The sequence below is a fragment of the Chitinophagaceae bacterium genome (assembly GCA_007695095.1).
Taxonomy (GTDB): Bacteria; Bacteroidota; Bacteroidia; order Chitinophagales; family REEL01; genus REEL01.
Genome location: REEL01000113.1, coordinates 1 through 53794, shown reverse-complemented (window position 1 = coordinate 53794; position 53794 = coordinate 1). Strand labels below are relative to the sequence as shown.

Genomic DNA, 53794 nt, shown 5'->3' with positions numbered 1-53794 from the left:
TCCCTTTTATGAGCGGGCTAATAAAATTGCCGTTCTTAAATTTTTGTATTCTTGGAATTTGGGCTCTTGGATTTTGGTCTCTTGGGTCTTTCAAAGCATATTTTCCATCATAATTTTTCCATTTTTCTTTCTTGGGTTCTACATTCCATTTCACTCAACTCTTTGACAGACGATATAAAGAAATAAATCGTTTTAACGGAGAAATAATGGTAAATTTGATAAAGCACTTTGATGAATGAACTTTGTATGTAAAAACTTTAAATAGATGAGAACAGATTTAGAACTTCAAAATAAAAAGTTAGAATTAATACAATGGCTATCAACTTTTGATGATATTGAGATTCTTGAAAAGATTTCAGAACTGATTTATAAGGAAAGTCAAAAAGATTGGTGGAAAGAAATCCCGGAAGAAGAAAAAAAAGCTATTGAAAAAGGAATTGCAGAAGCAGACTCCGGAAAATTAAACCCTCACTCAAAAGCACATAAGCTTTATGGGAAGTGGGTATAAAATTTTTTGGACTGATTACTTTCTCTGTTTGGTTTTTTGAAATTTATAATTCTATCAGATTAATTTCATCTTTATCTATTTCAAGTAAAAAATTAGATTTACTATCTAGCTTTTGTATAGTCTCAATATGATCATTGAAAATTTTTATTAATGCCTGATTTGAGATATTTCCTAAATTAATTTTAATTAGCTTTTTAGGTGTTTGGTTAACAAAATATGAATCTCTAAAGTCCGAATCTTTAGAGATAATAACATAATTATTTTGATTTGCAAAATTGCATAATTCTGAATCTTTAGTCTCTGATTTTCCTAAAATTTCGTTTACATGTAGAGATTCAAAGCCCTTAGAAATTAAAAATTTCGTCAGTTTATAAGATATATGGACATCGCAAAGAAATCTCATCAGGCAACGTCCTTAATTGAGTGACCGGATAAATATAACTTAGCGAAATTTAAACAAGCTAAAATATCTTCTTTTTCTAATTCCTTATGGTCTTCAATTATTTGTTCAATAGTCATACCGGAACCTAACATATCGATAATTACCTCTACCGGCCATCTCATTCCTCTGATACAAGGTTTTCCATGACAAATTTTAGGATTAATTGTAATTCTTTTTATCAAATTGTCCATAGCACATTATTTTACTCAAAGTTAATTATAAATACGCAATTTTTAATGTGTTTGCACAACAAGCAAGTGATTATGTTTAACAACTTTTGGCTAAAATTTAGTATCATTTTAGAGGCATGGTATTCAAGATTTTTTTCTAATCCCTTTTAACAATTTTAAGAAAAAGTACAGCCATCAAACAAGCTGTCATGCTGACGTTAGGAAGCATCTCCGTATTTCCATTGAAACAGCTAATTGATAGGTAGATAGGTGGCTGAGCGGAGTCGAAGTCAGTGGACTTGACATTATGTAAAATCTAATTTAAGAAATAACCTTAGAACATTGAATGCCAGCCGGAGGCTGTTCAAGACTTACACTCGCGAGACGCAGAGCGAAAGCTGTCTACTGATTAATACGGAGACTCTTCGCTGCCACTCAGAGTGACAACTGATTTCAGGGAGCTCCCAATACATTTGCCATTTGCTATTTTCCATCATAATTTTTCCATTTCCAGCTCTTTCTATTCAGGAGATTATTACACGCGACTTAGGAGCAAGTACAAAATCCAATATTTATGGTAGTCGCGCTCATAATGACGGAAGTTTTTTAGGTTTTCCCTTTTATGAGCGTGCTAATAATATTGCTACCTTTGAATTTTTGAATTCTTGGAATTTGGTCTCTTGGGGCGAAAGCTGTCTACAGATTAATACGGAGACTCTTCGCTGCCACTCAGAGTGACAACTGATTTCAGGGTGCTCCCGATGGATTTTCCATTTTCCATCATAATTTTGACATTTTTCTTTCTTGGAATTTGGGCTCTTGGGACTTGGTTTTCTTGGGACTTCCTATCCTGCCTACTGCCACTGCCACTGCCTCCTGCCTACTTTCTCCCTCACCCGCCTCTTCTTATTTGTTGAAGAAAATCTCTGGCCTGAAGATTGTCAGGGTGCTGCCTGGTAAAATTTTCTAATAGTCTAATAGCTTTTGGAACATTGGCAGTTTCTAAATAAAGTGCACTTAAATTAAATACGGCATTTTCATAATCAGGGTCTAAGCGGACGGCCTTGGTTAATAAATCTTCAGATTCTTCAAAACGGAACTCTTGAAAATAGATAAATCCTAAATTTGAAAGAGCTGCTTTGTTGTATGGATTTTTATCAATAATGAATTTAAATACTGTTTTGGCTTCATCAAAATTGCCCGTTTGTAAATAGTTTACAGCCAGTTTGTTTTGAAATTCAAGATGCAGTGGCTTTATCTGCACACATGCTTTAAAATACTTTTCTGATTGATTGAATTGTCCCCTTGAGTAATAAGCTTCACCAATTCTATACAGCGTCCAGCTATCTTTAATTGTATTTATATTTCTTTTCCTGCTGAGGTCTATGATGGATGAAAAGTCTTCTTTTAAAAAATAATAATGAATCGCAGCTGCAAAGCCTTCTTTTTCAAGGTTTACATTTTGACTAAACAGATAGTTTGCCGCGCTGTCAAGCATATAACTTCTGGGACTGAATCGTTCATAAAAAGTTAAATAGCCTCTGGCTGTCATTACCGCAGTTGGGTTCTGCTGAATCATACTTTCCAGACCAATGAATTTTTTAATCGTCTCAATTTCTTCATAAGTGATATTTCCCTCAGTATATCCTTTTGCATGTTTACGAATATAATGGTCTGTTATGGAAACATGCGGAATATCTATACTACCTGATTTTGGCATATGACAGGAAGAGCAATCATTATCAGCGGCTATAAGCCTTTCTTCAGTTTCTGAACAAAGCGCCAGATTTTGTTGAGTATGACAGTCAATACAGGCAGCGTTGAAGGTTTGAATAGCTGTGTTTTTTACACTTATGTGGGGATTATGGCAAGTTATGCAACTCATATCAACAAGCTCAGTAGTAGAATTAGATACAGTAAAGCAATCACTCATTCTCAAACGCTCAGCCTGAGAAGCCATAATGAATTTATCATCAGCCCCTTCAAACCTTGGAAGAAATATATTTAGAACATCGCTTAAATACATGCCCGGTTTGAAATCTGTAAATTCTTTACCTTCTTCCAGCACAGCAACACCCTGTAAGTGACAGCTTTGGCATAAGCTAAGCTGTTGTTCAACATTTAGCCTTGCCGGATTTACAATTGAATTGTCGGCTTTAACAGATGTATCTACTACAATGCCGGCAAGTTTTTCGCGTACATGAAGTTCTCCCGGGCCATGACATCTTTCACAGTCAATTCCCTTTGCAATAGAATGATATTTGTTTTCAGAAAGGAAGTCAAAATCAGGTCTTGCATTATGGCAGTTCATGCATTCCAGTCCTATAAGTCTCTCAAAACGGGTATTAAACCCATCATCAAAACCGGGAGCTAAATCCCATTCTTCTTTTTGAGTATAAAAAGTTATAGGAGCCTGATAGATGTACCCATTGATTTCCAAGAGGTGTGAATTAGTGTGATTTCCAGATCCAATGATATAGGGTATGTATTCTTTCCGTGAATGTACAGTATCTCCATCTAAAATTCTGAACTCATGGATATAAAGGGAGTCTTCAACCCAAAAGGGGAAATAATTTAAGTTAGAATGTTCATCTCTAATAAGTACATGCTCTCCAAAATGCGCATCACTCCTATCCGGGGTAGCTAATCCTAATGATCGGCCCATGCCGGTTTGAATATAGTCATCATAAACATCTTCATGACAAGAACGGCAAGTAGCCATCCCGACATATTCTACTCCTTCATGGAGGTTGCGCCATTCAATATCTTCTACTAGATCTGTTTTTTTCTTTGTTTTTTTGCCGGTATCACAACGACTTAAAGAGAAAAGCAGGAAACCTGTTAGTAGAAAGATGATAATATATATGCGATGCATCTATTTCTTTCCTGATGTTAATTAAAAAAGAGGAAAATTTTCTTTTACTCTAAATGTAAATTTAACATCATTTTGCGACTTAAATAAATTTTAAAAAAGCGCATATTTTTAAAAAGTCACCAATTTAGCTAAGAAAAAACGTACAACCCATTTGTTATTAAGACCTTACTGTATATTCAGTTTCCCAAAATGCTGAGGGATATTTCCGTTTTTCTGTATAGAATAAATGTACATACCCTTTGAAATTCCATTAAGCTCAATTCTATTGTTTTGCTGATTAATGTTTTGAGTTTTTATCAATTGACCTTTCAAATCGTATAGATTTAACCGGTAGTTACTGTCTGTATTTTTCTCGAATTTTACAGAAATATATTCACTGGCCGGATTCGGATAAATTGAAATCAAGTTATCATTTTTTATACGGTTTGGTACAGAACTGATTTGATTAGGTATGTTTTCATACCATTCAGCAGTCCCGCTTACATCATTATAATTATCTAGATTGATAGTAACCAATGCCCAACCGGAAATTGTAAGATCACTATACCATTGATAACTAATAAAAGTATCCCTTAATACTTCTAAATTAGTCCATGAACCACCAAAAAGAACTTGTGTAGAATCTACATTATATTCAACTTCACGGACTCTCAATGCTTCTAAAGTGTCATTTGGCAGATAGACAGTCCCGTATCCATCAATATACACTACTCTTTCTGTTTTTTGATAAAATCTTACTGAATCTGCTCCTATAAGAGAGGTTGTGTCCTGAAATATTAGCTCAGAGTAAGATTGTGAAAAATTATCTTCATAGGTAAAAGGAAACTCATAGATTTGTCTTGGTGTTTCAAATTCTACTACAAAAGGTGGTGTTTCACTGTTATCAGCAAAACCCAGTAAATAAATACCATCCTCACTAATATCTATGAATACATAAAATTCTTCACTGTCTTCGCTTGAAATAACGGCTATATTGCTGTTTGGAAAAGAATTCGCAAATGGAGTGTTTGCAGGGTCGATAAAATAACTTGAATATTCACCGTGATTTTCCAGCATGGAAAAGTCCCAAATTTGATTCGCTCCGGCACTGCCAATACTAATTTGTGTAGTGTCATTAGCTAATGTTATGGTGTCTCCAATTTTAGGGAAATTTTCTTTTGAAATGCTAATTTGTGCAAAAGCATTATAGCTAAACAAAAGGCTTAGAAATAAGTAAATTGATTTTTTCATAATAATTGTTTTTAGTAGTTTTTGGTTTTTAATAAAAATTGAATCTTACAAAGTACTTTGAAATTGATTTTTTTAATTTTTTGCGATAAATACTTTTATCGGATTTTATACCGTAGATGCAATTGCATAGCACAAAGCAAAAAGCATTAATTAAAAAAACAAGCTCAGTGACCTTATAAAGTTAAGTTAAATATACTTAAAAATATTTTAATAATCATTGCTTATCAGTAAAATAAATATGGTGAACCAAGTAAGAATCCTGATTTTAGTAAAAAGTATTTACGAGGAGTTATTTATTAAAAGAATTATCGTTTAGATTTTCTTTTCAGATTTAAGCCATTCAAAAGTGCTTTGAAGCATAAAATCAAGATCGGATATTTTATAATTAAGGTCGGCAACTGCCTTTTGTGACTTACAAGTCATGCGGGCAGTTAAGAGTATAACTTCTTCCGGGGTAAGTGTGGGTTTTTTAGAAGTAATTGCTGAAATTGAATTGTTTATTCCGGCAAAAACTTTTAAGAGAAAGTCAGGGGTAACTTTTTGAGAAACTTTTTTATTTAATAAAGTCTCAATTTTATTAATAACCTCTATATATGAGTGTGCCGGTCCGCCTAAAAGATAGTTTTCACCAATTTTCCCGGATTTGAAAGCTGAAATATGAGCATTAGCCACATCTTTAACATAGCAAAAGGAAGCTTTTCCGGAGGGGACACCCGGTGTTCCTTTTTCATTGATGATTAAAAACATCCTGACCCAGTTTTGGTAGTCATAGGGACCAATCACATTAGCGGGATTCAAAATCACGGCATCCAGGCCTTTTTTCACGGCATTTTTTACAATCTGTTCGCTTTGAAACTTAGTAATAGAATAATTGAAATCTAATTTTTCTGCATTCGAAGGGGTGTTCTCGTTAATTTCAGCGTCATGTATTCCGTATGCTACTATGGAAGAGGTGTGTATAAATCGCTTTACTTTTTTTTGCAAAGCGGCGTTTACCATGTTTTGGGTACCTAAATTATTTATTTCAGTCTGTTGTTTATTATTTTTTGACCATGTATTCGTGCTGGCAGCTAAATTAAAAATCACATCCGTTCCTTCCGGTATAGCCTTAATTATACTCGCAAAATTTGTAACATCTCCCTCTTGAAATTGGATGCCCGGAAGTTTTACCGGATTCAGATTGCTGGTTTTTCTATGCAAGACGGTAATTTCCCATCCTTTTTCGGCAAGAAGGTGTATGAGGTTAATTCCAATAAATCCTGTTCCTCCCGTTACAAAAGCTTTCATAGTTTATTTTTAAAATTTAAAAAGCTGTTTGCCTTAGCTATTTTGCAGGGATGATTAGTTTTCTTCTGTCGTAAGTTAAAGCAACAAAAATCCCTAAGCCACCTTCGATATTTGTCTCAACTGCACCGGGCTGTCCGAAGGGATTCCCTTGAGCCGATTGAGCTGAAGAAGATGTTGCCAAAAATCGGAAATACTTTTCACTCAAATGAAAAAGGGTAACAAAAACCGTATCACCAATTTCATAATCATAGCCTGTGCCTAAAGTGATTTGCTCGCCATCAAGCGAACCATCACTAAGTTGAAAGGAAACATCCGGTGCAGCCGTTAAAGAGTCTTTATTTACAATTAATCGGTAGTAGTTTGCTACAACCGGTGGGTCTGTGAATGAAATTAGGAGCAATACCTCATTTTCGCTATTGTATTGTAGTCTGATAGTATCCAGATTTAATTCTTCAATAAAAGATGTTTCCGCTACGGCTTCTCTTCCGCTATTGTCTTTTACATATAAGGTATATGGACCGTCAAAGTCTTCAGGTACAGTATTTTCAGAAACAAAATTATAGACCTTTAAAGTGTTTAAATCTAAAAAAGAAGGGTTAAACTCTAAGGTGTCAGTATTTTCTCCATAAGTAATAATCACTAGTGCATCCTGAATTACAGGATTTCCGGGTTGATCAAAATAGGCCTGGCTTTCAGTTAAGGTAACCCGAAATGGTTTTCCTCGCTCCAGATATGACTCCACTACTAACTTATTTTCATATTCCGGCAGTTCTAATTCGATATCTTGCTGCATGTTTTCACAAGAAACTATTAAAAGTGTAAGTGCAGAAAGAACTATGGTATATAATCTCATTTAATTAAATTTTGAAGTTAAAGGTGATTGAAGGAATTATTGGAAAAAGGCTCACTAATTTTGCCTGATAGCCTGTGATATCGCCATCATTGTTCGTATTTTCATCATAAAAGATGAAGAAAGGATTTCGTCTGTTATACACATTGTAAATGCCAAAGTTTAAATCACCTTCTCCCCATCTCGGGAAAAAGTTATAGGTTACTCCTAAGTCCATTCTGTGATAGGCCGGCAATTGAAAACTATTTCTTTCAGTATATTCAGGTACAATTGAAGGAGTGGTTCCATCTACGTCAAAGACTAAATACCTACCCACCGGCAAAGTCGTCCGGCTGCCGCTACCATAAACCCATGTTCCGGATACAGACCAGCGACGATTAATTTTGTGTGAAAGAACAACTGAAATATCATGTCTTCTGTCGTATGTCGGGAAAAATGGATTCCCATTATTTACACCTTCAAACGTTCGTTCTGATATAGACCAGGTATAACCAATCCAGCCGGTTGTATTGCCTCTTTGTTTTTCAAGAAATAATTCAAAGCCATAGCTGTAACCATCTCCAAAGATAAATTCATCCTCCAGTCTTGGGTTTAAAAATAATTGAGCTCCATCTCTGAAATCTACTTGGTTCAGCAACCATTTATAATAAACTTCACCGCTTAAACTTAAAGATTGCCAACCTAAGTTTTTCGTAACTCCCACAGCAGCTTGTCTGGCTTTTTGAGGTGGAATCACTGAAGTTGAAGGATACCAAATATCTGTAGGTAAGCTGGCACCGGAACTGGCTACTAAGTGAATGTATTGTGCCATTTCGGTGTAACTTGCTTTTAGTGAAAGGGTTTCGGTTAATAAATATCTGGCAGAAACTCTGGGTTCTAAATTCCAGTAAAATTTTTCGTTATAAAAAGCTGATAATCTAAGACCTACATTGACTTTCAAATCTTCAAAAGGCTCAAACTCATCACTGACATAAAGACCGAACTGGTGAGCATCAATATTTTCTTCATTATCGAAATCAACTACATCATCTTCACTACTGCCGCTGAACCTTCCCGGTATGAATTGATGATAAGTGTAAAAAGCACCAAAGTTCAGTTTATGATTTGGAGAAATATAGTAATCAAAATCCGTTTTAAAATTAAAATCCTGTATTCGGCTGCCTAATGAAAATTCAAATTGATCTATAGAGTTTTCAATTTTGTAGTTATAGTTGCTGAAGGTAAAAGTTGTATTGGAAAATAGTCTGCTGTTGAATACACGATTCCAGCGGGCGGTAGTAGTAAAATTTCCCCAATCAAAGTCAATATTAAATATACCGGAACCAAATGAAAAAACATCTTTTCCGTAATAAGCACTGAGAAATACCCGGTTATTGTCATTAATCCTGTAATTAGCTTTAAAATTCAAATCATAAAAATAGTAGTCCGGAATTGGAGTGAAACTTTCGTTATCTGTATTCGCCTGATTAATTGCCCTGGTGAAAATGTCAAAATAAGTCCTTCTGCCGGCAATCAAAAATGAAGATTTATCTTTAACTATGGGTCCTTCCAGCATAAGCCTGGAGGATATAATTCCTAAGCCTCCTGAAGCCCCGTATTTTTGGTTGTTTCCTTCTTTCAGTTGAATATCCATTACAGAGGATAATCTGCCTCCGTATTTAGCCGGGTAACCTCCTTTGTATAATTCAAGACCTCTTACTGTTTCGGGATTGAAGACACTAAAAAAGCCAAAAAGGTGTGAAGCATTGTATACGGTAGCTTCATCAAGTAAGATTAAATTTTGATCTGAACCACCTCCCCGAACAAAAAATCCCGTGCTCCCTTCAGAGCCGGACTGTACACCGGGTGTAAGCTGAGCAACTTTTAAAATATCAACCTCTCCGAAAATAGCCGGGACCTCCCTAATCTGTTGGATGGGTAAACTGACAGAACTCATTTGAGTAGACTCAACCCGCTCTTGCGCCCTGTCGGTTCTTACAACCACTTCATCTAATTGCTCACCCTCTTCAATTAATCTAAAGTTAATGGTTGTGTCGTTTGTTGCACTAAAACTAACTTCCATAGTTTCAAATCCTATGAAACTGGCGGATATATTAACGTCCCCTGCGGGTACCCGAATTGAATAAAATCCATACATATTCGAAGAAGTGCCCTTATTTTCATCTATAATACGGATATTCGCACCCGGTAAGTCTTCGCCTGTTGCTTGTTCCGTTACATTACCACTTATGGTAATCATTTGAGCATAAATTTCTGAAGCGTAAAAAAAGATGATAAAGAATAAAAGGTATTTGTACATAACAGGTTTTTTTATGAAAATAAAGATTTGACTGCAATTTTAAATAAATTTGTAAGGAAATGGTTCAATTTAAATGCTTATTTATTTAGATATTTTTTTATTTGTTTGTGTTTCTGTTGATAACTAATAAGTTATTTTAATTATTGGACAATCTATTAAACAAAACAACGTAAATAATAAACTAATGAATACTTTTACAGTAATATAAATGCGTTATTTAAAGCACTTTTTTTTTATTCTGTTTTTATTTCAGCTAAATGAGGTTTTTGCAGTTAAGCAATTGGAAATTCTTCATGCGGATCGCTTGACGATGACTGAGCGTGGAGGGCAAAAAACCAGACTGCTTGAAGGTAATGTGGGTCTTAAACAGGATGATGCAATTTTGTATTGCGACAAAGCCTTTTTTTACATAGATGTTAATAGGGTAGATGCTATTGGAAATGTAAGAGTCGTGCATAATGATACTACCGAGTTGTTTGCAGATACTGTTTTCTATTTTGGAGACAGAAGAAAAGTAGAAGCCAGAAGAAATGTCAGAATTGTTGAAGGCAATAAAGTTTTAAAAACACATATCTTAGATTATTACTTAGACAGAGAGGTTGCTTATTATTTTTCGGGAGGAGAATTTACTGAAAATACCCTAAACCTGAAAAGCGAAAGCGGTTTTATAAACATGGCTAATGAACAGGCTACGTTTTATAAAAATGTAATCCTAATAGATGAAGGCTACACAATTTTTGCAGATACCTTAAAATATAATACACGTCAATCTCAATTGGTTTTTTATAGAAACACCCGTATAGTAACAGATCAGCAAGTGATTTACTGTGATAATGGATTTTTTAACACAAAAACTGATGAAGGGGTTTTTGGGCGAAATACCCGTGTAGTTTCCGGTCACCAGATTTTAGAGAGTGATAGTCTTCATTACAATGCTGATTCAGGAGAGGGAATTTCTGAGCGCTATTTTGTATGGACAGATACTATTGAAAAAATAATAATTAGTGGTCATTACGGTATCTACAATCGTGAAACCGAACAGCTAATGGCAACCCGTAAACCGATGATGAAGTCCGTAATGGATAATGACACATTATTCTTAACGGCGGACACTTTATTCTCAGGCATTGATACCTCGGAAAACAGATATTTGATTGCACATCGTCAATCTCGTTTTTTTAAAGAAGACTTGCAGGGTTTTGCTGATTCTCTGAGCTTTTCTTATGAAGATAGTATCATCAGAATGATGTATAATCCGGTAGTTTGGCAGGAAAATACTCAGCTAAGTGGGGATACGATTTTGATAATGATGAAGAATAATCAGTTAGATGAAGTTGAATTAATTCGGAATGCCTTCTTAATTGAGTATGAAGGAGATGAAGTTTATAATCAGATAAAGGGCAGGCATATACACGGTTATTTCGCGGAGGGAAGTCTGAAAAATATGGAAGTAACCGGAAATGCTGAGTCTGTTTATTTCGGAAAAGATGATAATGACAGATATATAGGTGTCAATCGTGTTGTAGCAGCCGGTATGTCATTGTTTTTTCTGGATAATAATATAGAAAGAATTCATTTCAGGCAATCCCCTGAAGCCGGATTTTACCCGATTGGAAATAGTCATCCATCAGAGTATCATTTAAGTGGTTTTAACTGGAGAACTGAGTACAGGCCATTATCTAAAGCTGATTTATTGAATCCAATTGTTTTGCTAAAAGAAGAGACAGAACAAAAAGAAAAGCAACCTGCCGGTGGTGGTCGTGAAAGAACAGGTGTTAGAGATTAAGCAGTTTTTCGAATTATCCATATATCCTGAGGCGTGTCCAGTCTGTTTATAGGTTTAGGTTCTATATGTTCCAGAATTTCTGCTTTTTTAAATAAATTTTTTACGTATTCTTTTGGGTGAAAAGCAGAAAAAATTCGATGCCCTTCTTTTACTCCACCTCTAATCACTAATTTATTATTCTCATATTGTTCTAATTCTGCCCCGCTAAGCTTTCCTTTAAAGTTATCTCCCTGCAGCGTAAATAACATAATACCTCCTTTTTTAGTCGTCCTGTATAACTCATCAAACCACTCATTATGCATTTTTTCAGAGAGATGAGTAAAAATCGAGATACCGTAAACTATATCAAACTGTTCATCTGAATAGGGTAGTTTAGCTTCTAAGCTGTTTAAGTTAAAATGAATACCTCCCAAATTTCTTTTACACCAATCAATAGTTTTTTGATTATAATCAGTACCGTAAAGTTTACAATTTTTGGTCAGTTGAGGCAGATGCCTGATAATTCTTCCGGGTCCGCAACCCCAATCTAATATAGTTTTTTCTTCCAGATCAGTATGTTTTCTAATTATCTCTGTCAACCAATTGGCGGTAGCTTTTCCACCGGTATAATATTTCCGGTAGTTCATTTGAAAGGATTCGTAAATTAAGTAATCGGGAGGTAGTTTTATATGCGGATGTTCTTCTTTAAATTGATTATTAATCTTTTTGTTTTTCACTTTTTCAAGGAAAAACTTCGTTTTATCGGCAAGATGGAGCAAGCCGGTTTTTCTAAGTAAATTTGATAGTATACTTTTATTCATTTGTAGCAGTAAAAATAAAAAGGTATTAATTTAAACGAACTTAAAGTTTTTTATTTAAAAAAAACAAATCTTTAAGTGTAAAGGTCAAAAAAAGGTGATTAATCCTTATTTAGAAATATCGAAGTTATTGCAATTATTATTAACCAGTATCCTAAAAACACTAAGAAGAACAAACCTGCTGTCATCAGAAAGTTTTGCATTTCAATATTTGCGGCAACTCCAAATGCAAGTATGAGGCTAAGTCCAATCAATATATTTCTTATACCCGGTTTCAGCTTATTTATATTCCCAATCATAGTTTACATATAAGGTTGTTAGTTAATTGCTTATAAATATACTGAATAAAATTTAAACTTTCCAAACATGCAAAAAAAAAGCTGCCTTCGTTTTATTGAAGACAGCTTTTTACTTAAAAAATTATTTTTATTATTTTCTTTCCTCGTACTCAATTTCTACTATAAAATCTCCTTCTTCTAATCTGATTAAACCATTTCCTTTTAGCTCGTATGGATTAAATACCCATTCGTTCATTAGTTCACTGCCAAGAGCTTCATTATCTCTCATTTGGACATTCCAGTTTCTGTTATCTAAAAGAATTGTAAGGTGGCTTAAATCCCAGCTGATTGGTAAATCAACACCCGGATTTACATCATCAAATGTTGACGTATTAAAAGTCCATCCTGTTTGAGATATAGTCATACGAACAAAAACATCCGGCCAAGGGCAACCATCAGGACAAGGTACGCCCGGAGCAGGAGGAGTATCCCAATCAGAACCATCCGGTTTAGTTTCCGGGAAATCTAAAACTCTGATATTAGTAATGTAAAGAGGCCCTTCAGTTGTATCGTTTACAGTAATCAGTTTAGATGTTCTGTCAAGCATTCTTTCATTTTTATGTATAGCAGCCAGTTCAACCAGGTAAGTGCCGGGAGCACTGTAAGAATGTTCTACGGTAGAGCCGGTAGCTTCTGTTCCGTCTCCCATATCCCAACGATAGCTTTCGGCATCATCAGAACAACTTGTAAAAGTGATACTTTCTCCGGGATTTACGGTAGTTTCAGTTGCTGTAAAGCATGCGTTTGGAGATGTACGACATCCCCAGAAAGCGATGGTTACAAAAACCAATAATAATACGTTTAATTTTTTCATGTTTATTGTTTTAATTAGCAAAAATAGAAGAGATTTTGTAAAAGTTGAATTTATTGTTAAATCTTTTTTCAAATTTGATAAATCTTTTTTATTTCCGTATTATGAAGTAAGATATTTAAGCTTGAGTGAAAGTTTTTTTTTAGTTTTGAAAAAAAACAAAATGAAAGGGCACAAAACATCCAAATATATTATTGTGACCGGCGGAGTAACTTCATCTCTCGGAAAGGGTATATATGCAGCATCATTGGCTAAGCTACTACAAGCCAGAGGTTTTCGTGTCACTATTCAAAAGTTCGATCCTTATATTAACATCGACCCCGGAACCTTAAACCCCTATGAACACGGGGAATGCTATGTCACAGATGATGGCGCTGAAACAGATTTAGACCTGGGACATTATGAAAGATTTCTTGATGTCCCAACTTCTCAGGCCAATAATGTAACTACCGGAAGAGTATATCAGACAGTAATCGAAAAAGAAAGAAGAGGGGAATATTTAGGTAAGACCGTTCAGGTTGTACCACACATTACGGATGAGATTAAAGAAAGAATGCTGCTCCTGGGTAAATCAGGTGATTATGATATTGTAATTACCGAACTTGGAGGGACAGTTGGAGATATTGAGTCATTACCCTATATCGAGGCCGTGCGTCAGCTAAAGTATGAATTGGGTCCTTATAATTGTATTGTGATACATTTGACTCTTATACCGTATCTTAAGGCTGCTAAAGAATTAAAAACTAAGCCGACACAGCACTCAGTAAAAGAAATGCTTAAGAATGGTGTACAACCGGATATTTTAGTATGCAGAACAGAACATAAACTTAGTGAAGACTTAAAGCGAAAATTAGCCCTTTTTTGTAATGTACAGCTCAATTCAGTAGCTCAGGCCTTAGATGTAGATTCTATATATAAAGTGCCGCTTGAGATTATGAAAGAAAATCTGGATAAAACTGTATTATCCAAACTGAAGCTATCTACCAAGCAAAAACCGGAAATATCAAAGTGGATAGAATTTATTGAGGGCTTAGAAAATCCGGAAAATGAAGTAAATATAGGACTTATCGGCAAATATGCAGAATTGCAGGATGCATACAAGTCCATACATGAATCATTTTATCATGCATCATCATATACTCGTACGAAAGTAAACATAATCACTATTCATTCCGAATATTTAACAAAAGACAATGTTGAAAAGAAGTTAGCAACTCTTGACGGACTTTTGGTAGCACCGGGTTTTGGAAACAGGGGAATAGAAGGTAAAATTGTGGCTATACAATATGCACGTGAAAGTAACTTGCCTTTCTTAGGTATCTGTCTTGGTATGCAATGTGCGGTTATTGAATATGCCAGAAATATCTTAAAATGGGGAGATGCCAATTCAGCAGAAATGGATGAGAAATCAACTAAGCTTGTAATAGATTTGATGGAAGAACAAAAAAAGATAACTCAAAAAGGGGGAACAATGAGGTTGGGGGCTTATGATTGCGATATAAAAAAAGGCTCCTTAGCTAACAAAATATACGGCAAAACCAAAATTACAGAACGTCATCGCCATCGTTATGAATTTAATAATAAATTTCTGAAAGATTTTGAAAAAGCCGGATTGATATTTTCCGGGATGAATCCTACAACTAATCTGATAGAAATTGTTGAGCTTAAAAATCATCCTTTTTTTATAGGAGTGCAATTTCATCCTGAATTAAAAAGTACCGTTTACCAACCACACCCTTTATTTATTGAATTAGTTAAAGCATCTTTAATAAAAAAGCAATCAAAAAATCAATATACTGCCTCTAAAAGCAAAAATTCTATTTCTTATTAGTAGATTTGCAGTCCAAAAAATTGATGCTTTAAACAGATGGATAAAAATACACTGATTGCGGTCTTACTAATTGGCTTATTGCTTATTTTTTACTTTAATTATAATCAAAAGCAAGCTGAAAGAGCGCGTGACACCCAAGCTGAGCGAATTCAGGAAAGTATGCCTACTGATACTTTGTTATCAGACGATGAACAACCATTAACGGGAAATGGTGGTAGAATTACAGAGGGTTCTCAAAGATTAATTGAAGATACTTCAGAGATATCAGTTGATGATGTCATTCTTGAAGATTTAATAAGAAGTTACGGTCCTTTTTACAGAGCAGTAGAGGGTGAAGAAGAAATTATTACGCTGGAAAGTGATTTATTAAAAATTGAATTATCAACCAAAGGGGCTCAAATTCACAAAGTTGAACTCAAAAAATATAAGGATTACTTAGGAAATCCATTAGTATTATTTGAAGGTACAGATGAAAACAAAATTGACTTTCAGTTCTTTCTCCCGAATAATCGTGATATAAATACCTCAAATCTTTATTTTGAGCCAAGTAGTAGTGGGTTTAAAGTTACCGGAAATGACACAAAAGTTTTTTCCATGATACTTTCAGCCGGCGAAGGCAGGTATCTTGAAAAGAAATTCACTATCAGTGGAAATGATTATAAGATAGGTTATGATATTTTGCTTTCCGGTTTTGATGAGATTATTCCTCGCAATAATGCATACCTATCCATGCAGTGGGACAGGAAGATTAAGCGGCTTGAAAAGCATATAGAGACAGAAAGTCGTTACACAACTGTTTTTTATCGGTTTACAAATGAAGATGTAGAATATCTGGGAACCGGAAGACGTTCAGAAGCTGCTTTTTCATCCAGTGTTGAATGGCTTTCCTTTAAGCAACAGTTTTTTAACAGTACCTTAATTTTTAAAGACGGCTTTTACAGGGGAAACACTAGTTCTGAGCAAATGGAAGGGGATTACCTGAGGTCTATGAGTGGAAGCTTGATACTAAATTTTGATCAGACCCCTGATGTTGCATACAATATGCAGTTTTATTTTGGACCTAATCACTATCAAACACTGCGTTCTTATGATTTAGGTTTAGAAAATCTGGTAGATATTGGAAAAGGTTTCTTTGTTTGGGTAAAGTTTATCAATAGGGTATCTATTATACCTATTTTTAACTGGCTGAATAATTACTTTTCTAATTACGGAATGATAATTTTTCTATTGACTTTGATTATTAAGTTGGTCTTATTCCCACTTACTTACAAATCATATTTGTCGATGGCAAAAATGAAAGTTTTAAAACCGGAATTGGATGAGTTAAGAGAGAAGTTCAAAGACGACCAGCAAAAATTCGGGGCAGAGCAATTAAAACTTTTCCAAAAAGCAGGAGTTAATCCTCTGGGCGGATGTTTGCCAATGTTGCTGCAAATGCCTATTTTGATTGCCATGTATTATTTCTTTCCGGCCTCAATTGAGCTAAGGCAGGAAGGGTTTTTATGGGCGGATGATTTGTCTACCTATGATTCAATAATGACTTTACCCTTTACCATTCCATTTTATGGTAGTCATGTTAGTTTATTTACACTTTTAATGACCGCTTCATCCATTTTGTTTGCTGTAACAAATGCACAAATGACCGGATCTGCACAGGGACCCATGAAGTATATGCCTTATATATTCCCTGTGTTTTTACTATTCATTTTTAATAGTTTCCCCGCTGCATTAACATTTTACTATTTCCTTACCAACTTGATTTCGTTTGGACAGCAAATGGTAATAAAGCACTTCTTTATTAATGAAGATAAAATTCACAAACAAATACAGGATAACAAACGCAAACCTGTTAAAAAATCAGCCTTCCAGAAAAAATTGGAAGATATAGCCAAGCAACAAAAGCAACTTAAGGACAATAAGAAAAAATAAAAATCTTCAGAAAAGCATAAAAAGGCACGGTTTTAGCAGCATTATTTTAAAAGTTTAATCATGATACTTAACCAAAAACATTTTAGCAATTTTCTGATATTATTAATGTTTATTTTTATTTCTTGTAAGGGTGCTGAAAAAGCAACAGTAGATAATAATTTGGAGGAAGTCGAATATTTGATTAAATATGAAAAAACACCTTGCTTTGGAGATTGTCCGGTTTTTAGCTTATTAGTAGATTCAAACGGCGATATATTTTATCATGCTAAAAGAAACCTTGATAAAACAGGTGAATTTACAGCATCATTAACTTTTGAAGAACTTGAACTTTTAAAAGAATTAATTAAGAATTCTGAATTTGAAGAAATGGCTAAAAGGTACCCTAAGGACAGGGAAATACCTGCCGATTTACCAGCAAGCGCAATAACTTTTTTTACAGAGAAAGAAGAAAAGCGTATTTTAAATTACGGCTACGGTGCTCCTTCAGGTCTTCTCCGTTTAGAAGAGTTTTTAGAAAGGATTAGGGTAAGCAAATCCTGGAAATAGCTGAAATTGATAAGTTTTTTTTTGCTACATTTTGCATACTTCATGGCTACAGAACTAACAGTTGAAAAAAATCAGCTGTAAACAATCTATACATTAATTCTAATTTAAAGAGTTAAAAAACTCTTAAGCTATCAAAAATTTAATCTATCTTTGATATTATTTGCTTATTGTTATGAAATTTTTAATTTTGTTACTTTAGCGTGAATATATTAGAATCAATGAAAAATTAAACCAATTATTATGAACAAAAATTTATCTGTAGCATTAACACTTGTTTTCGCCTTTTTTGGCACAAGTATTTTTGCTGGAAACACAAATGGTCAGGAGCAGGTTAGAATGCAAAGTCCATTTTATTATTTAGAAACTTTGGCACCCGGTCAACAAAGTGTTCCTTTTGAAGAAACACATTTGTACAAAAAGCAAAACAGAGTTATTGCAGGTGGTGGCGAAAGAAATGTTTCTTCAGTCCAAATAGGTTCTGCCGGAAACCTTTTTACCATTATCAATAATGAAGTTAGATCTCTGGCAGCAAATAACGATATTAACTCTGTTGTATTTATTCACCGTTCAAATCCGGATGAGTTTCCGAATGATAATGTAGGACAGTATCGCTATGATGTTTCTACCGATGGTGGTGACAACTGGACATCAGATGTAGGAGTTCTTAACCCAAGTGGTAATAATAATGACCTTGCATGCAGATACCCAAATGTTGCCATTCATAATCCACAGGGAAATGTAGACCCCAATAATGCATACTTAGGTTATAAGGGAGCCTGGTTACCGTTTGGAGCCGGTGGTACATGGGATGGAACTGTTGCAGGTACTGCACGTCTGGATAATGACCCAACGACTTTTTCTGAAACATTTTATGGATACAATAATAATGAAGTACTAATTGCTTCCGGTATGTCAAATGGATCACAAGGTGTTTTTTGGGCAGTAGACCGTGCTAGTCAGGATGGAATGAACACTGATGGTATTATTATTTATCAGGGATTTTGGAATCCTACTTCTAATGATATCAACTGGGTTGTAAATGATATTATTTTCCCGAACTTTTACCAAAGTCAGGGGAACTCTCAGGTAACTGCTGTAAACATGGCTTTTGACCCATCAGGGCAATATGGTTGGGTAGTTATGACAGGTGATATTTCAACAAATGGAAGAGGCGTTTTAAACCCTATTTTTTACAGAACTCAGGATGGTGGAAATACCTGGTCAGGACCAATTGAATTGCATCTTGAAAACTTCCCGAACATACTTGATAAGTTAGGCGGTGATCCGGCGTTAACTCCAACAACCGGTTTTGATTCCGGCATAGCTGTTGATATTAATGGAAACCCTCACGCAACATTTATTGTTGGAGATGGAAACGATTATGCAATTACTACAGGACAAGGAGCTGATTTAGCAATCTATAATTTCACATATTTCAGCAATGCAACTTCAGGTTGCAAATGGCAGGCAATTAAGATTGCTGATGTTGAAACTTTCAGAGGTCAAATCACTTCTGATGTATCAGAAGACAACAGGCCTCAGGTTTCCAGATCACCGGATGGTACTAAAATATTCTACGGATGGGGTGACTCTGATGTTAACGTGACAGGTGGTACAAATGATTTACCAAACCTTCATGTTAGAGGATATGATGTTGTTACCGGTTTAGCTACTCCTGTTGTTAACTTTACAGAGGGTGACCAGGTTTGGGATGGTGGAGCTTTATTTACATTATTCTCTACAACTACTTTAGTTTCAGGAAGTACTTACACTATTCCTACTGTTTTTGCAGAGTTGAATCCTTTTACAGGTTCCGATGCTGACCCTACTAATTTTCATTATATTCAAAATATTGAATTCAGTGATTCTGACTTTACAGAAGACATTACACCTCCTGTTATTACTTTAAACGGCCAGAATCCTATGAGTATAGTTGTTGGAGATCCTTTTACAGATCCGGGTGCTACGGCTAATGATAATCTAGATGGAAACATCACAACCAGCATAGTTGTTGATGGAACTGTTGATGTAAGTACTGCGGGTTCATATACTTTGACTTACAGCGTTACTGATGCCGCAGGTAATGAAGCTTGTGAAGTAACCAGAACTGTAAATGTGTTGGCTGCACCTGATGTAACACCACCAACTATTTCCTTAATTGGAGCGGATACGATCACTATTGATGCATGTAGTCCATTTATAGATCCCGGAGCTACAGCCAATGATGATGTTGATGGTGATATTTCTAATTCAATTATTGTTACAAATAATATTGTACCGGGAGTAGAAGGTACTTACACTGTTGAGTATGACGTAAGTGACGGTGCAGGAAATGCTGCAACTACAGTTACAAGAGTTGTTATTTTGGTCAATAACCCACCAATGATTACTTTAGTAGGAAGTGCAACTCTAAATGTTGAGGCTTGTACTGATTTTGTTGACCCGGGTGTTATAGCTTATGATAATTGCCTTGGTATTTTAACACCAACAATTACATCTAATGTGGATATCAATACACCGGGTAACTATACAATTACTTATGAAGTAACAGATGGCGTTAATCCTCCTGTTATTGAGACCAGAGATGTGGTTGTTAATCCGGATGTAACAGCTCCTGAAATTACTCTTTTAGGTGATAATCCTGCATATGTTTACTTAGGTGATGCTTATACTGAGGAAGGTGCAACAGCTGAAGATAATTGTGATGGTAACCTTGATGGTAGCATTAATATTGATGATTCAGCTCTTAATACAAGTGCAAGAGGTGACTATGTAGTAACTTATACTGTTACTGATGCTGCCGGAAATGAAGCAACTAAAACAAGAACAGTTATCGTTAATACTGAGCCTGAGGCAAGATTCGGATTTACTGTAAGTGGTGGACAAGTTAGTTTCACGGATTCTTCTTTATATAACCCGACTTCATGGTTATGGGAATTTAGTGACGGAACTCAAAACTCAAATCAGAATCCGGTTAAAACTCACTTCCAATCAGGAAGCTACAGTGTTTGTTTAACAGCTACTAATATATTTGGAAGCTCAGACCCGACTTGTGAAGATTATGATGTAGCAGTAGGTATTAATGATGGAATGCTTGTAAATGCATTTGCTTTATACCCGAACCCTACAAGAGATAGAATTTTTATAGAATTAATCAGCAGTGAAGTTGATTATGCATATATCTCAGCATACAATTTGTTAGGTGAGCAAGTAAAGACTAAAGAAAGATGGGACTTTACTGACTTGTCAAATGCTACTTATTCAATGAATTTGAATGGTTTTGCTGAAGGAGTTTACTTTATAAAGATTCAAACTGAAGATGCTATGATTACCCACAGAATAGTAGTCTTAGACTAAGAATCATAATTTAATTATAAGAATTTTAAGAGGTCGGAGTAAAATTACTCCGACCTCTTTGTATATAAAGACACTTTATAATCGTTGTAATGTTTTCAATGATTAAATATCAAGTCTTTTAGTCAATTTTGTCGGATTCCTGATATATTTTTGTTTGGGTAAGTTTTGCAAGTTAGAAAGAGGTATTTTTTAAACTAAATTTATGAAATTTCCACGCGCCTTATACATAGCCGGGTTTATAATTCTTGCTATAATTGCAGCTTATGCATTTATTTATTTTTTTATTACCGCTCAGATTAAAAAGGAAATTCATGATGAGTTGGAAAAGTTTTGGTCAGAAAATTACAATTGCCCACTTGAGATAGAGATATCAAAGATAAGTGTAAACCCATTTTTTAATAAAATTAGTATAGACGATATACAAATCAGATCGGATATTAAAGATTGTTCTGAAAATACTATGGGATTTACATTCTTGCCTGAATTTGCTATAAAAAATATTACGATTCAGTTGAGTAGAACTGCTGTTTTAAAAGTTTTTGGCTATGAAATTTTGCCATCTGAATTGGTAGTAAATGAAATTGATTTGTTGATTTATCAAAATCGTGACTCAGAAAGTGACGAACAATTAACTGAAGAGAAAAATGATAAATCAGATTTTCCATTACGCTACCTGGAGATAAATAATTTAAACGTTCAGGTTTTGGATGTTGAAGACTTGAAAAAAGTTTTTGAAGTGACAAATCTCAATTTTTCTGCTGACTTTTCTGTAAGTAAAGAGGGCGTTTATTTAGATGATGAGTCTGTGATATCACTTTCGGGAGAGGATATATTTTTTCAAATAGGAGAAAGTGACTATTTATTCAATTCTAAAAAAATAGAAATTCTTAACAGAGGAAAAGAGCTTAAGGTAACAAATCTAAGCTTCAATCCATATTATGACAAAATAGAATATAGTGGTAGGCTCGAATATCAGGATGACCATTTGGATTTCACTTTTGACTCTATTATTTTGTTCGGTTTTGATTATAATAAGTTTTTGAAAGATGGAGAGTTGTATTTAGAATCTTTATTTGTTCATGGTATGAAAGGAAATGTCTATAGAGATAAAAATGTTCCTTTTGATTACACAAGAAGGCCTAAAATGCCGGCACAGTTAGTTTCTTCAATTCCTTTTGATATAAAACTGGACAGCTTGTTTGTAAAAGATGCTTTTATACAATATGAGGAAGTGGCTGAAGGCAAGGCCGAACCGGGAGTTATTAATTTTCATAATTTAAATGCTGTAATTGATAACCTGACGAATGTTTTCACTGATACTGCCGATACAAATATAATGGGCATAGTCGCTTCATCTGATGTTTTTGATGAAATTTTCATCAAGGCTAAATTTAAATATGACCTTAGCAGTTCAGAAGGCGATTTTACAGTGTCCGGAAGCGCAGCATCTTTTAAATTTGATGTTATTAATCCAATGCTGGAACCTCTTAGCGGTATAAGAATTACGGATGGTTTGGTTCAAAAGTGTTTTTTTAATATTTATGGTGATAATTTTGCATCAAAAGGTGATTTCGAACTCTATTATGATGATGTTACTTTTGATATCTCAGCAGAAAATATGGAAGGCTTCATTTTTTTCAAGAGAGTTTTAGCAAGATTGGGAAACAGATTACTTATTAAAGGTTCTAACCCGGACAGGCGAGGAAATTTCAAAGTCGGTAAGATTGATTTTAAAAGAGATCAAACAAAATTTATTTTTAACTACTGGTGGAAATCGTTGTTTACAGGTATTGAAAGCACAATGGTATCTTTAAACCCTACATTGAAAGAGTTTTTCCCGCAATATGATGTCGGATCTAAAGATTTACAACAATAGTAGTATTGTTCTATTCTCCGGTCCATTTCGGTTTTCTCTTTTCAAGAAATGCCTGCAAACCTTCTTGTGCATCTTTAGATTGAATTAATTCCTGCAACCTTCCATGTAAAAAGGTATTTCTTTCATTCTTTTTCAACTCCTGAAGTTCATGATAAGCTTTTATACCCATTCTTATGGCTGTAGGAGAGTTGCTAATGATTTCTTTTATGAGTTTTTCAGTAGATTGATCTAAATCTTCTTCATCTTGCGTAACCTGTGTTACTATACCATATTCAAATGCTTTGTTAGCTGATAAAGTTGTACCCAGCATACACCAATCCAGTAATTTTCTGGACGGTATTATATCCATGAGACTTTCCATTACCTGAAAAGGCCAAAGTCCTCTTTTTACCTCCGGCAATGTATATGTAGCCTTAAGTGTGCTTAAGACATGCGTACAGCCTCCCAAAATCAAAAAGCCCCCGGCATACACAGGAGCATGAACTTTTGCAATGCAGGGCTTATAAATGGATTTAAATTCATCACCTAAAATAACTTTAGAATTTTTATCAAAAGCAGGACTATCTTCTGACTCGTTATGTTTACCGGCAAAGCCTTTCAAATCTGCACCGGCCGAAAAAATATCTCCGTTTGCTTTAATTAAAACAACTCGTATGTCATTATTACCCTTAGCAAAAGCTAAAGCCATAGCAAGCTCTCTCATAAAAAGCCCATCCATAGCATTCTTTTTCTCCGGTCTGTTTAAGGTGATGTTTAAAACATGCTCTTTATAGTCAATTACTAAATATTTAGATTTTTTTTCTAAAATAACTTTAGCTTCTTCGTAGGAATAATACATAAATAGTTTTTTGCTAAGATAAAAAAAGCAACTCAAAATCTTTCACCATGATGGTAACTATCAAAACTAAATTTACGTATATGTTTCAAATCTTTATCATGCTGAGAGTCATCCAAATCTCTATTTTAGTAATTTTTGCTTGTACTGCAAGCTTAAATGCACAAGTAGTATATAATAATTACAACATTACTCTAAGTAAGCAAGAGCCTGTAAAATCTATTGAGCTTGATTTGTTTAATGACGGAGTAGTCGATGCCAGAATAGAGTTACAGGAAACTGCATCCGGAGATGTTTTTAGATTTTTTACCGGTTCAAAATCTTTTGTGGTTTCAGCTTATCACTATTCTGTACAGGTTGTAAAAGCTTTTGAGAAAAATGATTTGATGGATGGGCAATGGATAAAGTCAAATGGGGGATATGTTTTATATTCTGAAGTTCAAAATATTGGATTGTTTGATTCAAACAAAGATTATTTTATTGCTGTCAGACTGCAGCGGGATGGTAAGTTTCATATTGGCTGGATAAATGTAAGAGCAGATTTTACTAAATCATACCCTTCGTTCAAAGTTTTGAGTTCTGCTATCAAGGAAACTCCCGGAGGTCTTATGTATGCAGGTGATTTCATCAGCTCGGTTAATGAACCTAATATAAAAGAGCTCCCATTTAGTCTTCGAGATCATATCTTAAAAATAGAATTGCCTGACGGGATAACGTCTTCAGGTCAATTTAGGTTAAATATTTATAATCTGCAGGGCCGGTTTGTTTATGGCGGAAGAATTAATCAGGCAGATGAAATTTCCTTACCCCTTCAGTTAAGTGGAATTTATTTAATAATTCTTACTGACGGGAAATCAAAATATTTAGCAAAAGTATTCCTGTAAGCTCCAATTGAAGATTTTTACCATTATTTCTTGCCTTTTCATTTAGAGAAACTAAAATTTATACAATTAACTGATTATTATAACAGTTAATTTCTGCTGATTTTTAACTTTACTTTTAAATTGAATAAAGTGCAGAAAAAGTATGATTTTATAGTAATAGGTGGAGGCTCTTCGGGATGCGTTGTTGCAGCCAGATTAAGCGAGAATAAGAATATCAGGGTATTACTTTTAGAGGCGGGAAAAAAAGACACCAACTGGAAACTGAAAGTACCGGCTGCTTTTTTTAAAACGTTTAAAACTTCACTCGACTGGGACTATGAGACCATAGCTCAACCTTTTTTAAATAACAGAAAATTATACGTTCCCAGAGGAAAAGTACTTGGTGGTTCCGGAAGCATTAATGCTATGATTTATATTCGTGGTCATAAGGAAGACTACAATGAATGGGCCGCCGAAGGGAATACGAATTGGAGTTATGAGAAGGTCTTGCCTTTTTTTAAAAAAGCTGAAAACAATAAGGATCTGAATGGTGAGAATATAGGGAAAAATGGCCCCTTACAGGTTTGTAATTTATCAGACCCCAACGAACTTACTTATAAATATCTGGAAGCAGCTCAGGCAAATGGGTTGAAGAATGTAGATAATTTTAATACCGGATGTGAACAAGAATGTTCAGGTATTTTTCAATGTACTCAACTTAATGGAGTCAGAAGCAGTCCTTCAAAAGCTTATTTACAACCGATAAAAAACAGAGAAAACCTGACTATACTTACCGGAGCAAAAGTGTTGAAAATATTGATAGAGAATAAAAAGGCAGTTGGGGTTAAAGTAGCTTTAAAAAACGGAATACAGGAGTTTTTTGCAGAGAAAGAGATTGTTTTATCGGCCGGAGCTTTTAATAGCCCTCAAATCTTAATGCTGTCAGGAATTGGAGGGGGAAATACATTAAAAAATCTGGGAATAGAATGTATACATGATTTGCCGGCTGTTGGTCAACATTTACAGGATCATCCGGTTGTTCCCCTTATATACAGGTGCAATAAGAACATAACATTGGACACAGCTGAAAATTTATCAAATTTTCTAAAATATATATTTTACAGGAAAGGAGCTTTAACAAGTATTTTAGCAGAAGGCGGAGGATATTGGCGAACGGATAAAAATCTTGCAGCACCGGATATACAATATCATTTTGGTCCCGTATTTTTTGTGAATCATGGTTTTACCAGACCACCCGGTAACGGATTTTCTCTCGGTACTATACTTGTGAAACCCAAAAGCAGAGGGAATGTAGCTTTGAAATCATCTGACCCGGATGAAAAACCCCTTATCAATCCAAATATTTTTGCAGATGAGACTGACCTGGAAAAATTAACTGCGGGATTCAGCTTATCTCAAAAGATTATGAATGCCGAACCATTAAAACCCTATAAGCAGGCATATTTTATGCCCGAAAAAGAATTGACTGATATAGATGAAATAAAAGAGTATATTAAGGCCAACACAGAAGCTCTTTACCATCCTGTAGGAAGTTGTCGTATGGGTACAGAAGAAACAGGAGTTACCAATCAGGAGTTGAAAGTTTACGGTATAGAAAATCTGAGAGTAGTAGATGCTTCTGTTATGCCTTCCGTAACGCGAGGAAATACAAATGCACCATCTATTATGATAGGGGAGAAAGGAGCTGATATCATTAAGAAACAATGGAAAATTCAGTAAAATGGCAAAAGTTTGTATGCTTACGCTGGAACATTCACCAAAAGATGACCGGATTTTTTATAAGGAAGCTTGTTCTTTAAAAGAAGCCGGTTTTGATGTGTATATACTTTGCCGGGCAGAACCTGACGGGGGCATGTGGGATATGGGTAAAAAGCAACTTTTAAATCCCGGCGGGGAAGAAATGATTGAGATTCAAGGGGTTAAAATAATAGGAGTCCCCTTTGTTGAAAGTAAACTGGATTTGTTTTTATTTAAAGGCTTTCGGGATAGTTTTTCAAGTAAGTTTATTGAAAAAGCACTGGAGCTAAATGCGGATGTGTATCATGCCCATGAACCTTCATCGGCTTTTTTAGGACAAAAAGTGGTTAGCCGTTTACAAAATGCTAAGCTGGTGTTTGACATGCATGAAAGCTGGTTAGGAACAAAAAGGAAAGAAAGCTTAATTAAATTGCTGTTATTGCCAAAGTTACAATATATGATTACGGCTAACCCTATGACAAGAGGGCACCTGATGAAGCAGAATCCGGATATGAAAGTGAAAGTTATTTACAACTATCCGCAAAAAAAATACTTTAACTTTCCTCCGGAAAAGAAAAATTTCGAAAAAACAGTACTTGCTCATGAAGGATTGATACCCTTTAACAGAGGGTTAAAAGAAATGCTTGCAGCTTTTATTGAGGTTTTAAACAAGGGCAATGAAGTTGAACTTATAATAATAGGTGAAACATCCGGAGAGGAAAAAGAGTACCTGAATGAGTACATAGAAAAGTATAAGCTTGAAAAAAACATCACAGAAACGGGTTGGTTGAATTATGAAAAAGTGCCCCAAGCTCTGTCAGAAGCTAACGTAGGGTTGATTTTTAAAACACCGGATTTAAATAATGTTTTAGGTGGCCCGTCTATAAAGCTATTTAATTATTTTGCATCCTCTATGGCGGTTTTTGATGTTGGCCTTCCGGAATCTGAACGTTTTATGGATTTAAGTGAAAATGGAATTTCTGTTTTAAAAAGAGATGTTTCTACAATTTCAGAAGCATTAAGTGAATTGACCTCTTCACCTGAGTTGAGGTTGCGCTATGCTCAAAATGGTTATAAAAAATTCATGGAAGAAATGAATTGGGAAGAAGAGTCAAAACAATTAGTAAACTTTTATCACTGGTATTTACTTAATAAAAAGCCATATATCAAAAGATAATTAAAGACCGGAAAGTGTGTAACTAGAAATTTATTTGCCATTGGAAGATTAGAAAGAGGCGATTATTGAAAAATATAGAGTTTTCATCAAATCGGCTGCGATATTCTACTCCACTGAAAATATTGTGATTTGGATTTATCCGGTAAGAAACTCCTGTGAAAAATCTATTTTCAATAAAAAAGGATGCCTTCCTATTCCAATAGTACATGGGCTCCAGAATTATTATTAAATCCGGTGAGTTTATTTCGGTATTTTGTGAAAATGGATAGCTTATACGAAATCTATATCTAAAACGGTTTAGATCATTTTTCAATTTTCCGGTAAAAAAATAGTCTGCTTTCAGTCTATGTTGGAATTCCAGCTTACCTGATTTATGTGAATAACCGATGGATTTGGTGGGAAATATTAAATTTTCAGATTTATGTACAGGGCGATATGTTAAACCTATGGTAAAATTTAAATTTTCAGTAAAATTATAGTTTACAGAACCGAAAAAATCATTATAAATCAGCCTGTAATCAAAATTACTTTCAGTTTTTTTATGTTCACTAATGCTTTGTAAACTTCTGAATCTAAAAGTAAAATCTAAATTTTTATTTAGCTCTTTAGATACACGTATTCCGGGAAAGAAATTTGTGTTTACAACATCATCTGCTTTAAGAAAGATGATGCTTACAGAATTTAATAAAATAGTTAAGAACAGAAATCGAAGCAAATTCTTAAGTTAATGTTATCTAAATATTAACACGAAGTTAAGGTTATAAATGTTAAATATAAAAAAATCTGAGGCACTAAAATTTGTTAGGTAGATAGTTCAATCAATTCGTTTTATAATGTTTAATAATATAGCTTAACAAAAAAAAGCCTTTCACAAAAATGTGAAAGGCTTTTTTTAATTATATAAGGCTGGTTGGGGTTACATTCCCATTCCCATTCCACCCATACCGCCCATTCCACCTGGAGGCATTCCTGCACCTTCTTTATCATCTTCTTTGTTTTCAACTATCACACATTCAGTAGTTAATAGCATACTGGCAATAGAAGCTGCATTTTCAAGTGCAATTCTGGTCACTTTAGTAGGATCGATAACTCCTGCTTCTTTTAGATTTTCAAAAACGCCTGTTTTTGCATTGTATCCAAAATCCGCTTTACCTTCCAATACTTTGTGCAGAACTACAGAACCTTCACCACCGGCATTGGCGACAATTTGTCTCAATGGTTCTTCAATGGCTCTTTTAACGATGTATGCGCCTGTTTTCACATCAGCATTTTCAAATTTCAAGCCATCGATTACGTGTAATGCTCTGATAAAGGCAACTCCTCCACCGGGAACAATACCTTCTTCAACGGCTGCTCTGGTTGCATGAAGTGCATCATCAACGCGGTCTTTCTTTTCTTTCATTTCTACTTCAGATGCAGCTCCAACATACAATACAGCTACACCACCTGACAACTTAGCTAAACGCTCCTGTAACTTTTCTTTGTCATAATCAGAAGTAGTTGACTCAATTTGAGATTTAATCTGATTTACTCTGGCACTGATATCATCAGCTTTACCTTTACCATTTACGATAATGGTATTTTCTTTATCGATGGTTACTTTTTCTGCTCTTCCTAAGAAAGCGATATCCGCATTTTCCAGTTTATAACCTCTTTCTTCAGAGATTACTGTTCCACCGGTAAGGATGGCGATATCTTCAAGCATTTCTTTTCTTCTGTCACCAAATCCCGGAGCTTTAACAGCAGCTACTTTCAGAGTGCCTCTGATTTTGTTTACTACTAAAGTTGCTAATGCTTCACCATCAATATCTTCAGCAATGATTAACAATGGGTGACCACTTTGAGCTGTTTTCTCTAATACCGGAAGAAGATCTTTCATGTTTGAAATCTTTTTGTCATGAATCAGAATGTACGGAGTTTCTAATTCGGTTTCCATTTTCTCTGTATTGGTTACAAAGTATGGTGAAAGATACCCTCTGTCAAATTGCATACCTTCAACTACGTCAACATATGTTTCAGTACCTTTAGCCTCTTCAACAGTAATAACACCTTCTTTTCCAACTTTTCTCATTGACTCAGCAATGAAGTTTCCGATTTCAGTATCACTGTTAGCTGAGATAGTTGCAACCTGCTCAATTTTTTCAAAGTTTTCTCCGATAGTCTCCGATTGCTTTTGAATATTTTCAATCACTGCTTTAACAGCAAGGTCAATTCCTTTTTTTAAATCCATAAGGTGAGCTCCGGCAGCTACACTTTTTAAACCCGACTTAATAATTGCCTGAGCTAAAACTGTTGCTGTAGTTGTACCATCTCCGGCAATATCAGCTGTTTTTGATGCAACTTCTTTTACCATTTTAGCTCCCATATCCTCTATAGGATCCTCTAAATCAATTTCTCTTGCAACAGTAACACCATCTTTGGTTACAACAGGAGAACCGAATTTCTTTTCAATAATTACATTTCGGCCTTTTGGTCCTAAAGTAACTTTTACGGCATTTGCCAGTGTGTCAACGCCTTTTTTTAGCTTTTCACGGGCGTCTGAATCATACTTAATTAATTTTGACATAATTTTTTTGTTTTTTAATGAATAAATGGATTAAACTACTGCAAATACATCAGACTCTCTCATGATAAGAAAATCTTCACCTTCAACAGTAATTTCTGTACCTGCATATTTGCCATACAAAACCTGATCGCCTACTTTTAGAGTTACAGGCTCATCTTTCTTTCCGTTTCCTACAGCTACTACTTTGCCTTTTTGAGGCTTTTCTTTAGCTGAATCAGGTATAATGATACCACTCTTTGTGGTCTCCTCGGCCTCAGCCGGTTTAATAACAATCCTGTCTGCCAATGGCTTGATAGATAATGCTTTTTCTGACATGATACTTATGTTTTTTGAGTATAATAATATTGTATTCAACATGACCTATCACTATCTATGCCAATTCATTTTTTCTGACAAAATTGCAGAATGTTTATCAGCCTTGCTTTAAATCTTGTTTATTGTATGTCATTTTTACACAAGTTTAACGTTATACTTCATAGAGAACTTTGTAGAATATCTTTCGTATAAAATATTTACAACATCTTTTTCTAAAAACTACAGGTATATGAAAAGCTTAAACGAGAGTTGGTTGACAGATGGTTGGATGGATTTTGAGTATAAAAAATACATCTTACTGGCCTATTTAAAATCAGTAGAAAAACATTTTAAGGAGCACAAATTATTTCCTGCTTTAGCTGATATGATTCAGCATTACAGGGATTTAATTTCATTAGATGAAACTAAAAAAATTACGAAAGAGGCTTTTCCAAAAATTGCCCGTAAAATAGATTTTGATCAACTGAAGTTTGTATATGAAAACACTTTTTCTGATGACCAGGTGATTTCTGTTCTCGAAGAAATTCTTGAATTTGCCATTCCCAGAATTCAAAAAGGCGTTGATAACGGTAAAGAAATCTATGAATTCTTTCAGTCCGGAATTATGCTCGAACCTGTAGGATTAGTTCCCATATACAAAAAGGAAGGATATATCTTGTTGTATGAACCTTCTGAAAAACATACAGATGTATATCAATATCAAATAAGTTTTATTGAAAATAAACATGAAAAATTTGAATCGGTAAACACAAAGTATATCACAAATTATCCCCGGAAAATTCATTTTACTTACGAGTATATAAAATCCGATTTGATTAAAAATAAAAAGGATTTACCTAACCCCTGCACCTTTGTGGCTGAAAGTAAATATGCTGTTCCCAGAAAAGAAACTTTCCTGCCAATAACTAAAAGGAGTATTGCTGAATATTTAACTGAAAAAAATTAAGATTTCTTCGAGTCTACTTCATGAATTTCATTTAACCATTCAATAATGGGAGGAAGCACCTCATCTACATTTTCTGCCAACATGGCATGATGAAGTTTAGGATATAAGTGTAGCTTTTTTTTGCAAGTTAGTTTGTTAAATAATTTACGCGTGTAAGATACAGGAAAAATCAAATCAGAAGTTCCTTGTATAACCATTATAGGAGTACTGATTTCTTCTATGGGTTTTGGTAAGGGCGTATTTGTAAGTGAAGCCAAAGCTTTTAACCGTATAGATTTAATTGATAGCGGGTCCTGGTCAATAAACTTCTCGAAATCTCCAAAATGTTTTAATTTTTCTTTAGATAAATCAAGATATAAATTAATGGGAACCGGCAATTCCGGTGCAATTTTAGCCACTTTTTGCAGTATAGGAGCTGCTACGCCGGCCAACTTAGGAAAACGTGAAAGTCTTTTAATATCAGGAGCCGTTAAATCAGCAAAATTTTGACAGACAACGCTTTTTATATCCGGTAGATTCATAGCTGAAATATAAAAGGCAACGATACCTCCCTGACTGCTTCCGAATAAACTTATATCATTATTGAAGTGTTTTTTAGCATATTCTGTAACGGCCAGAGTGTCATCAATTAATTGAGTGATAGTATAACTGCCTCTCTTTCCGCCACTTCTTCCATGACCCCTGGGGTCAAACCCTACAATATTAAAGCCGGCCTCACCCAGCTTGTATAGAAGCTCCGTAAATACCATTGCATATATAGCCGTTCCCGGAATAAAAACGATAGTAGGTTTATCTTTTCCTTTTCTTAAAATGTCTAAGTGAATTTTTTCCCCGTTAACTTCTATGGCATCTTTTTCAAAAGACTTATAAAGTGGAGGCATTTGCATTTTCTTAGAAATGCGCAAAAAATATTCATCAATTTCTTTTTCGGTATTTTTAATCATATTTTTTAATTGGAGATTCACTCCCGTATTTATAATTTAATTGTTTGTTTTTGCCTTAAGCTTCCGCTTACGATAAAAAATTGTGCAGAAATATAGGTAAGCATTATAAAGAACTCACTTAAATATACATCTGTGTAAAACTTATTTACAGCAATGATAGTGTCTGAAATAATGAATAAAATGCTGCCAATAAAAATATAGGTAAAACTAAAAGAAGTGCTGACTCCCTTCCTGTTTAAAGCAAATACTGCCATAAGAGTAATAATAAACCCATAAGCTAAAACAGGAATGAGCATTTCATCCAGATATGGGAATAACACATAAATCAGCAGCCCGTAGAAAATCAAAAAAGGGAGCAGAAGAGCAGGGTTTTTATATACAGGGGTGGTACTTATATCATTTTTCCAATCCTGATAAAAAGCTATACAATAGAGAATATGGGTGATAAAAAATGAAATCAGGCCACTGATAAAGAATAAAGGACCTTCAAACATTAAGAATAAATCCCCAAACCAGGAAAAAATTAAACCGACTAAAATAAATAGACTGAATCTGTTTAATGGTTTTGTAAGTGAAAAATAGAAGCCGAAAATTAAAATCGGCATTAAAAGAGGTTTGGTGAGATATCGGCTTACTTCAGATTCTAAAATTGCACCGCTGAGGTGTAACAAACTAACTATGAGTAAGAAGAGGGTGCTTTTGTGAAAGGTAGAAAAAAGCGGTTGCCCTTGCATTGTTAATTAAGATTAATTTATCGCACTAAGTTAATTTAATATTCTGAAAGTAAGAGCCATTTCATCAAAAAGAGACTCATAATCTTTCTTTCTTTTATGATTAGTCCATTTAGCGATTTGATAAAAATCAGTTTCACTTTCAATAAATGTAAGTGAATAATAAAAACCTTCGCCCGTAATTAAAGCATCTGCTTTATATTGTTTTGCATTTAGGCCATTAATTTCTAAGTTAAATATAGAGTCAGTCAACAGACTATCAACTGAATTTTCAAAAATCTGTATATTTTCTTCTGTAAAAGAAGAGAAGGAATGGTTTGAATCACTTTTTTTTTCATCAACAATTACCATGTAAATTGTGCGGTATCTGTTCTGGTATTGAAAATTACTTTCTTCGCTCAACCGATTCGTTGAAGACATAAAATCAGGAATACTTATTTCAAATTTGCCTTCTTTATCTTTTTGTGGAAATAAACCATCTTTGTAGGTACAGCTACTTAAGTAAAGAGTAAAAAGTATAACAGAAACGAATTGAATTCTTTTGTAAGAAGTGAAAAATTTCATGAAAAAAAGTATTTTTTTGTGCAAATAAAGTACCCCATACTTATTAAAGATGAGAACCGACATAATGACAACAAAATTAAGGTAATGTTTATAAATATTCCTTTATATTGATTGATTAAAGTAAAAAAATAACATTTTTGCTATCCAGAAATAAAAAAACTATGAGTTACCTAATACGAAATGCAAGAATAGTAAATGAAGGAAAAAACTTTGAAGGTGACCTTTTGATAAAAAACGGGATTATTGAAAAGGTTGATACTTCTTTAAACCCAAACTTTAAAGTAACTGAAATTCTCGCCGAAGGTAAATATTTAATACCCGGAGTAATTGATGATCAGGTACATTTTCGGGAGCCGGGTTTAACTCATAAAGCTGAAATTGCAACTGAATCGATTGCAGCTGTTATAGGCGGGACTACTTCTTTTATGGAAATGCCAAATACTAGTCCTCCGGCGACTACTGCAAAGCTTTTAGAGGAAAAATATGCAATTGCATCAGCTTGTTCCCCGGCAAATTACAGTTTTTATTTTGGAGCTTCCAATGAAAATATAGAAGAGACATTGAGAATTTCAACGGAAAATGTATGTGGGTTAAAAGTTTTTATGGGTTCATCAACCGGGAATATGCTTGTTGATGATTCCAAAACTCTCGAAGCTATTTTTTCAAAATGGCCCGGTTTAATAGCAACGCATTGTGAAGACGAAGCGATTATTCGTGCTAATACTGAAAAGGCTATTCGAGATTACAGAGAGGATATTCCCTTTCATATGCATCCTGAGATTCGTTCTGTAGATGCATGTTTGAAATCTTCTTCTAAAGCGGTGGAGCTTGCCAAAAAATGGGGTGCCAGATTGCATGTATTGCATATATCAACTGAAGACGAAACTTTTCTATTTGATAATTCATTAGCTTTGGAAAAAAAGAGAATTACAGCAGAGGCTTGTGTGCATCATTTGTGGTTCGACAGTTCCTATTATGAAGAATCAGGTGCCAGAATAAAGTGTAATCCGGCTATTAAAAGCAAAAAGCATCAGCAGGGAGTTTGGGCAGCCTTAAAGTCCGGCAGGATTGATGTGGTTGCCACAGATCATGCTCCACATACAATTGAAGAAAAAGAAAATCCATATCTCTCAGCTCCTTCCGGTTTGCCTTTAGTACAACATAGTTTGTTGATGATGTTGGAATATGTGGACAAAGGAGAAATTTCAATAGAGCAATTAGTCCAATGGATGTCTCATAATCCTGCAATAGCATTTCGACTTAAAGACAGAGGGTTTATAAAGGAGGGCTTTGCTGCTGACTTAGTTTTGGTAGATAGTATGCATAAAACTATGGTTAAAAAAAACAGTTTACATTATAAATGTAATTGGAGTCCTTTAGAGGGATACACCTTCTCCAACTCTATAGATAAAGTTTTCGTAAATGGTAACTTAATAGTTGAAAATGGCAGATTGGTTTCTGCAGCAAAAGGAGCACGCTTACTGTTTGAAAAAGAAAGATAAAATTACATCAGACAGGCAGTAATTATATTTTCTTCGTTTTTTAAATTAGTGATAAATAGCTCTTTAGTTCCTAATTTTTCATCAAACATTTTTAATTGAATTGTTTGTGGTTTGTTTGTTTGAAAGCATTTTTCAAAAGCTTTAGATATTTTTTCACTTTCTTCTTTAGGAAACTGTTGCAGTAAATGCCTTAAATTATATGGTCTTTCTTCATTCAAAAGTTTGAAAAATGTCGGCACGCCATAGTGAAAATCTAAATTGTCCTGTATTTTATTATAACTGAAGTATACAAATTCTTTTTTTTCAAAAAGTAGATTATTAATTATGTCAGCCCTTTCTTTTTCTATAGTTACAGATTTAATCTTCCTAAGAAAAAGTTTTCTTTCAAAGGCAAACCGAATTGAAGAATTTAAAACTTTACCGTCAAATTCACCTTTAGTCAAAAGATCCTGAGCACCGGAGCGCATAGCTTCTTTGCCAAGCTCCTCATCTGTTAGTCCGGTTAAAACTATTACCACACTGTCAACAGAATGTTTCTGAACTTCATTTAAAGAATTCATGCCTTCACTGTCAGGTAAATTTAAGTCTAATAAAATGATATCAAATTCATTTTTTGATAATAAATCTAAAGCTGATGATAAGAATTCAGCATGAATTAAATTATAATTCTTAATTGAAGATTGCTCTAAATAGAATTTTATCAGAAAAGCATCACCGGGATTGTCTTCAATTAGTAAAATTCTAATAGTATTTTCCATTGATATTGATTATTAAGTATTTGATTATTTCTTATAAGACAAAGCTAATAATAAAAGATGATTAATAATAATTCATCTAATGTTTTTATTTGCTGTATGGAAGACTTGCAATATTAAACCAATATTCTAATATTTCTAGAAAATTCTCAGAGTAATCATTGAAATTTATAGGTTTTACAATATAACTGTTAGCATAGTTTTTATAGGCATCATTTATATCAATATCTGATTTGGAAGAAGTCAATATAATAATAGGTATCTGCCGGAATTTCTTCTTACTCTTAATCTCTCTAATAACTTCAATACCATTTAATTTGGGTAAATTCAAGTCTAAAATTATAATATCCGGAAAAGATTTTAATTTTAAAGAAGCTTGTTCAAGATAAGAGATTACGTCTTCACCATCAAAAACAGTAATTAAGTTTGTGCTAAATCGACTTTTTGAAAGTACTTCCTTAATAATTCTTATATCTCCCGGGTTGTCTTCTACCAATAAAATATTATAGGTTCTTTTAAGCATAAAGCAAAAATAGAAGAGCTTTGACATTAGAGTGGCTTATAGCATTCTTTTTTTTAACAAATTTATTGCTCAAAATTACATTTTAGGCTAACAATTATTTTATTAAATTAAAATAAAAAGTGCTTCCTTCATTAATTTTCGATTCTACCCAAATTTCACCTTTGTGTCTTTCAACAATTTTTTTGCAAATGGCAAGACCTAAACCTGTTCCACTATAAGATTTTCTACTGTTAAGGCGCTGAAACATTACAAATATTTTTTTATAAAATCTTTTTTCAATACCTATGCCGTCATCTGAAAGGGAAAACTGTATATATTCTCCTTTATCTTTAGCATCAATGTTAATGTTGACTTTATTGTTTTTTCTAAACTTTATAGCATTTTCAATCAGGTTTTGAAAAAGCCTGACAATTTGAAGAAAGTCACCATTTATCTCAATTGTTTTTTTTGGATAAAAAATGGAAGTATTAGTTGTTTCAATTGTTTCTTTGAGGTTAAGGTTTACGATGTCAATTACTTTTTGAAGAGTAAAACGGGTAAATTGATCGTTTTTTTTATCAATGCGTGAAAATTCCAGTAAGTCATTGATCATAAGGTGCATCCGGGAGGAACCATCCGTAACAAAATGCATAAATTCAGCTAACTCTTCATTCTTTCCAATTTTGTTTTGTATTAAATTAATATATGTTGAAATCATTCTGAGGGGTTCCTGCAGGTCGTGTGAAGCTGCATAAGCAAACATTTCCAGTTCTTCGTTCGATCTTTTCAGGTTTAATGCCTGAGTCTCAAGCTTTTTCTGAATCTTTTTTAGCCGGGTAATGTTCAGGGATATCAGCATTCCTGTTTTAATAACTTTTTTATCTGTTTTTATTGGTAGAATTTGTAATTGAAAGTATTCATCATTCGCTTTTTTCTCAATAATTGATGCCTGACCATTTAAGGCATCTTCAAAAGCAGTATTTAAGATATCAAAACTTTCAGAACTCAGCAGTTTTGAAAGTTTTTTTCCTTCAATTAACTCGTGATGCACATCAAAAGCTTCCAGGCTTTTTCCTTCAGAAAGTTTGATGTTTAAAAGTTTATCAAAAATTAAAACCCCTGAATCAGGAATGTTTGCTGCCAAAGTTCTGTATAGTTCATCTTTCTCTCTGAGAATAGTTTCGGATAATTTTCTTTCCTGAGCATTTGCAATAATTTGTCCGGTTATTTTGAAAAGTGGCCTTATTTCTTTTGATATCTCATTTTGCCGGTCTTTTACTGTGAAAATAAATGCACCCTCTATTTTTTTATGCAGATGAATAGGTAAGATAACGAAACCATTAATTTTAAACTTCTCCGCCAACTGTTTGGTAAGTTTTCCTGATTCCGGTATTTCGTACAGATTATTAATAATAAGCACTTCTCCATCCGTTAATTTTTTGGCTATCCAATACTCAATATTATTTTCAATTGCGTTTAAAAGTCCATCAATTTTATTATCATTTTTTGAATCTTGATAATTAAGGGTAAAGTCAACTCTTTGCTCTGTATAACGGACAAAAAAACCTGTTGAAAACTTCATTAAGTTGCAAATGGATTTAATAAAGCGGTTAATCTCAGTCTCTATTTTTTCAAGGGGAGCATTTATCAACTTGGCAGCTGATTTATTGATAATTTGTTCAAATTTAGCTCGTGTTCGGTTAACTTCCTGTTGTTTTTTCTTGACCAAAGCATTCGAAATCATCTGGGTTATTACTTTAAACATTTTTAACTGGTCAGTAGAAAAGTATTGCTTTTCTTTGCAAAAAGCTAAAGTAAAAAAGCCGATAATTTTTTTCTCATACTCTAAGGGAAGCCCGGCAATTGCACTAATATTTAATTGCTGTAACAGCTTTTTTTCTTTTTCTGCACTTTCCGGTAAATTTGAGGCATTTTTTATACTGAAAATCTTTTCTTTCCTAAAGTTTTCTAAAAACCAGAAATAATACTTCATGTCAATTATTACCTCCTGATGCAATGTTGCATCAGTCTGGTCTTTATAAAAAGTATATTTTCGGATTAAATGATCTTTTTCCAATAAGAAAATGGATAGTCTGTCTGCGTCCAGAAAGGCCCCGATTTTTTTCAAAGAAATATTTATATATTTATCTATCTCATTGTATTCAATATTTATAAACTTGTTAGAAAGGCCGGTAACTAAATCTTCAATTTTGAGTTGATTTTTTAATGATTCTTCAGCAAGTTTAGTGTGTGTAATATCGTTGCCTACAGATTGAATTTCTACAAGATTGCAATCCGGATTAAAAATGCCGAAGTTTTTCCAGTTTTGCCATATTTTTTTTCCATTTTCATCTGTAAAGGAGACCTCATACTCAACTTTAGGATTTTTAAATGTAATTTTAGAAAGCTCTTTTTTTGCCTTTTGTTTCAGTTTTTGAGGGAGTGCATTAATAAAATTATGGCCGAACAGCTCCTGTTCGCTTTTTTTGAAATATTTTTCATAGGCTTTATTAACAAATGTCAGAGTTCCGTCCGGGTAAAACCGACTTATCATTTCTGTTTGACCGTTTACAACTGCTTTAAATCTGTTTTCACTTGCTTTGAGAGCCATTTCTGCTTTTTTACGCTCACTGATTTCAAAAGCATATATATTTACTTTTTTCTGATATTTTACGGGAGAAATATTTATTTCGAAAATTTTACTCTCATGGGTATATTCAAAACTGGCAGCTATTCTATTTTCCATCACTTTCGTGACTTTTTTATGCCAGAGTATAGGAATACTGTCACCTATTTTGACGCCCCAATCATTAAAGAATATATGTGAAGCTTTATTTGCATATTCTATTTTACCTTTATTATCAACTCTTAAAATCGGATAGTTGCTTTGTTCGGATAGTTCAGCCAGTAAATTTATTTCATTGACTAAAGTATCGTACTCAGACATATCTCTCAATACGATAGTTAGATTTTCAATTTCATTTTTATTATTTATTACACAGTTGATATTGGCTGTAGTTTTGAACTGGCGATTGTTGATTTTTAAATTCACTTCACCTTTGAAAGCCTCATTTTGCAATAGAGCGGGTATAATTTCTTCACTCAGCTTATTCTTAAAAGGTTTGGAAAGAAATTTGGATAAATTATATTTTCCGGGTTTAAAGTCTGTAAGCTTTAAAAATTTTATTCCTGCCTGATTGAGGTATAAGATGTTAGTGTATATGTCAGTTATCAGAATAATGTCGGAAGCTGAATTTACCGCATTGATTAATCGTTGATTTTCCTGACTTAGGCTAATTTCCAAGCTCACATCCCTATGTATTCCAATAGAACCAATAAAGTTATTGTTTTTATCAAAAACCGGGCTGGCAGATACTTCAAATCTTTTAAATTCTCCATCACGACTTTTTAAATGGAAAATGTATTTTTCTCTAAACCCTTTTTTTCGTAGTTCTATTCTTTTCTTTGATGCTAATGTTTGTTCTTCATTTAATCCCAATACCAGGTTAATTTTTTTTCCCAGCAATTGACTCTGACTATATCCTGTAATTTTACAAAAGGAATCATTTACAATTAAAATTTCCAGATTTTCAGAAACAACTACAATTCCGTCATGCACACCTTCTATCAGTAGTTTATAAAAATCCAGTTCAGAAGGAAATTTATCAATAGGATTGATTTTATTCATTTTCCACTTTGGTTTAATCTTTTTTAAGGTAAATTTCGAATACTATATTAACTACCATTTTATCGCAGATTTATTATTTTTGACTAAGTAATGATTTGCTTTGGAAAAGTGCTTGCAGCCAAAAAATCCTTTATCTGCTGAAAATGGGGAAGGGTGTGGGGCTGTTAAAACCAGATGTTTTTTTTGATCAATCATTTGAATTTTTTCTTGAGCATATTTTCCCCATAGCATAAATACCAGCTTGCTTTTTTGTTCAGATAATTTTGTAATCACTGAATTTGTGAAATAATGCCATCCAATTTTACTGTGCGAAGCCGGTTTAGATGCTTCTACTGTGAGTATTGCATTCAATAATAAAACACCTTGTTTTGCCCAGTTTTCTAAATTACCGTTTTTTATGTTTAGTTCACCGATATCATCAATTATCTCTTTAAAAATATTTTTCAAAGAAGGGGGAGGCTTGATTCCATCAGGAACTGAAAAAGAAAGACCATGAGCTTGTCCCTCTCCATGATAAGGATCTTGTCCTAGTATGATTATTTTAACATGGTCAACCGGACATAAGTCAAAAGCTTTAAAAATATTTTTTGCTTGGGGGTATATTAGCTTACCTTTTTGTTTTTCATTTAGTAAATACTTTTTTATTTCATGAAAATAGGGATCCTTGAAACTTCCCTTGAGCAGCGCCTCCCAGCTTTTTTCAATTTTCGGATTTACCCTTGCGGTTGTCATAATTACTGTTTGAGAGTTAAAATTAGCCTAAATTCAGGCTTAAACAACGAAAGCAGAATATTTCTTTAGTTTTTTGTTTAAAAGATTTTTTAACAGCAATATATTTTATAGTTTTGCAAAAATTTTGGTCGCGTAGCTCAGCTGGATAGAGCAACAGCCTTCTAAGCTGTCGGTCACAGGTTCGAATCCTGTCGCGATCACAAAAAAATGGCCAATTTACGTTGGCCATTTTTTTTATATTTGCACTTATTATTAAGTTTCCAATCAAATCGTTTTATGAGTAAACAATCCGGGAAGAGTCCAAAAGACAGCCAAACAATCAAGACGGAAGTTGTATTACCAAATGATACCAATACCTTGAATAATCTTCGCGGTGGTAAGATCTTGCATTGGATGGACGTGGCTTCAGCTATAAGTGCCGCCAGGCATGCTGAAAAACCGGTTGTTACAGCTTCTGTAGACAATGTTTCGTTTGAAAATCCTATTAAGCTGGGAGATGTGGTGACCATTCAAGCCAGAGTGACCAGAGCCTTTAACTCCTCTTTGGAAACGTTTATTGAGGTTTGGGCCGAAGATGTACCTGCAAAGAAAAAATATAAAAGCAATGAGGCTTTTTACACATTTGTAGCCTTAGATTCAAATATGAAGCCTACACCGGTCCCGGCATTAGTACCTGAAACTCCTAATGAGCAAAAACTGTATGAAGCAGCTTTGAGAAGACGCGAGTTAAGGTTAGTTTTGGCGGGCAGGATGAAACCAGAAGATGCAACAGAGTTAAAATCTATCTTTATTAAATAATCAAATTACAAGCTCATGAAATTTTTAATTTTAGTTATTATTTCGGCTTCCTTTTTAACCATTACTTCATGTTCAAAAATTGATAGAGATATCAGAGGCAAATGGCATGAAATTGATAATCCGCTTAGTCGAACAAAGACTGGCTGTACTTTTGAAGTAACTTCTAATGATGTTGTTTACTGTGGAAATTCTCAGATTTTTTCATTGGGAACCCGTAGCAGAGTGTCTGCTGAAGACGGGAAAATTTTTTATGAATATCGTTTGCTTGGAAGAACCTATACCGATTATCTGTATGATTACAAATTAGACGGTAGTTTTTTATGGATTAGATCTAATACCAGTGAAAATTGGGTAAATCCGGTTAATAACGGGAGTGTTTTTATTAAGTAGATATAAATAGTTTTTAAAAAAGTAAGAAAAAGTTAGAACTTTCATTTAGTAAGGCCGTTTAATAAGAGAATTTAATTATCATATTTTTCAGCTACACTATAGTAGTTACTTACTTTTTTACTATTATAAAAAATAATATTTAGTTTTTCCGCACAAAAAATTCTATAGTTTATCCCTAATAATAAACAAATTTTTACCTTTGTGGCGCGTAATTTGGAGTTGATTAAAATTTTACCAAATGTTAAAACATAATAGTAGTAGAAGAAATTGTAAAAAATCCATTTACAATAAACCTCACCGAACCTTATTCCTTTTACTGGGAATTTTGTTTTCATCGAACTTGTATGCACAAGATGGAGGCGGGTTTCTTGATGGAAACACAAATAGACTTGTTTTATTTTTGTTGATTGGAACCTTAAGCATTATTTTAATTGGAATCCTGTTTTTTACTGACCGGCTCTTAAAAGTAACCGCTGAAAAAGTTAGAAGTGATATAGGGAAACCTGAACTTGATGAAGAAGAGGATGAAGGTTATTCTGTTTTACCTTCTTTCAATGAAATTTTTCCATCCCAGAAAAGTATTCACCCTTATGCAGGAAGTGATACAATTATTAAAACGGAGAAAGGAATGGATATCCGGATAAAGGGAAGGAGTAAAAAAGTTGTTAAAAATGACTTTGTCTCTGAAACTTATGCGATTAATCCTAAAGATTTTGTAGGTCTTAAGCCTATACCTAAACTACATGTAAGTGAAGGGGACGAGGTTAAAGCGGGCGATCCCTTGTTTTTTGACAAGTCAAGACCGGATGTAAACTATACAAGTCCTGTTAGTGGGGAAGTTATAGAAATAAGAAGAGGTGCTAAAAGAGCAATTGAAGAAATCGTAATTTTAGCTGACAAAGAAATAAATTTTCGTGAATTCACTAAAGCTAATCCTACTGATTTAAGTAGAGAACAAGTTATTAAAAGCTTGCTTGAAAGTGGCGCATGGGCTTTCTTAAGACAACGCCCTTTTAACTTAACAGCAAATCCTGAAGATAAACCAAAGGCAATTTTCATTTCAGGTTTTAAGAGTGCTCCTTTGGCACCAAACTACAACTTCATAATGGAAGGTAAGCAACATGACTTCCAGACCGGTATAAATGCTTTGAACAAACTTACAGAAGGGAAAGTACATCTTAACCTAACAGCAGACAGAAAGCCATCCAAAACTTATACAGAAGCTAAAAACGTACAAATTAATTGGTTCTCCGGTCCTCATCCGGCAGGAAATGTAGGTATACAGATTCATCACCTGGATCCTATAAATAAAGGTGAAGTGGTTTGGGTAATAAACCCTCAGGATGTTGTTATAATCGGACGATTGTTTAATGAAGGTATTTATAATACTAAAAAAATGATGGTTGCTGCAGGACCGACAATCAAGCAACCCACATACTTTGAAAGCTATATTGGAGCTAATGTCAAAGGTATAATTAATGACAATTTGGAGCTTGAAAATTCAAGAATAGTATCAGGTGATGTTTTAAGTGGAAAGAGTATTGAAAAAGATGGCTATATAGGATTTTACAGTGATATGGTTTCAGTATTGGAGGAGGGTGATTTTTATGAATTCTTAGGTTGGTTGTTACCAAGTTATGCCAGACCTAGTTTATCAAAGACATTCCCCTGGAAATTTTTCCCGCAGGAAGAGTTTGAGGTCAATACCAATACCCATGGTGAACGCAGAGCATTTGTTGTAACCGGTCAATATGAAGAAGTGTTACCTATGGATATTTATCCGCAGCAGTTGTTAAAAGCTATTATGGTAAGAGATTATGAATTAATAGAAGGCCTTGGAATTTATGAAGTTGCTGAAGAAGACTTAGCATTGTGCGAATTTGTGTGTACTTCAAAAATACCTGTTCAGGAAATCCTGAAAGAAGGCTTGGATTTTATAAGAGAACAAGAATAGATTATCAAAATGATTTAATTTCATTTTAAGTATAACAAAAAAATATGAAACCATTACGTAATTTACTTGATTCAGTCAAAGAGAAAACTGAGAAAAATAAGTTTTTGCATACCACATATGATGCAATTGAAACTTTTTTGTTTCAGCCAAACCATACTACAAAAAGTGGTACACATATCAGGGATGGTATGGATTTAAAAAGGACAATGTTTCATGTCGTAATTGCCATGCAATTATGCCTGATTCATGGAATTATTAACATTGGCCATCAGCATTATTTTGCGATGGGTATGTACGAGGGATTATTGGACGGATTGGGACAGAAAGCTTTGTATGGCTTCTTGCAATTGTTGCCGATAATTATAGTAGTGCATATTGCAGGATTAGCAACTGAGTTTTTGTTTGCGGCTATCAAAAGACATCAGGTAGAAGAAGGGTTCCTTGTTTCAGGAATGCTCATACCTTTGATTATGCCACCGGATATTCCCTTATGGATGGTTGCTTTTGCAACAATATTTGCTGTAATCATAGCTAAAGAAGCCTTTGGGGGAACGGGCATGAATGTATTAAATGTTGCACTAACTGCCAGAGTTTTCGTTTTCTTTGCTTATCCGACCCATATATCAGGCGATATAGTTTGGGTAGCTTATGATTACAATTTTTTACATCAGATATTTGCCGGATTTCTTCACGTTGGAGAAAATAATGCTTTAGCTGATGGCTGGACCGGGGCAACTCCGCTCGCATTAGCCGCTACCGGAGGTTGGGCTGCTGTAACGGAGCATTATACTGTTTTCAATATGATAATGGGCTTTATACCCGGTTCCGTTGGGGAAATGAATAAAATATTTGTTCTCGTGGGCGCGGGTCTTCTGATTTTTACAGGAATTGGCAGTTGGAGAATTATGTTATCCATGATTATTGGAACTCTTTTCATGGGAATTATATTGAACTTACTGGCATTAAATCCGTTTATGGAGGTACCGTTTTATTATCACTTTATAATAGGCAGTTTCTTTTTTGCTATGGCCTTTATGGCTACTGACCCTGTAACAGCTGCTCAAACCGAGGTAGGTAAATGGATTTATGGATTTTCAATAGGGGCAATAGGTATGATAATTCGAGTATTAAATCCGGCATATCCGGAAGGATGGATGTTGGCAATATTATTTATGAATGTTTTTGCTCCACTTATTGATCATTACGTTTTACAAGCAAATATAAAAAGGAGGTTAAGTCGTGCAGTCTAATACAAATAATTATACGATAATTTTTATGGCTGTTTTAACAGTCATAATGGCATTGCTTTTAGCATTGGCAGCAACCGGTTTAAAACCAAGACAGGACTTTAATGTTGCATTTGCCAATAAACAGGACATTTTGGGTTCTGTGGGTATGGAAGACAGAGACAGAGTTCTGGATGTATACGAAAGCCAGGTTGAAGAATTGGTCATAGACCACGAAGGTAATTTAATTGAAAAAGATGATGAAGGAGAGCCTATCGTAGCTTCAATGATTGACCACAGAAGAGAAGTTAGGAAGCCCTTGGAACAGCAAAAACTTCCGCTTTACAGATATACAAGTGATGATGGAGAAGTGTTTTACATCGTACCTGTGAGAGGATCCGGACTATGGAATGAAATATGGGGCTTTATTGCTCTGCAGGATGACTTAAATACCATAGCAGGGGCTTCATTTGGTCATGCCGCTGAAACACCCGGTCTTGGAGCTGTAATTACTGACGACTGGTTTCAGGACCAGTTTATCGGTAAAAAAATCAGAGATGATGACGGTGAATTCGTTTCAATATATGTAAGAAAAGGCGGAGCAAGAGACAGTGATCATGAAGTCGATGGCCTTACAGGAGCTACTGTTACTGCTGATGGTGTAACAGACATGCTACGAGATGATTTGAAAAAATATTTACCTTTTTTTGACAGAATTAAAGTTGACGAAGTAAATTTATAAATTATGAGTACTACAGCAGAAAAACAATCCCTTTTTGGGAAAAAAGAAAGAAAGTTATTATCCGACCCTTTAGATGATAATAATCCAATAACAGTTCAGGTGTTAGGAATTTGTTCAGCACTTGCTGTTACAGTTGCCCTCAAACCTGCAATGGTTATGACTTTAGCCGTTATTGCAGTTATGGGTTTTGCGAGTTTAATTATATCCTTGCTCAGGAAAATGGTTCCAAGTAGAGTAAGGATTATCGTGCAGATTACGGTTATCGCCTTTTTGGTAATTTTAGTAGACCAAATCTTAAAAGCTTTTAGTTATGATGTGTACACTCAGTTGTCTGTATACATTGGGCTAATTATTACAAATTGTATTGTAATGGGACGTTTAGAAGCATTTGCAATGGGTAATAAACCTTGGTCATCATTTCTCGATGGTGTAGGAAACGGCATTGGCTATGGAATCATTTTGATTGGTGTAGCCTTTTTTAGAGAGTTTTTTGGTAAAGGTGAATTATTTGGATGGGCGGTTCCTTATCTTTCTGAAATTGAATTTTTTCAGAATGGTATGATGTTAACACCCGCAGCAGCAATGTTTGTTATAGGTCTTATGATTTGGTGGCAAAGAGCCAGAAATACTAAATTAGTTGATATATCTTAAAATAATACAATATGGATTTTGTAAATGTTTTCATTCGCTCAGCCTTTATAGACAATATGGTTTTAGCCTACTTTTTAGGAATGTGTTCTTATCTGGCTGTTTCAAAAACTATTAATACAGCATTTGGACTTGGTCTTGCTGTAATATTTTGTTTGGGCTTTACTGTTCCTGCAAATTGGTTAATACATGAGTACCTATTGAAGGAAACCGGAATTTTCGGAGTTGACTTAACTTTTCTAAACTTTGTTGTATTCATAGCTGTTATAGCATCGATGGTTCAATTATTAGAAATGCTTATTGAAAAGTCTTTTCCGGGACTTTATGTTTCTCTTGGAATATTCCTTCCTTTAATAACTGTTAATTGCGCTATTTTAGGTGGTTCATTATTCATGGTTGCAAGAGAGTATTCTTTCGGAGAATCAGTTTTCTTTGGATTAGGAAGTGGATTTGGGTTCTTTTTAGCGATAATAGCATTAGCTGCAATTCGTGAAAAAGTCAGATATTCAAGTATTCCTCCGGCCTTGCGAGGCTTAGGTATTGCATTTATTATTACAGGACTCATGGGACTTGCATTTATGAGTTTTATGGGTATTAAAGTTTAAAAATATAAGATATGGTATTAACGGTTGTTTATTCAATTATAGCTTTCCTGATAGTGATGGCATTATTGACAGCAGTACTTTTATATGCTAAAGAAAAATTAGTTCCTGCAGGAAATGTGAGTATAGTAGTAAACGGAGATAAAGATAATCCAATGGAAGTGTCTCCGGGTTCCACTTTGCTTACAGTTTTATCTGAAAAGAGTGTTTTTCTTCCTTCTGCATGTGGAGGAGGAGGTACATGTGCCATGTGTAAATGTCAGGTCATGGAAGGTGGAGGTGAGGTTTTACCTACTGAAACTAATCATTTATCTCGAAAAGAGGTAAAAGAAAAATGGCGTTTAGCATGTCAGGTCAAAGTTCGTGAAAATATGACGATAGGAGTACCTGAAGAAATCTTCGGTATTAAAAAGTTTGAATGTGAAGTTGTTTCGAATCACAACGTAGCAACTTTTATCAAGGAGTTTGTTGTTCGTTTGCCTAAAGAAGAGTCAATGGACTTTGAACCTGGTGGTTATATTCAGATTGATGTTCCTCCTATAGTATGCGACTTCAAAGATATGGAAATAGAAGAACGCTTTCGGGATGAGTGGGATCAGTTTAAAATGTGGGATTTGCAAATGAAGAATGATGAGGAAGTTTTTAGAGCTTATTCTATGGCTAATCATCCTGCAGAAGGCGATATTATTATGTTGAATATCAGAATTGCTACACCACCATGGGATAGAACTAAAAATACATGGATGGATGTAAATCCCGGCATTTGCTCTTCTTATGTCTTTACCAGAAAACCCGGCGATAAAGTTGTTATTTCCGGACCTTACGGAGAGTTCTTTATTAAGCCAACAGATAAAGAAATGGTTTATATTGGAGGTGGTGCAGGTATGGCTCCTTTACGTTCTCATATATTCCACTTGTTCCATACTGAAAAGACAAATAGAAAAGTTACATATTGGTATGGAGGACGTTCTAAAAGAGAATTGTTTTATACCGATCACTTTAGAAAAATAGAAGAAGAATTCCCTAATTTTAAGTACAATGTTGCTCTTTCAGAGCCTGCAGAAGAAGATAATTGGGACGGCTATCAAGGCTTTATTCACCAGGTACTTTATGATAACTACTTGAAAACTCATCCTGAACCGGAAGAGGTTGAGTACTACCTGTGCGGACCGCCTTTAATGTTACAGGCATCTCTAAAAATGCTTGAAGACTTAGGTGTTCCTGAAGAAAATATTGCCTTCGATGATTTTGGAAGTTAATAATTACCAATAAATATATTTTAAAAAAAAGCCACTTTATAAAGTGGCTTTTTTAATTTATAAACTATTTAAAAGCTCCTGCGCATCTTTCTTTATTTTTGGGTCATCAGCTGTTTTATTAGGAAGATTTAACAGGTTTTTAAGAATTTCTTTAGCTTGATTTTTATTTTCAAGTTTTATATAAACATCTGCTAAATCATATTGATACAATAAAAATCCGGGTTCTAAATCAACAGCTTTATTTAAATGATAAATAGCATCTTCATCACTTGCTCCTTCTGGAATACCTCCAAATAATATTCTTGCTGCATTTCTTTCAGACCAACTCAAATTTGCCATTCTATAATGCCAAAGACCCATTACATGATGCCCCCCTGCATGCTCAGTATTAGCCTCCAAGGTTTGCTCAGCATATTTTTTGATGTCTCTTGAAGCAGCAACTCTGTCTCTTGCACCGGATATTAATGCCATTCTACCCATAGCAACTGCCATTACATAGTTAGACTGTTCATTTCTTGGGTTTATACGTAATGCTTGTTCAGCATAATCTTTAGCTTTATTAAAGTAACGTACTTTTACTTCATGGTTTTCTTTACGATGTCCAATTCTTGAGTATAAAAAGCTTACATTCCATAGCGCTTCATGATTATTTGGACTTCTTTCCAAAACACTTAAAAACACCTTTAGTGCCTCTTCTTCATTAGCAGAGGCTTCCAACGATCTACCTTCTCTTAACAATTCCAATATTCCTTGGCTGTATATGTCAGTAGCAGACATTGAAATGATGCAAAATAAAATGAATATATTTTTCATAAATAAAAATTTTTTGAAAGTTAATCAGAATAAATAAACAGGATAATAAAACAATATCGGTATAATCTTGGAAATTGTATAAATTTACATCGTGTTTGTCAAAAATAGAGTTGATTATGAAAATGGGGAGTTTAAAAATTACTTTTTAAACTTTTGCTAAAGTATATTAAATTAAATTTAATTGTCTAATTTAGACGCTGTTTTAACACTTGAAAATTACTAAGAAAAGAAATTACTGATTTATGGTTTTATATAGGAAAATTTGCTTAAGTTTTTATGCTGTGCTTATGTTTACATTTAGCTTTGTTATACATAAAACATCCACGGCACAAGTTACTTGCAGTATAATTGATACCGCAGAATTAGTGAAGACACTAACTCCGCCGGATTTTACTTCAGGTCCTCAAGGAGCTGTAGTTTATGATCCGAATTTTGATTTGTATTATTCATATCAAATTGGTTCTCCAAGTGAACGCTTAGTGACTTATGACACTATGGGAAATTCTATTTTTTCTACGGTTATTGGGTCGTTTGATTATAGAGGTTCTTGGTTTAATCCGGTGACAGATAGCATAGAAGTCAATGGTTTTGCTTTGTCAGGTTTGTATCATCCGGATAGAAATATAAATGGGTTTCTTCAGAATACAGGAAATATTTTTCTCAGTGCTGCTCAGCCCGGTGCTCAATCAATGGGAGATTTAAACCCAAATGCTAATCAAATTGTATATTATTTTAACGGTAGTATTTATATTTACAACAGAGTAAATAATACTTTTGTCAGCTTTTTTGATGTTACCGGTTTACCTGTACCTACTTCTTCATTAAACCCACATACTGTAATTTATACCAATTGTAATGGTCTGGAATATGGTTTGTTAGATAGGGTTAACAGGCGTATACATTTTGTGAATTCAACCGGAGCATATACCGGTTCTTCTCAAATACCTGAAAATGTACCTTTTCAGTATGGCTTTTCTTATGCGAATGATCTTGCATGGGTTTTTAATTCTGATAGTGCGAAATGGTTAGGGTATAATGTAGTTACTTCATGTACTAATCCGATTGCCTCATTCAATGCTACTGATGCATGTTTTGGGGACACTATTTTTTTTCAGGATAATTCATCTTTTGTAGAAGATAGTATTGTTCTTTATAACTGGAATTTTGGAGATGGTGTTGGGTCTTCAACTGAACAAAACCCTTTTTATATTTATTCTGACCCGGGTACATATCCGGTTTCCCTTGAAGTGACAAATGTATGCGGTAATACAGATTTTTTTCAGTCTTTCGTTAATGTAAATGTTCTTCCGGAAGTAGACTTTTCTTCTGTAAGTGAGTGTGCTGAAATAGAAGTTGATTTTACAGACAATACAACTTTAGGTACAGACCCTTCAGGAAGTACAATCGCTAACTGGTTTTGGGACTTTGGAGATGGAACAGGCAGTTCAACAGACCAAAATCCCTCATATCCTTTTACGGCGGGTGGTAATTATCAAGTTACTCTTACCGTAGAAACTAATTTTGGCTGTGTTGATAGTATTACTGAGACAGTATCAGTTAATTCATTGCCTGAAGCATCTTTTACTTCCGGTATAACTTGTATAGATAACCCTGTTCAATTTACTAATACTTCAACGATATCAAGTGGAAATATACAGGAATATTTTTGGGATTTTGGAGATGGTAATACCGATACAATTGAAAATCCGCTTAATATTTTTACCGCATCCGGAAACTTTGATGTTAGTTTAGTTGCAATTTCTGATGAAGGGTGTGCTGATACAGTAACACAGACTATCGAAGTGTTTGACTTACCTGTTGTTTCAATAAGTAATTTGCCTGATTTTTGCTTAAATGACACTTTATATGAATTAACCGAAGGCTCTAATCACCCTCAGGGGATATACACCGGCCCCGGAGTAGATTCAAATGGATTTTTTGACCCATCAGATGCGGGAGTTGGTACTCATACAATTACTTATACATTCATTGATGCCAATGGTTGTGAAAATTCGGCCTCCACAACGGTAAGTGTTTCAGACTTACCGATTGTTACTTTAGGTAGTTTTTCAGAGTTATGTGAAGAGGACGATATTTTAATTTTAAGTGGAGGATTACCTACCGGTGGTGATTATTTTGTTGATGGAAATTTGAGTGTTGATTTTGATCCTACTTTGAATGGTCCGGGTAGTTATTTAATTGAATATGTATATACAGATCCCATTTCTTTATGCCCAAATACAGCTTCTCAAACTTTAGTAGTGAATCCTACCCCTACAGTTACCTTATCTCCATTTGCAGATATATGTGAAGATGCAGATCCAATAACTCTTAGCGGAGGAAATCCCTCCGGAGGGATTTATATTGTAAATGGTAATGTGGAAACAGAATTTGACCCTTCGGCTTTTGGAGTTGGTATAAGCACTATTTTCTATGCTTTTACAGATGCTAATGGTTGCTCTGATACGGCTTCTACTTCTATAGAAGTAATATCTAGCCCTATAGTTACATTGGATCCTTTTGCACCCGTTTGTGAATCTGATGATGACTTTGCACTTAGTGGCGGATCTCCCGTTGGTGGAATTTACTTTATTGACGGAACACCCGGCGTTGATTTTTCTCCTTCATCATTAGGAGCCGGTTTTTTCACAATAACTTACGAATATACAGATAGCGAAGGCTGTACAAGTAGTGATTCTGTTCAGATAGAAGTACTCCCATTGCCGGCTGTAACATTAGATGCATTTGCTGATGTTTGTGAAAATGAGCCCACATTCACATTATCCGGTGGAGCTCCTTCAGGAGGAACATACCTGATAAATGGAATTGTTGTTACAGAGTTTGATCCTTCATTTTACGGAGTTGGTATAACCAATGTTTTTTATGCTTATGAAGATGTAAACGGATGTATTGATACTGCAAGTAATACAATAGAAGTTTTGCCAATTCCTATTGTAGATTTACCTGTGTTTTCAGATGTCTGTATTGATGATGAACCTTTTACACTTACCGGAGGAACTCCTGTAGGTGGAACCTATACAGGAACAGGTGTTAGCTCAAATATATTTAATCCTGCAGATGCCGGTGTAGGAGCACATATCATAACTTACTCTTTTACAGATACTAATGGTTGTGAGGCTACAGATACAGCTTCAATAAATGTCAATCCTCTTCCTTTAGTTACTATAGACTCTATCGGGCCCTTATGTGAAAATGATACAGCAATTGTTTTAGAAATAGGTTTTCCTGCTGGAGGTGTTTATACAGTTGACGGAGTTCAGACAAATATATTAGACCCGGTTGCTTTAGGATTCGGTCAGTTTACTATTGTGTATGAATTTACAGATGCTAACGGATGTTCAGCAAGTGATTCAACCATAGTTAATATCGGCCCTCTACCGGAACCTGATTTCTCTTATATTCCGGCATGTGAAAATCAAGTTAATTTCTTTACTAATTTAACTACAATATCTGAAGGGACAATCGTAAGTTATTCATGGGATTTAGGTGATGGATCTGTTTCAAATATTGCTAACCCTGTACACGTTTATACGCAAGCAGGTGTTTATGATGTGACATTAACGGCTGTTTCAGACATAGGCTGCACAGAGTCAATTACAAAACAAGTAGAAGTATTTGAATTGCCTGCGGTATCTATAAATACTCTACCGGAATTTTGTGTAAGTGAAAGTCAATATGTTTTAACTGAAGGGTCTCAACATCCACAAGGAGTATACTCCGGAACGGGTGTAGATAATAATGGTGTTTTCTCAGCTGCAAATGCAGGAATAGGCACTCATTTAATTACATACACTTATGTAGACTCGAATGGGTGCGAGAATAGTGCATCAACGACAGTGACGGTGAATCCGTTGCCACAGGTAAGCTTAGATCCGATAGGACCTTTTTGTGCAGATGCCCCATCGGTTCCATTGACAAATGGCATACCTGCCGGAGGTACCTATTTTGTGAATGGAGTAATTAGTACTGATTTTGATCCTGCGTTAACCGGTTCAGGTACCCATACAATAGTCTATGAGTATACAGATACAAATGGGTGTTCAAATAGCGCAAGTATTTCAGTGGTAGTAAATCCTTTGCCAACAGTTAGTTTAATTTCATTTAACGGAGTTTGTATAGACGAACCGGTATTCCAGTTAAGTGGCGGCATACCAACAGGCGGAGATTATATCATAAATGGAAATATAGTAAGTGAGTTTGATGCTTCGCTATATGGTACCGGAACAATAGATATATTTTATGCATACACAGATATAAATGGCTGTAGCGATACGGCTGTATCCGGCATTGAAGTTTACGATTTACCGGTAGTTAGTTTAGATAGTATAAATGATGTTTGTATAGATGAGGGGAGCTTTACACTAACGGGCGGCATACCAACAGGCGGTGTTTACAGCGGATCCGGAGTTACAGGAAATGTATTTTCACCGGTAGCCGCAGGAATAGGCACTCACTTAATTACATACACTTATGTAGACTCGAATGGGTGCGAGAATAGTGCATCAACGACAGTGACGGTGAATCCGTTGCC

At 34.5% G+C, this 53794-nt stretch carries 44 protein-coding genes and 1 tRNA gene; 23 read left to right on the top strand and 22 right to left on the bottom strand.

What is annotated here, in order from left to right; all coding sequences use genetic code 11:
• Positions 1 to 265: 265 nt before the first annotated feature.
• Positions 266 to 508, top strand: coding sequence for a hypothetical protein (locus tag EA412_07835; GenBank protein ID TVR78885.1), 243 nt, complete (start codon positions 266 to 268; stop codon positions 506 to 508).
• 43 nt (positions 509 to 551) lie between these two features.
• On the opposite strand, the gene EA412_07830 is transcribed toward EA412_07835, so the two are convergent.
• Both EA412_07830 and EA412_07825 read right to left on the bottom strand, forming a co-directional pair.
• Positions 552 to 911 carry a hypothetical protein gene (locus EA412_07830; protein ID TVR78884.1) on the bottom strand — a complete coding sequence of 120 codons (360 nt, stop codon included), beginning with the start codon at positions 909 to 911 and terminating at the stop codon, positions 552 to 554.
• Positions 911 to 1141 (bottom strand): DUF433 domain-containing protein, encoded by a 231-nt coding sequence (locus EA412_07825; GenBank protein ID TVR78883.1) that lies wholly within the window; start codon positions 1139 to 1141, stop codon positions 911 to 913. The genes EA412_07830 and EA412_07825 overlap by 1 nt, the downstream gene beginning before the upstream one ends.
• A gap of 459 nt (positions 1142 to 1600) precedes the next feature.
• Here EA412_07825 and EA412_07820 point away from each other — a divergent pair, with 459 nt between their 5' ends.
• Positions 1601 to 1858 carry a hypothetical protein gene (locus tag EA412_07820; GenBank protein ID TVR78882.1) on the top strand — a complete coding sequence of 86 codons (258 nt, stop codon included), beginning with the start codon at positions 1601 to 1603 and terminating at the stop codon, positions 1856 to 1858.
• 154 nt (positions 1859 to 2012) lie between these two features.
• Here the strand turns inward: EA412_07820 and EA412_07815 are convergent, their stop codons facing one another.
• The 5 genes from EA412_07815 to EA412_07795 form a co-directional block, all read right to left on the bottom strand.
• Positions 2013 to 3995, bottom strand: coding sequence for a tetratricopeptide repeat protein (locus tag EA412_07815; protein TVR78881.1), 1983 nt, complete (start codon positions 3993 to 3995; stop codon positions 2013 to 2015).
• Between the two features lie 165 nt (positions 3996 to 4160).
• Positions 4161 to 5225: a T9SS C-terminal target domain-containing protein gene (locus EA412_07810; GenBank protein ID TVR78880.1), complete on the bottom strand. Its 1065-nt coding sequence runs from the start codon at positions 5223 to 5225 to the stop codon at positions 4161 to 4163.
• Between the two features lie 312 nt (positions 5226 to 5537).
• Positions 5538 to 6512: an NAD-dependent epimerase/dehydratase family protein gene (locus EA412_07805; protein ID TVR78879.1), complete on the bottom strand. Its 975-nt coding sequence runs from the start codon at positions 6510 to 6512 to the stop codon at positions 5538 to 5540.
• A gap of 37 nt (positions 6513 to 6549) precedes the next feature.
• On the bottom strand, positions 6550 to 7365 hold the full coding sequence (locus EA412_07800; protein TVR78878.1) for a DUF4249 domain-containing protein: 816 nt from the start codon (positions 7363 to 7365) through the stop codon (positions 6550 to 6552).
• A 4-nt stretch (positions 7366 to 7369) separates the two neighbouring features.
• Positions 7370 to 9601 (bottom strand): TonB-dependent receptor, encoded by a 2232-nt coding sequence (locus EA412_07795; protein ID TVR78888.1) that lies wholly within the window; start codon positions 9599 to 9601, stop codon positions 7370 to 7372.
• Between the two features lie 268 nt (positions 9602 to 9869).
• Here EA412_07795 and EA412_07790 point away from each other — a divergent pair, with 268 nt between their 5' ends.
• Entirely contained in the window at positions 9870 to 11447 is a 1578-nt protein-coding gene (locus EA412_07790; GenBank protein ID TVR78877.1) for a hypothetical protein, read from the top strand.
• On the opposite strand, the gene EA412_07785 is transcribed toward EA412_07790, so the two are convergent.
• The 3 genes from EA412_07785 to EA412_07775 form a co-directional block, all read right to left on the bottom strand.
• Positions 11444 to 12247 (bottom strand): class I SAM-dependent methyltransferase, encoded by an 804-nt coding sequence (locus EA412_07785; GenBank protein ID TVR78876.1) that lies wholly within the window; start codon positions 12245 to 12247, stop codon positions 11444 to 11446. The two genes, EA412_07790 and EA412_07785, sit on opposite strands and share 4 nt — an antisense overlap.
• 98 nt (positions 12248 to 12345) lie before the next feature.
• Positions 12346 to 12543, bottom strand: a complete 198-nt coding sequence (locus tag EA412_07780; GenBank protein TVR78875.1) for a hypothetical protein — start codon at positions 12541 to 12543, stop codon at positions 12346 to 12348.
• A 130-nt stretch (positions 12544 to 12673) separates the two neighbouring features.
• Positions 12674 to 13396, bottom strand: coding sequence for a PKD domain-containing protein (locus tag EA412_07775; protein TVR78874.1), 723 nt, complete (start codon positions 13394 to 13396; stop codon positions 12674 to 12676).
• 160 nt (positions 13397 to 13556) lie between these two features.
• On the opposite strand from EA412_07775, the gene EA412_07770 reads away from it, so the two are divergent.
• From EA412_07770 to EA412_07750, 5 genes are all read left to right on the top strand, one after another.
• Positions 13557 to 15224, top strand: a complete 1668-nt coding sequence (locus EA412_07770) for a CTP synthase (GenBank protein TVR78887.1) — start codon at positions 13557 to 13559, stop codon at positions 15222 to 15224.
• A 36-nt stretch (positions 15225 to 15260) separates the two neighbouring features.
• Positions 15261 to 17153, top strand: a complete 1893-nt coding sequence (gene yidC / locus EA412_07765) for a membrane protein insertase YidC (protein ID TVR78873.1) — start codon at positions 15261 to 15263, stop codon at positions 17151 to 17153.
• A gap of 105 nt (positions 17154 to 17258) precedes the next feature.
• Positions 17259 to 17699, top strand: coding sequence for a hypothetical protein (locus tag EA412_07760; protein TVR78872.1), 441 nt, complete (start codon positions 17259 to 17261; stop codon positions 17697 to 17699).
• A 240-nt stretch (positions 17700 to 17939) separates the two neighbouring features.
• Positions 17940 to 21056, top strand: coding sequence for a DUF5011 domain-containing protein (locus tag EA412_07755; protein TVR78871.1), 3117 nt, complete (start codon positions 17940 to 17942; stop codon positions 21054 to 21056).
• A gap of 202 nt (positions 21057 to 21258) precedes the next feature.
• Positions 21259 to 22932 (top strand): hypothetical protein, encoded by a 1674-nt coding sequence (locus EA412_07750; protein TVR78870.1) that lies wholly within the window; start codon positions 21259 to 21261, stop codon positions 22930 to 22932.
• A gap of 10 nt (positions 22933 to 22942) precedes the next feature.
• On the opposite strand, the gene EA412_07745 is transcribed toward EA412_07750, so the two are convergent.
• Positions 22943 to 23770, bottom strand: coding sequence for an enoyl-CoA hydratase (locus EA412_07745; protein ID TVR78869.1), 828 nt, complete (start codon positions 23768 to 23770; stop codon positions 22943 to 22945).
• Positions 23771 to 23817: 47 nt separating this feature from the next.
• Here EA412_07745 and EA412_07740 point away from each other — a divergent pair, with 47 nt between their 5' ends.
• The 3 genes from EA412_07740 to EA412_07730 all read left to right on the top strand — a co-directional run bounded on the left by EA412_07740 (position 23818) and on the right by EA412_07730 (position 27565).
• Positions 23818 to 24651 (top strand): T9SS C-terminal target domain-containing protein, encoded by an 834-nt coding sequence (locus EA412_07740; GenBank protein TVR78868.1) that lies wholly within the window; start codon positions 23818 to 23820, stop codon positions 24649 to 24651.
• Between the two features lie 120 nt (positions 24652 to 24771).
• Positions 24772 to 26370 (top strand): choline dehydrogenase, encoded by a 1599-nt coding sequence (locus EA412_07735; GenBank protein TVR78867.1) that lies wholly within the window; start codon positions 24772 to 24774, stop codon positions 26368 to 26370.
• 1 nt (position 26371) lies between these two features.
• A complete protein-coding gene (locus EA412_07730) occupies positions 26372 to 27565 on the top strand; it encodes a glycosyltransferase (GenBank protein ID TVR78866.1) in 1194 nt (397 codons plus the stop codon).
• A gap of 22 nt (positions 27566 to 27587) precedes the next feature.
• Here EA412_07730 and EA412_07725 read toward each other — a convergent pair whose 3' ends face one another.
• From EA412_07725 to EA412_07715, 3 genes are all read right to left on the bottom strand, one after another.
• The gene (locus tag EA412_07725; protein TVR78865.1) at positions 27588 to 28280 is read right to left on the bottom strand and encodes a DUF2490 domain-containing protein; all 693 of its coding nucleotides are present in this window, start codon (positions 28278 to 28280) and stop codon (positions 27588 to 27590) included.
• A 201-nt stretch (positions 28281 to 28481) separates the two neighbouring features.
• Positions 28482 to 30131, bottom strand: coding sequence for a chaperonin GroEL (gene groL / locus EA412_07720; GenBank protein ID TVR78864.1), 1650 nt, complete (start codon positions 30129 to 30131; stop codon positions 28482 to 28484).
• Between the two features lie 30 nt (positions 30132 to 30161).
• The gene (locus EA412_07715; protein ID TVR78863.1) at positions 30162 to 30446 is read right to left on the bottom strand and encodes a co-chaperone GroES; all 285 of its coding nucleotides are present in this window, start codon (positions 30444 to 30446) and stop codon (positions 30162 to 30164) included.
• A gap of 229 nt (positions 30447 to 30675) precedes the next feature.
• Between EA412_07715 and EA412_07710 the strand changes: the two genes are divergently transcribed.
• Positions 30676 to 31392: a hypothetical protein gene (locus EA412_07710; GenBank protein TVR78862.1), complete on the top strand. Its 717-nt coding sequence runs from the start codon at positions 30676 to 30678 to the stop codon at positions 31390 to 31392.
• On the opposite strand, the gene EA412_07705 is transcribed toward EA412_07710, so the two are convergent.
• From EA412_07705 to EA412_07695, 3 genes are read right to left on the bottom strand one after another with little or no spacing between them, the layout of a single operon-like run.
• Positions 31389 to 32336: an alpha/beta fold hydrolase gene (locus EA412_07705; GenBank protein ID TVR78861.1), complete on the bottom strand. Its 948-nt coding sequence runs from the start codon at positions 32334 to 32336 to the stop codon at positions 31389 to 31391. The genes EA412_07710 and EA412_07705 overlap by 4 nt on opposite strands.
• Before the next feature lie 29 nt (positions 32337 to 32365).
• A complete protein-coding gene (locus EA412_07700; GenBank protein TVR78860.1) occupies positions 32366 to 33070 on the bottom strand; it encodes a lysoplasmalogenase in 705 nt (234 codons plus the stop codon).
• Positions 33071 to 33100: 30 nt separating this feature from the next.
• Entirely contained in the window at positions 33101 to 33631 is a 531-nt protein-coding gene (locus tag EA412_07695; protein TVR78859.1) for a hypothetical protein, read from the bottom strand.
• Between the two features lie 161 nt (positions 33632 to 33792).
• Between EA412_07695 and EA412_07690 the strand changes: the two genes are divergently transcribed.
• On the top strand, positions 33793 to 35133 hold the full coding sequence (locus EA412_07690) for a dihydroorotase (GenBank protein ID TVR78858.1): 1341 nt from the start codon (positions 33793 to 33795) through the stop codon (positions 35131 to 35133).
• 2 nt (positions 35134 to 35135) lie between these two features.
• Here the strand turns inward: EA412_07690 and EA412_07685 are convergent, their stop codons facing one another.
• From EA412_07685 to EA412_07670, 4 genes are all read right to left on the bottom strand, one after another.
• Entirely contained in the window at positions 35136 to 35891 is a 756-nt protein-coding gene (locus EA412_07685; protein TVR78857.1) for a response regulator, read from the bottom strand.
• Positions 35892 to 35976: 85 nt separating this feature from the next.
• A complete protein-coding gene (locus EA412_07680) occupies positions 35977 to 36438 on the bottom strand; it encodes a response regulator (GenBank protein TVR78856.1) in 462 nt (153 codons plus the stop codon).
• Positions 36439 to 36505: 67 nt separating this feature from the next.
• Positions 36506 to 40078 carry a PAS domain S-box protein gene (locus tag EA412_07675; protein TVR78855.1) on the bottom strand — a complete coding sequence of 1191 codons (3573 nt, stop codon included), beginning with the start codon at positions 40076 to 40078 and terminating at the stop codon, positions 36506 to 36508.
• A 51-nt stretch (positions 40079 to 40129) separates the two neighbouring features.
• Positions 40130 to 40810 carry a uracil-DNA glycosylase gene (locus EA412_07670; GenBank protein ID TVR78854.1) on the bottom strand — a complete coding sequence of 227 codons (681 nt, stop codon included), beginning with the start codon at positions 40808 to 40810 and terminating at the stop codon, positions 40130 to 40132.
• A 126-nt stretch (positions 40811 to 40936) separates the two neighbouring features.
• Here EA412_07670 and EA412_07665 point away from each other — a divergent pair.
• The 9 genes from EA412_07665 (at position 40937) to EA412_07625 (ending at position 48429) form a co-directional block, all read left to right on the top strand.
• A tRNA-Arg gene (locus EA412_07665) sits at positions 40937 to 41013 on the top strand.
• 73 nt (positions 41014 to 41086) lie between these two features.
• Positions 41087 to 41608 (top strand): acyl-CoA thioesterase, encoded by a 522-nt coding sequence (locus tag EA412_07660; GenBank protein TVR78853.1) that lies wholly within the window; start codon positions 41087 to 41089, stop codon positions 41606 to 41608.
• 15 nt (positions 41609 to 41623) lie between these two features.
• Positions 41624 to 41998: a hypothetical protein gene (locus EA412_07655; GenBank protein TVR78852.1), complete on the top strand. Its 375-nt coding sequence runs from the start codon at positions 41624 to 41626 to the stop codon at positions 41996 to 41998.
• 238 nt (positions 41999 to 42236) lie between these two features.
• The gene (locus EA412_07650) at positions 42237 to 43952 is read left to right on the top strand and encodes a Na(+)-translocating NADH-quinone reductase subunit A (GenBank protein TVR78851.1); all 1716 of its coding nucleotides are present in this window, start codon (positions 42237 to 42239) and stop codon (positions 43950 to 43952) included.
• A gap of 44 nt (positions 43953 to 43996) precedes the next feature.
• On the top strand, positions 43997 to 45202 hold the full coding sequence (locus tag EA412_07645; protein ID TVR78850.1) for an NADH:ubiquinone reductase (Na(+)-transporting) subunit B: 1206 nt from the start codon (positions 43997 to 43999) through the stop codon (positions 45200 to 45202).
• 25 nt (positions 45203 to 45227) lie between these two features.
• Positions 45228 to 45920: an NADH:ubiquinone reductase (Na(+)-transporting) subunit C gene (gene nqrC, locus EA412_07640; protein ID TVR78886.1), complete on the top strand. Its 693-nt coding sequence runs from the start codon at positions 45228 to 45230 to the stop codon at positions 45918 to 45920.
• Between the two features lie 3 nt (positions 45921 to 45923).
• Positions 45924 to 46571, top strand: a complete 648-nt coding sequence (locus EA412_07635; protein ID TVR78849.1) for an NADH:ubiquinone reductase (Na(+)-transporting) subunit D — start codon at positions 45924 to 45926, stop codon at positions 46569 to 46571.
• 11 nt (positions 46572 to 46582) lie between these two features.
• Positions 46583 to 47173 carry an NADH:ubiquinone reductase (Na(+)-transporting) subunit E gene (nqrE, locus tag EA412_07630; protein ID TVR78848.1) on the top strand — a complete coding sequence of 197 codons (591 nt, stop codon included), beginning with the start codon at positions 46583 to 46585 and terminating at the stop codon, positions 47171 to 47173.
• 11 nt (positions 47174 to 47184) lie between these two features.
• Positions 47185 to 48429, top strand: a complete 1245-nt coding sequence (locus EA412_07625; protein TVR78847.1) for an NADH:ubiquinone reductase (Na(+)-transporting) subunit F — start codon at positions 47185 to 47187, stop codon at positions 48427 to 48429.
• Positions 48430 to 48486: 57 nt separating this feature from the next.
• Here EA412_07625 and EA412_07620 read toward each other — a convergent pair whose 3' ends face one another.
• Positions 48487 to 49242, bottom strand: coding sequence for a hypothetical protein (locus tag EA412_07620; protein ID TVR78846.1), 756 nt, complete (start codon positions 49240 to 49242; stop codon positions 48487 to 48489).
• Between the two features lie 287 nt (positions 49243 to 49529).
• Here EA412_07620 and EA412_07615 point away from each other — a divergent pair.
• A partial coding sequence (locus tag EA412_07615; GenBank protein TVR78845.1) for a PKD domain-containing protein occupies positions 49530 to 53794 on the top strand: 4265 nt, incomplete at its 3' end.

What these genes read in the sequence shown, in the direction of transcription:
- EA412_07810 (TVR78880.1), bottom strand. Translation starts at nt 5,225, where the DNA reads ATGAAAAAATCAATTTACTTATTTCTAAGCCTTTTGTTTAGCTATAAT.
- EA412_07680 (TVR78856.1), bottom strand. Translation starts at nt 36,438, where the DNA reads ATGTCAAAGCTCTTCTATTTTTGCTTTATGCTTAAAAGAACCTATAAT.
- EA412_07795 (TVR78888.1), bottom strand. Translation starts at nt 9,601, where the DNA reads ATGATTACCATAAGTGGTAATGTAACGGAACAAGCAACAGGCGAAGAC.
- EA412_07690 (TVR78858.1), top strand. Translation starts at nt 33,793, where the DNA reads ATGAGTTACCTAATACGAAATGCAAGAATAGTAAATGAAGGAAAAAAC.
- EA412_07655 (TVR78852.1), top strand. Translation starts at nt 41,624, where the DNA reads ATGAAATTTTTAATTTTAGTTATTATTTCGGCTTCCTTTTTAACCATT.
- EA412_07755 (TVR78871.1), top strand. Translation starts at nt 17,940, where the DNA reads ATGAACAAAAATTTATCTGTAGCATTAACACTTGTTTTCGCCTTTTTT.
- yidC (TVR78873.1), top strand. Translation starts at nt 15,261, where the DNA reads ATGGATAAAAATACACTGATTGCGGTCTTACTAATTGGCTTATTGCTT.
- EA412_07760 (TVR78872.1), top strand. Translation starts at nt 17,259, where the DNA reads ATGTTTATTTTTATTTCTTGTAAGGGTGCTGAAAAAGCAACAGTAGAT.
- EA412_07750 (TVR78870.1), top strand. Translation starts at nt 21,259, where the DNA reads ATGAAATTTCCACGCGCCTTATACATAGCCGGGTTTATAATTCTTGCT.
- EA412_07790 (TVR78877.1), top strand. Translation starts at nt 9,870, where the DNA reads ATGCGTTATTTAAAGCACTTTTTTTTTATTCTGTTTTTATTTCAGCTA.
- EA412_07625 (TVR78847.1), top strand. Translation starts at nt 47,185, where the DNA reads ATGGTATTAACGGTTGTTTATTCAATTATAGCTTTCCTGATAGTGATG.
- EA412_07635 (TVR78849.1), top strand. Translation starts at nt 45,924, where the DNA reads ATGAGTACTACAGCAGAAAAACAATCCCTTTTTGGGAAAAAAGAAAGA.
- EA412_07645 (TVR78850.1), top strand. Translation starts at nt 43,997, where the DNA reads ATGAAACCATTACGTAATTTACTTGATTCAGTCAAAGAGAAAACTGAG.
- EA412_07700 (TVR78860.1), bottom strand. Translation starts at nt 33,070, where the DNA reads ATGCAAGGGCAACCGCTTTTTTCTACCTTTCACAAAAGCACCCTCTTC.
- EA412_07785 (TVR78876.1), bottom strand. Translation starts at nt 12,247, where the DNA reads ATGAATAAAAGTATACTATCAAATTTACTTAGAAAAACCGGCTTGCTC.
- EA412_07695 (TVR78859.1), bottom strand. Translation starts at nt 33,631, where the DNA reads ATGAAATTTTTCACTTCTTACAAAAGAATTCAATTCGTTTCTGTTATA.
- EA412_07815 (TVR78881.1), bottom strand. Translation starts at nt 3,995, where the DNA reads ATGCATCGCATATATATTATCATCTTTCTACTAACAGGTTTCCTGCTT.
- EA412_07800 (TVR78878.1), bottom strand. Translation starts at nt 7,365, where the DNA reads ATGAGATTATATACCATAGTTCTTTCTGCACTTACACTTTTAATAGTT.
- EA412_07740 (TVR78868.1), top strand. Translation starts at nt 23,818, where the DNA reads ATGATGGTAACTATCAAAACTAAATTTACGTATATGTTTCAAATCTTT.
- EA412_07770 (TVR78887.1), top strand. Translation starts at nt 13,557, where the DNA reads ATGAAAGGGCACAAAACATCCAAATATATTATTGTGACCGGCGGAGTA.
- EA412_07675 (TVR78855.1), bottom strand. Translation starts at nt 40,078, where the DNA reads ATGAATAAAATCAATCCTATTGATAAATTTCCTTCTGAACTGGATTTT.
- nqrE (TVR78848.1), top strand. Translation starts at nt 46,583, where the DNA reads ATGGATTTTGTAAATGTTTTCATTCGCTCAGCCTTTATAGACAATATG.
- EA412_07835 (TVR78885.1), top strand. Translation starts at nt 266, where the DNA reads ATGAGAACAGATTTAGAACTTCAAAATAAAAAGTTAGAATTAATACAA.
- nqrC (TVR78886.1), top strand. Translation starts at nt 45,228, where the DNA reads ATGGCTGTTTTAACAGTCATAATGGCATTGCTTTTAGCATTGGCAGCA.
- EA412_07780 (TVR78875.1), bottom strand. Translation starts at nt 12,543, where the DNA reads ATGATTGGGAATATAAATAAGCTGAAACCGGGTATAAGAAATATATTG.
- EA412_07715 (TVR78863.1), bottom strand. Translation starts at nt 30,446, where the DNA reads ATGTCAGAAAAAGCATTATCTATCAAGCCATTGGCAGACAGGATTGTT.
- EA412_07730 (TVR78866.1), top strand. Translation starts at nt 26,372, where the DNA reads ATGGCAAAAGTTTGTATGCTTACGCTGGAACATTCACCAAAAGATGAC.
- EA412_07620 (TVR78846.1), bottom strand. Translation starts at nt 49,242, where the DNA reads ATGAAAAATATATTCATTTTATTTTGCATCATTTCAATGTCTGCTACT.
- EA412_07705 (TVR78861.1), bottom strand. Translation starts at nt 32,336, where the DNA reads ATGATTAAAAATACCGAAAAAGAAATTGATGAATATTTTTTGCGCATT.
- EA412_07825 (TVR78883.1), bottom strand. Translation starts at nt 1,141, where the DNA reads ATGGACAATTTGATAAAAAGAATTACAATTAATCCTAAAATTTGTCAT.
- EA412_07660 (TVR78853.1), top strand. Translation starts at nt 41,087, where the DNA reads ATGAGTAAACAATCCGGGAAGAGTCCAAAAGACAGCCAAACAATCAAG.
- EA412_07710 (TVR78862.1), top strand. Translation starts at nt 30,676, where the DNA reads ATGAAAAGCTTAAACGAGAGTTGGTTGACAGATGGTTGGATGGATTTT.
- EA412_07650 (TVR78851.1), top strand. Translation starts at nt 42,237, where the DNA reads ATGTTAAAACATAATAGTAGTAGAAGAAATTGTAAAAAATCCATTTAC.
- EA412_07830 (TVR78884.1), bottom strand. Translation starts at nt 911, where the DNA reads ATGAGATTTCTTTGCGATGTCCATATATCTTATAAACTGACGAAATTT.
- EA412_07775 (TVR78874.1), bottom strand. Translation starts at nt 13,396, where the DNA reads ATGAAAAAATTAAACGTATTATTATTGGTTTTTGTAACCATCGCTTTC.
- EA412_07685 (TVR78857.1), bottom strand. Translation starts at nt 35,891, where the DNA reads ATGGAAAATACTATTAGAATTTTACTAATTGAAGACAATCCCGGTGAT.
- EA412_07670 (TVR78854.1), bottom strand. Translation starts at nt 40,810, where the DNA reads ATGACAACCGCAAGGGTAAATCCGAAAATTGAAAAAAGCTGGGAGGCG.
- groL (TVR78864.1), bottom strand. Translation starts at nt 30,131, where the DNA reads ATGTCAAAATTAATTAAGTATGATTCAGACGCCCGTGAAAAGCTAAAA.
- EA412_07745 (TVR78869.1), bottom strand. Translation starts at nt 23,770, where the DNA reads ATGTATTATTCCTACGAAGAAGCTAAAGTTATTTTAGAAAAAAAATCT.
- EA412_07805 (TVR78879.1), bottom strand. Translation starts at nt 6,512, where the DNA reads ATGAAAGCTTTTGTAACGGGAGGAACAGGATTTATTGGAATTAACCTC.